The sequence below is a fragment of the Candidatus Thiothrix sulfatifontis genome (assembly GCA_022828425.1).
In the GTDB taxonomy this organism is placed as follows: domain Bacteria; phylum Pseudomonadota; class Gammaproteobacteria; order Thiotrichales; family Thiotrichaceae; genus Thiothrix; species Thiothrix sulfatifontis.
In genome coordinates this window covers 168523-225528 of the sequence record CP094685.1, presented here as the reverse complement: position 1 = coordinate 225528, position 57006 = coordinate 168523, and the positions used below count along the sequence as shown (strand labels likewise).

Sequence of the window (57006 nt, the reverse complement as noted above, 5' to 3'; positions counted from 1 at the left end):
TAGAGAATTTGCTGAATTCAGTATTAAAACAGGTAGAGGTCACCCGGTCTTACAATCCTGCGTATGTGAATATCCGCTATCCCGGCGGTGATGTTGTCGAAACGACAGGTGTGTGTGCGGATGTGGTGGTGCGGGCGTTTCGTGCTCAAGGCGTTGATTTGCAACGTGAATTACACGAGGATATGCGCAAAGCCTTCTACGAATACCCGCGTAAGTGGGGGCTGAAGCGCCCCGACACTAATATCGATCATCGTCGCGTTTACAACCTGATGCGTTTTTTTGAGCGCAAGGGCGCATCTTTGCCGATTACCCAAAATTCAGCCGATTACCAGCCTGGTGATGTGGTGGCGTGGAATTTGGGTAAGGGGCAGGCACATATCGGTATCGTCACGCATTTCAAAACACTGGATGGTCGCCCACTGGTTGGGCATAACGTTGCGTATGGCACGAATATCGAAGATGCCCTGTTTTTTTGGCCGATCATCGGGCATTACCGCTATTTCAACCAATCCAAGCCTTAATGCACCGGCAAGCGTGCCCGCAATTCGTCACGGTCATACCACCATTGGCCTTCCACAATCGCATCAACGACTTGCCCCAAACGTGGCAGGAACACTTTGGGGTCGAGCAAATCCAAGCGGTTAAGCCACAGATTCATGGCCTCTTGTGAATTGACGTTGCTGTGGCGTTCAGCAACTTTGCCGAGCATGGCGCTGGTTAGGAACATCATGCTGTCGCGTTTTTCACCTTCTAGGCGTAAATCGGCAATGTAGTGCGCCACGGTCGCGGCGACGGCTGCGCCATCCGCTTTGGGTGGGGTGGCATCAATCAGGTGATTGAGCATAATAATCGTGACTTCCGGGCTGATCGGGTAAGTGACCGCCAGCCACAAACCGTTACCCAACGCAGGGACGGACGCGGGTAAATCACAGCGGAATAACACATCGCAACACCGCACCGCATCTTCCCAGTATTCGCGGTCACGGTAAATCTCGAAGGACTCGCGGGTCATGCCCCATGCGGCTTCGCGCATTCCCGGTTCTTCCAGTTCCAGCATGATTTCCGCGATTTCGTATTGCACATTGGCGCGTTCCAGCGGGTCATTGGCGGGGGTCAGTTGCATCAAGTGCGCCTGACGTTGCGCGAGTTCTTGTTTCAGCAATTGGCGGGAATCATCGCTGGCGGTGAATTCAACTGGGTCAACCGGGGTACTATCGCTCATGGGTAATGCCTATTTATTAAAAATGGTGTAAGCATAATAGCCTAATGGCAGTCATACAATAATTCATTGAAACATTAAGGTAAGGTTAAACGACACTTGGTTAGGCTAGTATTTATCCAATAATTGTTAAGCATTTACTTGGCAGGGATTAGCTAAAGGTATTAATACAATGATTTATGAATTTAATAAAATAGTACACGCAGTCGTCACTAATATAATTAATGCATCAGCCGTTATGTTGTTGATTTTGTTTTATGCGTTAAGCGTCTTGCAGTTGCCGGTACCAGAAGTGGCTAGTATGCTCGGTGTATTAGTGGTATTTGCTTTTGGCATTAATACCATCTTGTCTTCTAATAAGTGCGCCCTGTTGACGCATTGATTAATTTAGATTCTCAGGGCTGAACCATTAACAATATTTGCCCATTGTCAGTTTGATTGTTGTGTAACTTAAACTCGAATTTATACGGTTCCTGAACAGGCACGTCTGTTACTATTCGGGTGAACAATTCTTCACGCCCAACGCCTTGGGTCAATATTCCCCCAGATACCCCTTGCCGCGCATTGCCCAACGCATCGTATAACCACAGTTGGTAAAAATGCCCCGCTTTGGGTTTGGGCAAATCACGGATGCGTAATACCCCTTGCTGTTGTGCGCTATTCCAGACTAAATCCCCTTGCACGTCTTTCACAATAGGGTTCAGCGTGCGCAGCCAATTACCGCTAATGCTGGTGGGATCTGCTAACAATTGTTCACGCAATTCCGCCATGCCATCAGCAGAAGTATTGGCGTGCACATCGCGAAAGTGCGGCAACGCCAAAACTATCCCTGCGAATAATCCGAGCAATAACAGGGAAATAATGAGCCAGTTTTTACGAGAAGTGCCACTCCGTGACATATCCACTTCCTTTACGCCTATTTTTATACCGGGACTACAACACGTTGCCATAACAATACCCTTCGATTATAACGAATAACACGACACCTGTTGGTGCAGTGCGCTAAAATGGTTCACCCAATGTTCGACAATGACCACCAACCGAGTTCCCCTCATGCCAGCACAAACCTTTATTCCGGGCAAAGATGCCGCACTGGAAGCTTCTATTGCCGTGATGCAGGACAAGCTACAGCGCCTTGGTTTCCACATCGAGGAAGCCTCTTGGCTGAACCCGATTGCCAATGTGTGGTCGGTTCACATCCGCGATCGTGATTGCCCGCTGCTGTTCACCAATGGCAAAGGCGCATCGGAGAAAGCGGCGCTGGCCAGTGCTTTGGGCGAATATTTCGAGCGCCTTAGCACCAATTATTTCTGGGCGGATTTCTATCTGGGCAAGACCATTGCCGACAGCAATTTTGTGCATCACCCTGCGGAAAAATGGTTCGCCTTGGACGATTCCGGCAATTTACCCGCCGGTTTGTTGGATGAAGATACCTTGAGTTTTTACGACCCCGAAACCAGTTTGGATGCGATCAAATTAGTCGATATTAATTCCGGCAACGAAGAGCGTGGCGTTTGTGCCTTGCCCTACGTGCGCCAGCGTGACGGGGAAACGGTATGGTTTCCGGTCAATGTCATCGGTAATTTGTACGTCAGCAATGGCATGTCGGCAGGCAATACCGCCACGGAAGCGCGTACTCAAGCCTTATCAGAAATTTTCGAGCGCCACATCAAGTTCCGCATTATTGCGGAAGGAATCTGTCTGCCGGATGTACCGGAGGCGGTTATTGCGCGTTATCCGCATATTCAGGCCGGTATTGCGGAATTACGTGCCGCCGGTTTTGGGATTTTGGTGAAAGATGCATCATTAGGCGGGCAATACCCGGTGATGTGCGTGACCTTGCTGAACCCGGACGATCAGGGCGTGTATGCCAGTTTTGGGGCGCATCCGCGTTTTGAAGTGGCGTTGGAACGCTCTCTCACTGAACTCTTGCAGGGCAGGGCGTTGGATCGCTTGGCGGGTTTTTCTGAGCCGAGTTTTGAGCTGGACGATGTGGCTTCCCCGCAAAATCTGGAAACGCATTTCATTGATTCCAGCGGCCCGCTGCATTGGGATTTTTTGTGGAATGAACCCGATTACGAGTTCGTCGATTGGAATTTCAGTGGCACGACCGAGGAAGAGTGCCAGCATTTGATGGAGCGCATCCACGCGGATGATTATGATGTTTACATCATGGATTTTGAGCATTTGGGCGTGTATGCCTGCCGCATCATTGTGCCGGAAATGTCGGAAATTTATCAGGTCGAAGATCTGGAGTGGGACAATAACAGCACCGGCAATGCGGTGCGCGAGGCGATTCTGCATTTACCGGATTTGGAAGATGAGGAATGCACCGAGCTATTCGATACCATCGAAGAATTGGGTTTGGATGATCACCAGCCGGTGGCTGCCTTGATTGGGTTAGCGCCGGATGCGGGTTCGCTGTGGGCGGATTTACGGGTCGGCGAGTTGAAAACCTTGCTGGCATTGGCGATGGATGACGAAGACGCGATTCGGGAAGGTTGCCAGTGGATTCGCCATTTCGAGCAAATCAATGACGAGCGTCGCCGCGTGTACCGTTGCATCGAATCCTTGTTGGATATGGATGATGTGGCAGGTTATATGCCGAATGTGGGTTTATTGTACGGTGAAACCGCGCTGCAACAGGCGCAAGCCTTGCTGGATGGCAGTGTACGCTTCTGGGGCATTACCGCTCCCACGCTGGAATTGCACGGTTGTGACACGCACCAGCGTTTACTGACGGCATACCGCAAGGTTTATCCAACATTGGCAGCGCTGTAAGACCAGCAGAGTGCTGGGTTTTACCCCTGAATGTAGTGCTCTAATTGCGCAATAATGAACTGTTGTTCCGAGATGATTTCCTTGACCAAATCGCCAATGGAAACCAGCCCGACCAATTCGCCATGGTGCATCATCGGCAAATGGCGAATGCGGCGCTCGGTCATGATTGCCATCACTTCCTGAATCGGCTGGTCGGGTCGCGTGACCACGACTTGCCGGGTCATAATGTCTTGCACCAGCAGTTGTTCGGCATTGATGCAGGTCAGGATCACTTTGCGGGTGTAATCCTGCTCTGACACAATGCCTCTGAGTTTGCCTGCTTCCAATACCAGCAATGCGCCGACTTTTTGATGTGCCATCGCTTTCACGGCATCAATCACGGTGACGGCTGGGCTGATACTGAGTATTTCAGTGCCTTTTTTGGCGAGAATATCGCTGACGGTTTTCATCGTTCTCCTCCTCGGTTGGGTTGCTTATCGTTGTTAGTATTTGCCCATTACTCTGCAACCTTTTGATAGAACAGTAAAGAAGGCACGATTAGTATGCTAGAAATCCTCTACAGCGATGAATATTTGGTGGCAATCAACAAACCCTCCGGCTTGTTGGTACACCGCAGCCTGATCGACCGCCACGAAACCCGTTTTGCGATTCAGCTTACCCGCGACCAAATTGGGCAGAAAGTTTATCCCGTGCATCGACTCGATAAACCAACCTCAGGCGTCTTGCTGTTTGCCCTCGACAGCGACACGGCGCGATGCCTGAATGCGCAATTCACCGCCGGTCAGGTGCAAAAAACTTACCTTGCAGTGGTGCGCGGGCGTACCCCCGAACAAGGCGTGATTGATCACCCGCTCACCGAAGAACTCGACAAGCTGGCGGATGCACAAGCCGATCAAAATAAGCCAGCGCAGCCAGCCGTCAGCCATTACCGGCGTTTAATGAGTTTTGAAGTGCCGTATGCGGTGGATCGTTACCCCACCAGCCGCTATTCCTTGGTAGCGCTATGCCCCAAAACAGGGCGAAAACACCAATTGCGCCGTCACTTGAAACACATTTCCCATCACCTGATCGGTGACACTACACACGGAAACGGCAAACATAACCGTTTTTTTCGCGAACAATTTGCCTGCCAGCGTCTCCTGTTACACGCGGCAAGCTTAGAATGTGTACACCCCCATTCTCATGCAGCCCTGAAATTAGCGGCGTCGCCACCGGAAGATTTCAGTCAGGTGGTACGCTTATTGCTACCTTTCCAAGAACCACCAATAACCAGTGTATGACTACCCCAGAGGCTTCTATGGAAAAGCATTCTCCTCTCACCTTGGCGCAGATTTTGAGCCAACTGGCCAGTGTGCTTGGCTGTAAGCAGACCGGCACCTTTTACATTGCCACCGATAATAATACTTCCTGCCGTTTTGCGATCAATGCGGGCAAACTGACCCATTGCACGCACCGCCGTGATCAGGGGCCGACGGCGCTAATGAGTTTGCTGGAAACTACCGGCGGCTCCTGCTCTTTTTCAGAAAATCAGTCACTTCCGTTCCGCGACAGCGCCGCACTTGATCATCAAGCCAGCTTAACCTTGCTTGGCATTCAGCCCATTTGCCCGCCCCGGCAAGAGGCAATGCCCCAAGTGAGTGCATCTCTGGAACAACGGGTAGCGAAAGAGCCGCCGCCACCCAAACCCGCTGTCAATAACCGTTTCTACCGAGGCGGTGGTGGTTAGCGCCTAGCCAAGCTGCACCACGAACGCCACTCGAATCCCCAAAATGAGGCGCAACCAGCCGGGTGCTCACGTGATCAGAAAACACATAATTGCCCCAGCGTTGCGGCACGTTGGTGTAAAGCCGTTGGATATTCGACATCCCCCCGCCCAACACAATCACATCGGGGTCGAGGATATTGATGACGTGTGCCAAGCTTTTCGCCATGCGCTCTTCGTAAGCTTGCAGACATTGTTCTGCAAACCTATCGCCCGTTGTTGCTAACCGCACAATTTCGGCGGCGGCGAGTGCCTTGCCCGTGGTTAATTGGTATTCGGTCTGAAACCCGGTGCCGGAAAGCCAAGTTTCGATACAGCCGTGTTTGCCGCAATAACAGGCTTTGCCCGGCAATTCTGCGGCTTCAGGCCAAGGCAGCGGGTTATGCCCCCATTCGCCTGCAATCGCATTTGCGCCGGTTAACACCTTGCCGTGCACCGCAATGCCCGCACCTGTTCCCGTGCCCACGATCACCGCGAACACCACGGCTGCGCCCGCCGCAGCACCGTCGGTTGCTTCAGACAGTGCCAAGCAATTGGCGTCATTTTCCAGCCGCACCTGGCGTTGCAACAGGCTTTCCAGTGCGCTGTGCAGCGGTTTGCCATTCAAAACCACCGAATTGGAATTTTTCATCAAGCCGGTGGCGGGGGACATTGCACCGGGTGTGCCAATGCCGACGCTGCACGTTTGCCCCGCGCGTTGTTCCGCGTCATCCACCAGTTGTTTGATGGTCTGCAAAATCGCCGCGTATTGACCTTGCGGGGTTGGCAGGCGTTTGCGAAAGGTTTCATGCCCTTGCGTATCCAAGAGCAGCACTTCGGTTTTGGTGCCGCCTAAATCAATGCCAATGTGCACACATTCCTCCGTTTATCCCATAAAGCTGCGCTAAGTCATGACAAACACGGGTAAAACAATGCTAAATTACGCCGATCGTGTTGAACATAGACCAAAATGGCAGGCGTTACCATGCAGTTTGATGACATTCTCACCCGTTCCCCCGTGATGGAAGCCGTATTGCGTTCCGCGCATTTGATCGCGCAAACCGATGCAAGCGTGTTGATTACCGGCGAATCCGGCACGGGCAAAGAACGGGTTGCACACGCGATGCACGCCATGAGCCCGCGTCGCCAACAAGCATTTATCACGGTTAATTGTGCTGCATTGCCGGAAACTTTGGCAGAATCGCTATTATTTGGGCACCGCAAAGGCGCATTCACCGGGGCAGATCACCACCACGTCGGTTTAATCAGTGCGGCTGACGGTGGCACGCTGTTTTTGGATGAAATTGGTGAATTGCCCTTGAATCTGCAAGCTAAACTGCTGCGTTTCCTCGAATCCGGCGAAATCCAACCCTTGGGCGAAGCGCACGCCAAGCGGGTGAATGTGCGGGTATTAGCCGCCACGCACCGCGATTTGTATGCGATGGCGCAAACCGGGGCTTTCCGTCACGATTTGTTTTACCGCCTCAATATTGTGCCGGTGGAATTGCCTGCGTTGCGGGAGCGCAAGGAAGACATTGCGCTGCTCAGCCAGCATTTCCTGCAACAATTTGCGGCGCAACACAATTTGCCCGTCGCCAGCTTCAGCAAAGAAGCGCGGGCGCAATTGCAGCGTCACGCATGGCAGGGCAATGTGCGTGAATTGCGCAATCTGTGTGAGCGTTTGAGTATTTTGCTGGCAGGGCGTGAGATTGCGTTGAGTAATTTGCCGTCGGAAATTCGTGCACCCGCCCTGGTTGTCAGCCAGCAGCCTTTCAGCCTGCCCGAAACCGGCATTAATCTGGAAACGTTAGAGCGCGATTTGCTGCATCAAGCCTTGGAGCGCACGCAAAACAATAAGACCCATGCCGCCCGCTTGCTGGGAATTAGCCGTGATGCACTCAACTATCGCCTGAAAAAACAAATGCTTGCTTGATAATGGTGTGATTGCTGGCAGGCTGGCGCTTATTTGCAGCCTTTCATCCCTTCAGCCCGGCACAATCGCCCCGTCTCTGCCAAAACTTATGGTAAGTGTTAGTGGCGACGAGGTTGGGTATGTTGAATCATCAAGTATTGGCATTGAAGTATTCGGTGCTGGGTTCCGCCATGTTGACAATGGTGGGGTGTAGCGCGAATCCGCGCGTGGCTGATCTTACTCCGTTGCAAAGCATTCAGCCTGACAAATCCCCTAAACCCATTGTGAATCAAGTGGCTCCGACTGCACACACAACACCGCTTGCGCCGCAACCGCGTGCTGCTGTAAAAGCAGTTACGCCACTGGATAAAGTGGCTTTGTGTGCGCTCAAGCAGTGCGGCAAAGGTTATTGCTGGGGTGGCAATAGCCCGTTGAAAGGTTTCGATTGCAGTGGCTTAACCCAATATTCTTTTGGGCAAGGTGCCAGTGTCAAAATTCCACGCACCGCTGCTGCACAGTATAAAGTGGCGCTGAAAATTCCGCATGAGAAAGCCGAGCGCGGCGATTTGGTATTTTTCAGAACACGCGGTCATAACGTCAGCCATGTAGGAATTTATCTGGGGAGCAATAAATTCGTACACGCGCCGCGCACGGGGAAGCCAATTACCTTAACTAAGCTAGAAGGTTATTGGAAACGCAAGCTGGTTGGGTTTGGGCGGATTCCGGGAGCAGCGCAGCCGCTACTCCCGAAAAGTGTGGTGTAATTTCGCGCAATTGCCGTATTACATGCCTTGCATATGACCGGCACCCGCCGCAGGCATAACTTCCTGAATCGGTGCATTGACCGTGGTGGTGCTACCGTCTTCAAACGTCAGGGTAATCGCAGCGGTTTCGCCTACTTTCAGCTCTTGCTGTAAACCAATCAGCATGACATGCAAGCCACCCGGCTTTAATTCGGTACGGCCTTTGGCGGGAACATCAATTTGTGGGACTTGACGCATTTCCATCACACCGTTGTTGTTGGTGTGGGTATGCAATTCTACGGTGGCGGCAACCGGGCTGGCGGCTGATTTAATGCTGTGGTCGCTGTCGGACGTGTTCACCAAGGTCATGAAGGACGCGCTATTTGGCTGACCCGGCGGAATCGCCCGCACAAACGGGTTTTCCACGGTTACGCTATCGGCTGCTTTACCAGTGGCGGGGGCGGCTGTTTTATCCGCATCCGCTTGGCAAGCGACGGTCATTGCGACCAGTAGGCCAAGGATGGTGGTGTGTAATAAACGTTTCATCGTGTGTTTCCTGTACAAGATCAAAATTCAGTTTCGAGTTTCAGCCATGCGCTGCGCCCGGCTTCATTTACCCGTTCAAGCGTGCTACCTAGGTCTAAATTGCGGCGGCTAACGTGTTCGGCATAAGTTTTATCGAGGACATTATCTACCCCAAAGCGTACTTTCGTCGATTTATTGAGGTTGTAACGCCCGTAAGTGTCGAGGGTGGTATAGCCTGCGCTTTCCCCGACTTCGGTAGCGCCGATCATGGCGGTGTCGATGCGATCTTGCCCGGCGGCAAAGCGTACCCGTGTGCCACCGCTCCATTTGCCTGCATTGTAGTCCAATTGCACTTTACCGTTGACGGGCGGGGTTTGCGCAATCGGGCGGTCATCGGTGGTGTCGGTGCGTTTGACATAGGCCACATCAGCGGCAAGGCGGAGTTTGTCGGTTAATTTGGTTTCTGCGCCGAGTTCTGCACCTAGGATTTCAGCATCGACATTGCGGTAGATTTGTGCGCCGGTTTGTGCACCCGTGGTTACTTTGTCGCGCAGAATGTAATCGTCTACTTGGTCGGCAAATACTGTGCCTGTCCAACGTACTTTGCCGCGTTGCTGGCTGATGCCGAGGTCGAGTTGGTTGTGTTTTTCGGGGTTAATGTTGGGGTTGCCGACCCAACGATCCGGTGCGGTCATGCCCCATTTGCTGATGTAACGTTCGGTTTCGTCGGCGGTACGCACCGTGCGGCTGACGCCCGCAAACGCGGTGGTGGTGTCATTGAGGGCTTTGTCGTAGCGCAGCAAGCCGCTGACATTGGTTTCTGTTTTGTCGGTTGCACCGTAGCCATAAACGGCGGTGTAGTTTTGGTTGGCGGTGCGCCCGCCTGCGACTACGCCTGCTTTGGCGGCGGCAGCGTCCACTTGGTCAACGCGCACCCCGTACTTCAATTTATCGCCGGTAGCGAATTTGCGGGTGGCTTCGGCGAAAATGCCGGTTTGGTCGGTGCTGGCTGCTGGCCACATTAAACCCGTGACGGTGCCACCGGCGCTGATGTTTTTATTTTCAGCATTGCGTTCACGGTTTTGCACGTTCAGCCCGTAAGTGACGTCGGTATCGCCAATGCTGGAGGTGAGTGCCAGTTTGCCGCCCACGGTATCCGAGGTGGTAGGAACTGCCATTTTCGTGCCGGTCTGGGGGCGCAGGCTGTAGTTGTCCATCAAATGGTCAATATTGCTGCTATAAACGTCGGCTTCAATGGTATTGATTTTGCCGTCCAGCTTGTCTTGGTATTTGAGGCGTTGGATCGAGCCGGATTCTTCGGGGCTGTCCATGCTCGCACCGGGGTAAAGTGCATCAGAAAAATCGTTGTTTTCGTAACTGTATTCAAGCAAACGGTCTGCGGTTGGGGTAAGACCCAGCACGACACCGGCTTGTTTGTGTTTATATGAGGCGCGTACTTCCTTGCCATCGCCGTCTTCGTAATTGTCGGCTTCTCTGTCCTGTGTGAAAACACGCGCATAGCCTTGTTGGAAGGCTTTGGTGACATCGGCGGAAACGTCGTGTTTCACGCCATTGCTCATGGTGGTGGCGGAGGCTTTGCCACTCCAGCCGTCTTCGGGGTCGAGAATGCTGCGGGTATCGCGCTCGAATAGCACCGTGCCGCCGCTGCCGCCGGAGCCGTGTTGCAGGGTTTGCACGCCTTTTTCCACTTTGACGCTTTCATAGGTTTCTAGGGCTGCCCAACTCGCGGGCGGATCCATGCGATTGGGGCAACCGCCATGCACGTAAGCGCCGTCCAGCAACACATTGAGCTGGGTTTGCGATTGCCCGCGAATGATCGGTTCGATACCGCGCCCGCCAAAGCGACTGCCGGATACGCCATTCAATTGCTTGAGGAAATCGCCACCATCAGCGGGCAACACGGCACTGCGTTCGGCGCTTAGGGGCTTGGCTTCGTTGGGTGACGCCACTTTTTTGGTGGCTTTAATGTCGATAACTAAAGTGTCTTCGGCACATACCGCAGCGCTAAAAATTAGCATGGAACTGAGCAAGGTCAAACGGGTGAGGGCGTGTTGCATAGGGAAACCTTCTGAAATTTTTGTTGGAAGTCACAGAGCAATCACCGTGCCAATCATTAACCGTTTGATTTTCAAATTAATTATCCTTGATGCGCCAGTCGATTTGCGTGAAATGGCGCATGGATCGCGTGATTTCACACAGTACAGGTTGGCAAGGGTGGAGTATCATGTCGGCTGCACTTTTACTACCTAACCGATGATTTTATGATGCCTAGCCGTACCGAACGCCCTGATAATAATCGCCGTGATTGGCACAATCTCAAGTCCGTGTTGCCGTTTTTGTGGGAATACCGGGGGCGAGCCTTGTTTGCGTTGGCGTGCCTGATTGCCTCGAAAGTGGCAAATGTGGGGGTGCCGCTGTTTCTCAAGGATATTGTGGATGCCTTACAGGGCAAGCCGGAACAGGTGTTGGTATTGCCGGTGATATTGCTGCTGGGGTATGGGGCGTTGCGGCTGGCGAGTGCGCTGTTCAATGAATTGCGCGATACGGTGTTTGCGCGAGTGCGTTACCACGCGATGCGCAAAATGTCGGGGCGGGTGTTGGAACATTTGCATAATTTGTCGTTGCGGTTTCACCTCGAACGCAAAACCGGCGCAATCAGCCGCGATTTGGAACGTGGCACGTCATCGGTAAGCACGCTGATGAATTTCATGGTGTTCAGCATTATTCCGATTGCGGTGGAATTTACCTTGGTGGCATTTATTTTATTGGGGAATTATGCGCCGGTATTTGCGTTGGTGACGTTTGCGACGGTGGCAGTGTACGTGATTTTTACGGTCAAAATCACCGAGTGGCGCATGGATCATCGCCATGAAATGAACCGTTTGGATTCGCAATCCAGCAATCAAGCGATAGACAGTTTGATCAATTACGAGACCGTTAAATATTTTAATAATGAAAAATTGGAGCTGAGCCGCTACGACCACACGCTTGCGCAGTGGGAGGACGTGGCGGTAAAAAGCCAAACCTCGATGTCATTGCTGAATTTCGGGCAGTCGTCGATTATTGCGATTGGCGTTACCATTATTATGTTTTTGGCGGCGAATAGCGTGGTCAACGGCACCATGAGCATTGGCGATTTGGTGATGGTGAATGCGTTTATGCTGCAATTGTTTTTGCCATTGGGGGCTTTGGGGATTGTGTATCGGCAAGTGAAATACACGCTGGCGGATATGGATATGGTATTTCGCTTGCTGGAAACCCCGCAGGAAGTCCGCGATGCACCAAACGCGCCCGAATTGCAGGTAACGCAGGGTGAAATCCGTTTTGAGCACGTTGATTTCGGTTATCAGGCGGAACGCCAAATCTTGCGCGGGGTGAGTTTTAGCGTGCCTGCCGGAACAAAACTCGCGGTAGTGGGGCACAGCGGCGCGGGGAAGTCGACGTTATCGCGTTTGATTTACCGTTTTTACGACGTGACGGGCGGGCGCGTGCTGATTGACGGGCAGGATATTGCGCACGTGTCGCAAGCCAGTTTGCGCAAAGCGATTGGGATTGTGCCGCAAGATACCGTGCTGTTTAACGATACGATTCGTTACAACCTGCAATACGGCAATGCGCAAGCGACCCAAGCGGAGATTGAACGCGCCGCTGACATGGCGCAAATCCGCACGTTCATCGAGAGTTTGCCGGATGGCTGGGAAACCGTGGTCGGTGAACGTGGTTTGAAATTATCCGGCGGTGAAAAGCAGCGCGTGGCGATTGCGCGGGCGATTCTGAAACAACCCCCGATTTTGATTTTCGATGAAGCAACGTCTTCGCTGGACAGTGCGACGGAGCAGGCGATTCAGCAAACTTTGCATGAAGTGGCGGGGCGGCATACCACGTTGATGATTGCGCACCGTTTATCGACGATCGTGGATGCGGATCGGATTTTGGTGCTGGATAAAGGGCAGGTGGTGGAGCAGGGGACTCATGCGGAGTTGCTGGCACTGCACGGGCAGTACCAGCGGATGTGGGAATTACAATTGCATGAAAAAGAGTGAAGCGGCTTTAGCGGTACGCCCGCAGCGCCAGTAAATTGTGTGGCGTTGGCTCGTCTTCTACGATTTTAATGGGTTTCAGATTGCCGATTTCTGCGAGGTTGCTGACTTCGTTATCGTCAAGCGAGGTTGCTTCATCCGTCACATCAATGTTCATGTCATCGGTATTTGAGGCGTCTGAGGGTGTTGTGACCAATTTGAGCGGGGTGGGTTCGTCGCTGTGTTCTGGTGCAGGGGCGGGTGCAACACGGGGGCTGGACGGTTTGCTGTCTAAACTGGCAGTGACGTGTTGCACGGCTACTTCGAGTGAGAACAGCAGGTCGCGGGCATTTTCCATGCCTTTGTGCAAATCGGTGGACATTTGTTCGGTCAAGTCCAAGGTTTTGGCGATGCGCTCGACGCGGATGTGGTCGATTTGCTCGAATTGTTGGTGAATGCGGCGGCTGAGGTCGTTGCTTTGTTCTTCGCGGCGGCGCATGGTTTCGACGTGTTTGCGGCTTTCTTCCAGACCAGAGCTGAGTTCGTGGCGTGCTAAATCGGTGGTTTGGAACAGGGTGCTGAAACGTTCGCTGGCTTGGGTTTCCAGCCCTTCCATTTCGGTATTGAATTTCAGGAATACATTGTCAGCATCGTGTTGGTAGCGTTGCATTTGTTCGAGTAAGTGGCTGGATTCTTTGAGCATGGTTTCCAAACGGTTGTGAACTTCAGCGGAAAGCCGTGCATTTTCTTGCTGGTTATTGGCCTGTTCGTGGTGATGTTCGATCAAACGGCGGGTAAAGCCTTGCGCCATTTTTTCTTGTTCGCGCAACCGCACCAAGCTGTCATCGACCTGGGTGAGACCTTCGTGCAATTTGCTGCGAATGCGTTTGACGCTTTCCACCGAATCGCCCAGTTGTTCGTCCCAGTAACTTTGCAGGTGTTGCAAACGGTCGCCGAGCTGACTGGAAATGTCGCGAATTTCTTGTTCAGCCGTGGTGACACGTTCAATAATGCGTTCGGCTTGTTCAGCACGGGCTTGGCTGGCTTCGTAGGTGCGCGTGGTTTGTTCGACTTGCGATTTGAGTTTGCTCAGTAGCTGCTCGGCATCTTGTACGCCATTTTGGGTCACGTCGAGCACATCGGCGACTTTTTTGCGGTCAGCTTCGGCTTGCAGGCGGATAACCCGCAGCTCTTGGGTTTCTTTGCTGTTTGTTTGCGGCAGTAGCAACAATACAGCCCCGATAGCGGCGAGTAGCGCAACCAGAATAATAATCCAGTCAATATAACCCAACATAAATGAAAACCCTGTGTCTAAATCCATAATTTATTCTGCTTAGTATAGCCTTGGATGTCAAAATTGCCGATTCAGTTCATTCAACCGCGCAATAAAGATTACTCATGGTGCACGATTTTTCGGTTATTGTCACGCAAAGCTAAATTAGCCAAAAGTACAGAATGCCACAGCATTTTAGCGGTGCTCAGCCGGATTTGCGCACGACCAAAAAGGCGCGGTGCATTCCCGATAAGGCATACGCGGCAGATTCTGCGGTATGCCCAACGCCGGTGTAGAGGTCAAAACGCCCTTTGCCTTGAATCGCGCGGCCATGATCTTGCGCAAACAGAAGCCGCCATTCCGTGCCGTTTACCTTTTGCCCCTGACTGTTCACGCGCGGTAATTCGGCGAGTAATACGGAACCGTGCGGGATGTAGCGGCTATCCACCGCGACAGTATGACCGGGGATCACGGGCATTCCTGAGGCGGTTTTTGGCAAGCCTTGGGTCTCATGGAAAAAGATATAACGCGGATTGTTTAACAGGGCTTCACGCATAATCTGTGGGTGCTCACGTAACCAACGCCCGATATTTTCGTGGGTCAGCTTGCCAATATTGTAGCCTTTGGCTTGCAGATACGTGGAGACGGGGCGGAAGTCTTTGCCATTGTCACCGGCATAATCCAAAGTGCTGGTACTGCCATCCGTGAAGTGAATTTCCGCAGAACCTTGTACCTGCGCCATATAAAGCAGGTAAGGGTCGGCTACCCAAGCCACTTCTAAGCCTTGGTTGGCTAAAGCGCCGCCTGCAATTTCGGCATGACTTAAGCGGCTGAGCTTGCCGTTGGGTATGCCGAATACCGGCACTCTGAATTGCGCGGTACGCGTGCGGCTTCCGGTTAAAATGGGGGTGTAGTAACCCGTGAATTGCCCGGCTTGTGTTTGCTGAGCCGTGAGCGGGATCAGCTCAAATTGCTGCCGGAGTGTCGCCGGAAACAAATCACCGCGCCAATAAAGCAATTGCTGGATGGTTTCCAGCAAGGTTTTAGTGGCGATATTGCTGCCTAAAGGGGCTTGACGTTCCCACAGGCCTTTGCCTTCGAGTGAGCGGGCGAGGTCGCGTAATCCCGCTTCAACCGGGCTAATTGCAGCACTTGGCTGGGAATAGGTCGCCAGTTGCAGCCGTGGTTGCCAAATGCCTGCACGACTGGGTGCAAACTCACCGCGTGGGGGTGGGGGCTGTGACCACGACTCCCAAATGGGCGGGTTGGCGTGAGTTGGTATAGCCGCACTGGTGAGCACGCCCACGAGAATGGTAGTCGCTAGACGACATGAAATCATGTAAACACCCTTGGTTTTATTGTCATTATGGGTTTGTGGAGTAACTGGCATTATGAGGCTAGTAGTGGGGGGCGTGAAGGCGTGAACGGTACAATCGGATAAGTGGAGAAACTTATAGAATTGGTTTTGTTTATTGGCTATGATTGAATTTGTAAGCTACGTATCAAAATAACAAGCTTAACCAACAATAAAGACAAGAGCGCTGGGGCTATGAACACTATGAGACACAATCGACTCACGTCATTGGGTATTGCGTTAATGCTTGCCTATGGCACATTGGTGCACGCCGCACCCACCTACAACGCTAACGCCAGTACCGCTGACATCACCAGTTTTCTGGATGGACCCGGCTTATCCGTCACTAACCTTTCGATTGCACGCGGTGTCGCCCAACAGTACGGCGTTTTCAGCAACGGCGGCGACGTTTGGGGGGTGAAAAGTGGTGTGTTTTTGAATACGGGGAATCTCGCTAGTATTCAAGCCCCAAACAACGGTGCAGCTTACTCGCACAACACTAAAGTGCAGTACCTTGACCCCGATCTTGGCAAAATCAGCGCTAAGGCCAAATACGACCCCGCGATTATTGAATTTGACATCACCCCGCTGGGCGATCGGCTTAACTTCGTGTTTGCGTTTGGTTCGGACGAGTATCCTGAATACGTGTGCAGCAGTTTCAACGATGCCTTCGGTTTGTTTGTTTCCGGCCCTGGCTTATCGGGAACACAGAATGCCGCCTTTTTGCCAGATACTGGCGATGCCATCGCGGTGAATAACGTTAATGCCGGTGCGCCCGGTGCGAGTGCGGATGGCGCGGCTTGCAATTTGAACAATGTCGCTTACTTTGTGGATAACGGCAATGGCGGCGGCAGCCCCTCAACGCAATTGGACGGTTACACGCGTCCCCTTACCGCGTCATTAGGCGGTCTGACGCCGGGGCAAGCTTACCGTGTTAAACTGGCGTTGGCGGATGCGGGCGACCCGGCGTATGACTCTGGGGCATTTTTTAAGTGGCTAACGAGCACCCAATCCACACCCGTGGATTTGTCTTTGCAGGCGGCGGTGAATACCGCGAATCCGGCGTGGAACAGCGAAATAGAACTGAGTTATACCCTGAAAAATGCCACGGCAACGGCGACGAATTTGGTGCAGGTGGGTTTGGAATGGCCGGTTGGGTTGACGTGGGTCAGCGATGATTCGGGCGGGCGTTACAATGCTGGCAGCGGCGTATGGGACGCGGATGCGGTTCCGGCGAACGGTTCTAAAACCTTGAAAATTCGTGCCCGGGTGGGGACGGCGAGCAGTTATCGCGTTGACGGGGAAATTACCTTTGCGTTCAATGAAGATCCCGATTCGACGCCTTTTAACCGCGCCAGTCGACCGAGTGAAGATGACACCGCTGATGTCACTTTGTATCCGGTGGATAAGCCTGCGAATCAGCCGCCTGTCATCAGCAGTAATGGCGGGGGTGCAAGTGCCGCCCTGTCTGTTTCCGAGGGGCAAACAGTCGTCACTACGGTGAAAGCCACCGACTCAGAAGGCAGTTCCATCAGCTATAGCATGAGTGGTGCGGATGCCGCCCGCTTTGCGCTAAATCCGACGACGGGGGCGCTGTCTTTTATCACGCCGCCCGATTATGAATACCCCATTGATGCGGATAAAAACAACAAGTACGAAGCGGTAGTGACGGCGAGTGATGGCAGTTTAACCGATACCCAAGCATTAACGGTGCAAGTGCTGGATGCGGGTGAAAATGCTGCGCCACACATTACCAGCAATGGCGGCGGTACCAGCGCGACGCTTAGCTTGGATGAAAATGTAACAGCGGTAACTAAAGTCACCGCAACTGACCCTGATGGCGATTATGTAACCTTTGATATCGTTGGTGGCGTGGATGCCAACTTATTTAAAATTACCGCCAGTACCGGCAGGTTAAGTTTTATCAGCGCCCCGGATTACGAAAAGCCGCAAGATGCCAACCGTGACAACACTTATGAAGTGGAGGTCAGGGGTAGTGACAGCGTGTTAAGCGACACACAAACTATCCGCGTGCAAATCCTCAATGTGCAAGAAGGCAAACCGCCGCTCATTACCAGCAACGGTGGCAAAGCCACTGCGAACATCAGCGTGCCTGAAAATCAGCAAGCGGTGACGACTGTGACCGCCACGGATGCCGATGGTGACACCGTTACCTACCGTTTATCGACGGGCGCGGATGACGGGCTGTTTCAAATTAATACCAATAGCGGCAAATTAGCCTTCATCAAAGCGCCGGATTATGAAACGCCTAAAGATGCCAATCAGGATAATATCTATATTTTAACGGTGATTGCGACGGATGGCGTGTTTGAAACCACACAATTGTTATTCGTCACCGTAACGGATAGCGTGGAAAACGCTGCACCCAAAATTATTAGTGATGGTGGTGGCGTGAGCGCTACCTTGAGTGTGGAAGAAAATCAAAAGATAGCAACGATTGTGACGGCTACCGATGCAGACGATGATGCGATTACCTACAGCATTAGCGGTGGCGCGGATGCGGCGTTATTCCAGATCAGCAGTGGCGGCACGCTCAGTTTTGCGGTAGCGCCCGATTATGAGAAACCGCAAGATAGCAATAAAGATAATATCTACGTGGTCACAGTGACCGCCAGTGATGGCACACAGCAGGTGACACAAACCCTTAATTTAGTGGTGACGGATGTTTTGGAAAATTTGCCGCCGGTGATGACCAGTCATGCAGGGGCAGCCAGTGTCTGCTTAGACGTCGAGGAAAATAAAACCTTGGTCATGGTGGCGACAGCAAACGACCCCAATGGCGAAGCCTTGACGTATAGCATTAGTGGCGGTGCGGATGCGGCGTTATTCAAAATTAATGCGGCGACTGGACTACTGGAATTTATTGCGACCCCCGATTATGAACTTCCCAAGGATGCAGACAAAAACAATACGTATGCGGTAGTGGTCAGTGCGACAGATGCAGGTGGTTTGAGTGCGACGCAAAGCATAACCGCCAAAGTGACCAATATTGATGATGTACCTTTCGTCAATGTGAGTCTGCGGGCGTGGTTGCAAGGGGCTTACAAATCCACTGATAAAATGATGCGCGGGGATTTGCACCGTTTGGGGTTAATGCCGCACTTACAACCTTATGGGGAGTTGAAGACAGCATTCGGTTATGCAACCTCTTCCGATATGGTGTCACCTTTCGATTACAAGGGAACGGAAACCGCATCGGCGGCGGTGTTAGCGGCAACGGGAGGCGATGCGCCGGTGGATTGGGTATTGGTGGAATTGCGCAATGTCTTCGACCCTGGTAAGCGGGTAGCGGTAGCGGCGGGCTTGCTGCAACGTGATGGCGATATTGTGGATGCCGCCACTGGCTCCAAAGTGTTGCCAATTACCAATGCAGACGACGGCCTGTATTACATCGCCATACGTCACCGTAATCATTTGGCGGTAATGACCAAAGAGCCTGTCAGTGTTAGCCGTGGGATACCGGCGGCGGTAGATTTTACGGCACTTACTACCAAAGTGTATGACAGTGTTGGGGCACGTTTGGAAAGTTCGGGCGTTGCATTGATGTGGGCGGGAGATGCCAATAATAGCAATACGATTATCGCGAGTGGGCCGGGTAGCGATAACAGTGTGTTATTGGGAGCCGTTTTGGTCGCGCCGGAAAACACTAATGTGAATGCGGCGTTTCGATTGCCGGGTTATTATTCCACCGATTTCAATCTGGATGGCACTACACTTTATACCGGCCCGAATAATGACATCAATTTGATGTTGGGCAATATTTTGATGCATCCCGGTAATGCCAGCTTTAGCGGCAATTATATTATTCGCGGGGATGCACCGCTCTAACTGTTGTTGCGCAGGTTGCCAGCGGCAAGCGGCTTACACTATAGTAAGCCGCTTATAGATTACCCCTCACCCCTGCCCCTCTCCCTCAAGGGGCGAGGGGAATAAGGCATAAACGGAGAAACCATGTCGCAGGCTGATTCCATCCATACCCTGTCCTTGAAGGGCATTCACGACGGGGTGCATACGGGCAAATTTTCTGTCATGGAAGCGACCGATGCGTATCTTGACCGCATTGAACGCTTCAACCCTGAATTAAATGCCTACATTACTGTCACCCGCGAGTCTGCTCAAGCGCAAGCCGTGGCCATCGACAACCGCATCCGCAAGGGCGAACTCACGGGTGCAATGGCGGGTGTGCCGTATTCCCTCAAAGATTTGTTCTGTTCGGAAGGCGTGCGGACTACGTGCGCTTCTAATATGCTGTCAAATTTCATCTCACCGTATGACGCGCACGTCGCGGCAAAGCTCAAAGCGGCAGGCGGGGTCTTGCTCGGCAAGAACAATATGGATGAGTTCGCGATGGGGTCTTCCAACGAAACCTCGGCGTTTGGGAATGTGCGTAATCCTTGGGATACCACCAAAGTACCGGGCGGTAGTTCGGGCGGCGGTGCGGCAACGATTGCGGCACGGCTGGCTCCGATGACGTTGGGGACGGATACGGGTGGTTCGATTCGCCAGCCCGCTTCATTCTGCAATATCACTGGGATCAAACCGACCTACGGGCGTATTTCGCGCTACGGCATGATTGCGTTTGCGTCTAGCCTTGATCAGTGCGGCCCGATGGCACCATCGGCGGAAGATTGCGCGATTACGCTGAATATTATTGCGGGCTTGGATAGCCGCGATTCCACCAGCGTCGATTTGCCGGTGCCGGATTACACTGCCAATCTCAATGGTTCGTTGGAAGGCTTGCGGATTGGTTTGCCGAAAGAGTTTTTCGCGGAAGGGCTGGATGCGCAGGTCGGAGCAGTCATTGACCGTGCGATCAAGCAGTTCCAAGCCAAGGGCGCGATTATCAAGGAAGTAACCTTACCAAACAGCCACCTTGCCGTACCCGTGTATTACGTGGTTGCACCTGCTGAATGTTCTTCCAACCTGTCGCGTTTTGATGGGGTACGTTTCGGACACCGTTGTGACAATCCGAAAGATTTGATGGATTTGTATGAGCGCAGCCGCTGGGAAGGCTTCGGCGATGAGGTCAAACGCCGCATTATGATCGGCACTTACGCACTTTCCGCAGGGTATTATGATGCCTATTATCTGAAAGCGCAGCAGGTTCGTCGGCTGATCAAACAGGATTTTGAAGCTGCATTCAAGGATGTGGATGTGATCATGGGGCCGTCTTGCCCGACCACCGCCTTCGGTATCGGTGCGAAAAAAGATGACCCGATTGCGATGTACCTCGAAGATTTGTACACCATTCCGGTCAGTTTGGCAGGGTTGCCGGGGATGACTTTCCCCATCGGCTTTGCGGCAGACGGTTTGCCGGTTGGGATGCAATTGGTCGGCAATTATTTCGAGGAAGCGCGGATGTTGAACATTGCGCATCAGTACCAACAATGGACGGACTGGCACACCCAAGTGCCAGCCCAGTTCGCGTAAGGAGGCTCGCATGACTTGGGAAACCGTTATTGGTCTGGAAATTCACGCCCAGCTTGCCACCCATTCAAAGATATTTTCGGGTTCATCGACCGCATACGGCGCAGAGCCGAATACGCAAGCCAATCTGGTCGATTTGGGGATGCCGGGTGTTTTGCCCGTCCTCAACAAAAAAGCGGTGGAATTGGCGATCCGCTTAGGCTTGGCGATTGATGCCGAGATTGCACCGCGTTCGATTTTTGCGCGTAAAAACTACTTCTACCCTGACTCGCCCAAAGGTTATCAGATTAGCCAGTATGAGCTGCCCATCGTTGGCTTAGGTCACATGGACATCCAACTGGAAAACGGCGACACCAAGCGGATTGGCATTACCCGCGCCCATCTGGAAGAAGATGCGGGCAAATCGCTGCACGAAGATTTCCAAGGGCAAACCGGGATCGACTTGAACCGTGCCGGTACGCCGTTGCTGGAAATCGTTTCCGAGCCGGATATGCGCAACGCCAAAGAAGCCGTGGCTTACATGAAAAAGCTGCACGCACTGGTACGTTACCTCGGTGTAGGCGATGGCAATATGCAAGAAGGCTCGTTCCGTTGCGATGCCAACGTGTCGGTGCGTCGCCCCGGTGCAGAATTTGGTACACGTGCCGAAATCAAGAACTTGAACTCGTTTAAGTTCATCGAACGCGCCATTAACCACGAAGTAGAACGTCAGATCGACATTATCGAATCCGGCGGCAAGGTGGTGCAGGAAACGCGCTTGTACGACCCGGACAAGGACGAAACCCGTTCGATGCGCAGCAAGGAAGACGCTAACGACTACCGTTACTTCCCTGACCCCGATTTGCTGCCCGTGGAAATCACGCCTGCGGATATTGAAGCGGTACGCGCCACGCTGCCGGAATTGCCGGATGCCAAGAAACAGCGGTTCATGGCGGAATACGCGTTGACTGACTACGATGCCAGCTTGCTGACGCTTAGCCGTGAAGTGGCGGATTATTTCGAGGCAGTCGCGCAAGGTTGCGGTGATGCGAAACTTGCGGCGAACTGGGTGAATGGCGAGGTCAGCAAAACCTTGGCAGACAACGAGATGGAGATTGCGGCTGTTCCAGTGAGCAGTGCGGCGTTGATCGAATTGCTCAAGCGCATTCAGGACAATACCGTTTCCAACAAGATTGCCCGCGATGTATTTGCAGCCATGTGGAACGGCGAAGGTTCAGCCGATGCGATCATCGACAAGAAAGGCTTGAAGCAGATTACCGATACCAGCGCGATTGAAGCGGTGATTGATGAGATCATTGCGAATAATCCGGGGCAGGTGGCGGAATACCGCAGCGGTAAGGATAAACTGTTCGGCTTCTTTGTGGGGCAAGCGATGCGTGCTTCCAAAGGCAAAGCGAACCCGAATACCTTGAACGATATTCTGAAGCAGAAGCTGGAGGGCTGAGCATGGCAATTAGTGAAGCTGAAGTGAAAAAAGTAGCGCGTTTGGCGCGTCTGGCAGTGCCGGATGATCGGTTGGAGGCGTACACGCAAAACTTGTCCAACATCCTGAGTTTGGTGGATCAGTTGAGTGCGGTGGATACCACGGGTGTTGAGCCGATGGCGCATCCGCTGGAGATGATGCAACGTTTGCGTGATGACGTGGTGACGGAAACCGATCATCGGGAAAAGTATCAGGCGATTGCGCCGGAAGTCGAAGACGGCTTGTATCTGGTACCAAAGGTTATCGAATGAGCGATTACAACCCTTATGAGCCACCTAAGGCGGATTTAAGGCTCTCTCCTGAGCCGGTTAGTCAGTTAGTACTATTGCCTGAGCCGCGCTCTTTGCCGCTAAGTGCAGGTATTGCGTTTTGGTCAGCAAGCTGGCGTATGGTCAAAAGTAACTTGGGGATGTGGATACTCATCACGGTGTTGTTATTCGCGTTGCAAGTGGTTTTAGGATTTGCTATTTCACAAACCCTGTTATGGAGTGGTTATCTGTTAGTTTTGATGGTTGCTTCGGTTATTTCAACCGTATTAACGGGTGGTATTCTGATCGGTGCGCGAGCAGTGGCTGACGGGCAATCCTTGCAAATTGAGCATTTGTTTGCAGGTTTTGGGCCTAGCCTGAAGCCATTGGCTCTCTTGGGTGTGGTGAGTTTCGGGCTTTCTCAGTTGGTTGAATACCTAGTGAAGGCGGTGATCGGCATTGATATGGATGGCCTTGCGAATGGCACGGTCTTGCCGACGGAAATACTCAGTGGGATAGCGCCAGAACAGATTGCCTTGGTGGTGATTTTATACTTACTGGTGATGATGCTATCGTGGTTCACCGCACCGTTAGTGGTTCTGAATGATGTGCCGGTACTACAGGCGTTTGTGTTGAGCTTTAAAGGTTGCTTACGTAACCCGTTAGCCTTGATTGTGTATGCATTGGTGCTGATGCTACTGATTGTGCTTGGGGCAATTCCCTTGATGTTAGGGCTATTGGTCGTGATTCCTTTGCCACTGATTGTGCTTGGGGCAATGTGGCTATTGGTCGTGATTCCTTGGTGGTTCATGAGTATTTATGTGTCTTACCGGCAGATTTTCCTGACGTAATTACGCTAGGTTAGTGTGCTTATTGTGATAAAAAAACCCGCGTTTAGCGGGTTTTTTGTTCTTTCGTGAATCAATTAATTTTATTAAGGATGGGTAAAGTTGTTCTGGTCTATTAATAGCGTTAATTATTCAAATGAAGATGCTGTTTACACGAGGGGCTTAGAACATGCGCATTCGAGCGTGGGGAACACTTTTCGCACTGGCAGTGGCACTCGGCACGTCAGGATGCAGCCAAACCATTCATACCGCCAAAGACGATGACAGCGATGATTTACTGTTTGGTTACAATAAACCGACCGTTACCAAAAATAAAACAGCGACTAAACAAGCCCAGCATCCATCAAGTGGCGGCAGACAAGTGGCGATACAAGGCCAAGCTTATCGACCCGCCGTTGGTACTGGGGTATCGGGGATGCCCGCCTTATCCACCCAAGAATTGTTGCTCATTGCCGATCACATCTTCAAAAATGAAAGCGGTAGTGACCCTGACAAGTTAGTGCATTGGAACGATGGCGAAAATTTTGCGTCCATGGGCTTGGGGCATTTCACTTGGTACCCGGCTGGGCGGGCGGCACGTTTCGGCAATACCTTCCCGGATTTATTGGGGCATTTGCAATCCAACGGCGTGCAATTGCCGGTATGGGTGCAGCAAGCGCGTTACCAAGGTGCGCCTTGGCGGACGAAGGCGGAGTTAATGCGGGCCAAACACACCGGGCAAGTCCGTGAGTTGCAAGATTTGTTGTACCAAACCCGTTTATTACAAGCCGCGTACATCGTCGAGCGCGCGCGGCGTGCGATGCCGAAATTGGTGAATGCTGCCCCCGCGCATTCACGCAGCCGCGTGGCACAAAATCTGAATGCGATTGCGAATACTCCCGGCGGTTGGTATGTGTTGGTGGATTACGTCAACTTTAAAGGCGAAGGTTTGAATACCTCCGGCGGTTATAACGGTCAGAACTGGGGCTTATTGCAGGTGCTGGAAGACATGCAACCGAGTCAGCCGGGGCAACAATCACTGCATTTGTTTGCGGATGCCGCCACCCGTGTTTTAGAGCGGCGAGTACGCAATTCACCACCCGCCCGCAATGAAACCCGTTGGTTAGCAGGTTGGTCAAAACGCATCAATACCTACCGTTATTCTAACGTTTAAATACGCACAGTAGCGCTCGTCGGGTAATACAACGCAGCGAGCGAATTTGCATTATAGTCCCACCAAAATACATAAAAATAAGAGGGATTGATTGATGAAAGCAAAAGCCGTTATGGTCTTGGCTGCGATTGCCAGTGCGGGCTTGGCTGCCTGTAGCCCTAGTTCTCAAGCCGTGCGCAGCGCTGATGCTGGTGTGATGCCGCCTACAATGAATAATCCTGCTGCTCAAAGTGCTTCACACTATTCATCGCAAAATATTTCACGCCAAGCGCCAGTGGCAAGGAATGGGATGCCGGAATTATCCCCGGTAGAATTGCAAGTCATCGGCGATCAGATTTTCAAAAATGAAGGCGGTGGCAATGTCAGCAATTTGGTGCATTGGAATGAGGGCGAAAATTTTGCCTCAATGGGCATTGGTCATTTCACTTGGTATCCGGCGGGTCGTCAGGCACGTTTCGGCAGTACCTTTCCAGAATTGCTGAGTTACATGCAAGCACGCGGGGTGCAAGTGCCTGCATGGTTGCCGCGCGAAGGCGCACCGTGGGGCAGCAAAGCCGAGTTGATGCAAGCCAAGCAAACGCCGCAAGTGCAAGAGCTGCAAAATTTCTTATACCAAACCCGTTTATTGCAAGTGCAATTCATTGTGGATCGCACCCGCCGTGCCATGCCCAAGCTGGTGACAAATACGCCCAATCAACTGCGCCCGCACGTGGTGAGCAACTTGAATGCGGTGGCAAATACGCCGGGTGGCTGGTATGCACTGATCGACTACACCAATTTCAAGGGCGAAGGTTTGAGCCGCAGCGGTGGTTACAACGGTCAAAATTGGGGCTTGTTACAAGTGTTGGAAGAAATGCGTCCGGCACGTCCTGGTGAGCAAGCTTTGCACGAATTTGCCGATGCTGCGATGCGCGTCTTGGAGCGCCGGGTACGCAATTCGCCGCCTGCGAATAACGAGCGGCGTTGGTTGGCTGGCTGGTCTAGCCGGGTGAATACGTACCGCCGTTTGTTGGCTTAGTCCAGAAACGCATTCACGGCAGCGCTGAATTCAGCAGGGGTTTGCACGTGCGGTAAATGCCCCGCCGCATCAAGTGTGGTTAATACCGCCTGCGGAAAGGCTTGGCGAATGCCGTCAATATCCACGTCTTGGATGTAATCGGATTGCCCGCCGCGCACAAACAGCGTCGGCTGGTTAAAGGCGCTTTCCGATGCTGGAAAGCCCGATATTTTCAAATACTGTTTGGCAATTTCCGGCAAATTACACTGCCAGAAAAAGGTGCCGTCGGGATGCCGCCCCAAGTTTTTCAGCAAGAAACCGCGCTCCAAGGGGTGATTGACGGTACTGCTTAACCATTCATCGGCTTGTTTGCGGCTGGTGAGCGTGGTGAGTGGCAAGTTTGACATTGCTTGTAGCAACGCTTGGTGGCGCGGCGGGTAGGTTTTGGGCGCAATATCAACCACCAGCAAGCGCCGTACCCGTTCGGGGTGTTGTAGCGCCAGCGTCATGGCAACCTTGCCGCCCATCGAATGCCCCATCAAATCGCAGGGTGGCATGGCTAACGCATCTAACACTTCCAGGACATCGGTACTCATTTGCTGGTAGGACATGCCAGGCACGTGGGGTGAGTCGCCGTGATTGCGTAAATCCAGCGCTAACACGGCGCGTTTTGCTGCCTGCCCGCGTGCAAACGTTTGCCAATTTTCCAGCGATCCTAACAAGCCGTGCAGCACCACCAGCGGCGGGCTGCTGCCTGCTTCGCCAAACAAGCGGTAATTCAGCACGCGAATTCACGCCCCATGGCAGTAATCCCGTCCAAAATCTCGGCACGCGCTGCTGCACTGAGTCCGGGCACATGGTAGTAAATGCGGTGGCGCACATCTTTAATGCCGCAGAAAGCCAAGGTGCCATCCGTGACCGGGCGGTAGATCAAGTGTTCAGCATCCGTTTGGCGGAAAAAGTCTTCGGTGCCGCCTGCGGTGATTAATACCAACGCCCGCTGGTGTTGCAACAAGCCTTTCACGCCTGCTTGTGAATATTCAAACGCGGTGCCATTGGTTAATACGTGATCAAACCAGCCTTTGAGAATAGCAGGCCGGTCAAACCACCACAGCGGGTAAATAAAAACCAAGCCGTCTGCCCACAACAGGTCTTGTTGCTCGCGGCTGATTTTGTCGGGAATCACGCCGGTTTGCAGGACTGCCAAGTCGGTGGCGCGTAATACCGGGTCGAAATCTTCCGCGTACAGGTCTTTGACCCGTACTTCGTGTCCCCCTTCCAACAAACCTGCTTGACAATGTTCCAGCATGGCGTGGTTGAAGCTGCTAGGGTTGGGATGTGCGTAAACGATCAGAACGCGCATGAGTGTTCCTTGCTTAGAGTTAGAATTCGATCAGTGTAGGGTATCATTGGTAGGCATGGCTGCGGTAAACAATAACCCGGTATCAATGGCGTCAAGTGTATAGTTGGCGTTGCAAAATTCGCAAATGATCTCAATTTTTCCTTGCTCTTCGATAATGGCCTCGGCTTCGGTTTGACCGAGCGAACGCAACAGGGTTTCGACCCGCTCCCGGCTACAGGTGCAGTGAAACCGAATCGGTTTGGGGTCAAACAAACGCACATCTTCTTCGTGGAATAAGCGGTAGAGCAGGGTTTCCGGGGCAAGTTGTGCCAGTTCATCACGGGTGAGCGTGTCCAGCAAGGCCGAAGCGCGTTGCCAATCATCCGCATCGGGTTCGGTTTGCGGCAAGCGCTGCAATAAAATACCGGCGGCAGCGCTATCATCCGACATTAGCCACAGGCGTGTCGGCAATTGTTCGGAACGTTCAAAATACGCCTCCAGTGCGACGCCGAGGGAATCACCTTCCACCGGAATCAAGCTTTGGTAACGCTCATTGCTCTGGTGCGATTCTAAGGTGATCGCCAGTTGTGCGTCGCCAAACAGGTCGGGCAAACGTGTGCCGGTGGCTTCGCGGCTCCATTGCGCTAACCCACGCACGGTACCCTCTGCCGTGGCTTGAATCACCAGCAAATGAATCGGGCCATCACCGCGAATTTGCAAGGTGAGGGCGCCATCGTGCTTGATGGTGGCGGCTAATAACACGGCGGCGGTGACGGCTTCGCCTAGGATGGTTTTCACAAAGGCGGGGTAATCGGCACGTGCTAAAATTTCTTGCCAAGTTTGGTCTAGGTGTAACCATTCACCGCGCACATGCGCTTGTTCTAACATAAAACGTCGTAATGTATCGGCTGACATATTTTCTATTGACCTCACGGGTGAGAATTGCTTTCTAAATGCGGCTTAATCTGCTACAAAGCACCCATTTTAGCCGGATGGTGAACTTATCACACAAGTCGGCTTGCCCAAAGTGGCAGTGGTTGTTACATTTAGCGAATTATTTTTGGGTGTTGCCCAGAGTTTGGCCTGTTCGCTGAATAACGACAGACAACACAGGACGTGTTCAAGTCCTCCCTTTATTAGTTTTAAGCCGGATTGATTAGATTATGTTCAAAGCCTTATCAGGTTTATTTTCCAATGATATTTCCATTGACTTGGGCACCGCCAATACCCTGATTTATATGCGTGGCAAAGGTATTGTACTGGATGAACCTTCTGTTGTTGCTATCCGTCAAGACCGGGGGCCGGGTGGTCCGAAGTCGATTGAAGCGGTAGGAACCGAAGCCAAGAAAATGCTGGGGCGCACCCCGGAGAATATCACCGCGATTCGCCCCATGAAAGACGGCGTGATTGCAGACTTTACCTACACTGAAAAAATGTTGCAGCATTTTATCCGCAAAGTGGATGCGGGGCGTATTTTGCGCCCTAGCCCGCGCGTGGTGATTTGTGTGCCGTGTGGTGCGACCCAAGTGGAACGCCGGGCGATTAAAGATTCTGCACTGGGTGCGGGTGCGCGTAAAGTTTACCTGATCGAAGAGCCGATGGCGGCAGCGATTGGCGCGGGCATTCCGGTCGATGAAGCGATTGGTTCGATGGTACTGGACATTGGCGGCGGTACCTCTGAAGTGGCGATTATGTCATTGCGCGGGATTGTGTACTCGGCGTCAGTGCGTATCGGCGGCGACCGTTTGGATGATGCCATTATCAGTTATGTGCGTCGCAATTACGGCATGTTGATCGGTGAAGCCACGGCGGAACGGATTAAATGCGAAATCGGTTCGGCTTACCCCGGCAAGGAATTGCTGGAGATCGAAGTCAAAGGCCGCAACCTGTCAGAAGGCGTGCCCCGCAGTTTCACCCTGACCAGCAATGAAATCCTCGAAGCGTTGCAAGAACCGCTGTTTGGCATTGTGAGCGCGGTGAAAACGGCTTTGGAACAAACCCCACCAGAATTGGCTGCTGACGTTGCCGACCGTGGCATTGTGTTGACTGGCGGTGGCGCATTATTGCGTGATTTGGATCGCTTGTTGATGGAAGAAACCGGCATTCCTGTGGTGATTGCGGATGACCCGTTGACCTGCGTGGCGCGTGGTGGCGGCAAGATTCTGGAAATCATGGAAGAAGAAGGCGTCAACTTTCTCGCTACCGACTGATTAGTCCCCGGAATCACCAGCAGCAGCGGAGGCGACCATTAACGATACCAATTATCATGCCACGCCGGGATTTTCGTTTCGGTTCATGGTATTAATCCTTGTGGCATTGGTGCTGATGGCGGTGGATAACCGCAATCCAGCGTCATTGTCATCTGTGCGTATTTTAGCGACCATGATGGTCTACCCGCTGCTGTACAGCGTTGATTTCCCGCAACGGGCTTATCAGCGCTCCAGTGGGTTTTTCTCAGCGCAACGTCAGTTAGCGGATGAAAACCTGACTTTAAAGCAGCAGGTACAAGTTTTTTCGGCTCAACAGCAAGATTTGAACACAGTACAGGCTGAAAATCAGCGTTTACGCGCCATGTTGAATGCCGCGCCGCGCGAAACTTACACTTTTCTAATGGCTGAAATTTTTAGGGTTGCGCAAGACCCGGTACGTGGGTTAGTGACGCTCAACAAGGGCAGCCGCGATGGTGTGAAAGAAAGCCAAGTGGTGTTGTACGGCAATAAGATTTACGGGCAGGTGGTGAGCGCAACGCCATTTGATGCCAGCGTGATGCAATTGATCGATCGCGAGCATTCCATTCCTGTGCAAAATCAACGCACTGGCGAGCGCGGCTTGGCAAACGGTCACGGACGCGGTATGCCGCTGGAAATCAAAAATTTGCCCGCCAGCAGCACCGTTAAAGAAGGCGATGTGTTTGTGTCGTCCGGCTTGGGCGGATTATTCCCCGCCGGGTATGAAATTGCCAAGGTGTTGCCCAAAGGCGTGGAATTCAAGCAAGGTGATCTGTTTGCAACCGTGTGGGCGATGCCCTTGATCGATTACGAGGCCGTGCGCGAGGTGCTGTTAGTGTGGGGAAAGCCGACAGATGACGTTGTTGATGCTGCCGTGCCATCGCCAGTAAAAGGGGAGTTAGATGCCCGTTAAAGATCCCCGTTTTCCCGGTGCGGTGTTACTCACGTTGATTTTAGCCATGGTGTTGCTGGTGATTCCGCTGGGTGATGCGTTGTCTGCTTGGCGGCCTGAATGGGTGGCGTTGACGTTAGTGCATTGGGCACTGATTATTCGGGATCGCATTAGCTTGATGATGGTGTTTGCGATTGGCTTGATCGTCGATGCTTTGTACGGTTCGCTGTTGGGGCAACACGCATTGGGTTATGTGTTGGTAACGTATTTGGCGGTGCGTTTAAGTTTGCGCATGACGCCCGAAGCTTTTATGCAGCAATTGGCGCTGTTGTTCGCGATTCTCGGTGTTTATATGTTGGCGAATTTGTGGATGCTGCAAGTGACGGGCGGTAGCGGTGCTATCGGTTGGCTGTATTGGGCGTCTTTGTTGAGCAGTATTGTGATCTGGCCGGTCTACCATTCGCTGCTGGGGTATTTTCATGTGCAACGCAAAACCCTTTAATCAACGCCTGCTTTAGGTAAATTATCATTGCGCGGGTCATTTTGCTACTGTGATAACCACAGAGCCAAGTCTCGACCAAGAGGAATTCAGATCATGTCTACAAATGCCTGCCAGGAATTGCCCTGTGCGGTTGCCGTTATGCCGGATGTTGCCAAGCAACCCCTCGCAGGTGCTAAAGGAACGCTCAATTGGGTAGGAATGAGCCAGATTGAGTTGCCGGTCTTTTTACGCAGCCCCAACGGTGAGCGGGTGCAAACGCTGGCACGGGTTCAGGCTTACGTTAATTTGATTGACCCCAACAGCAAGGGCATTCACATGTCGCGCTTGTACGTGGCGCTCGATACTCTCCTCGGTATGAATGATCTGACCCCCGAAGTTTTGCGTGCCACCATTGCCCAATTCGTCGATACCCACGGGGGCTTGAGCGATGCCGCTTATTTGGAATGCCGTTTTGACTATTTCGAGCGCCGCAATTCTTTGCTGAGTGCTAACAGCGGTTGGAAAAACTACCCCGTGAAAGTCGCTGCTACCTTGCGTAATGGGCAGCTTGATACCGAAGTCAGTGTGGAAGTGCCTTATTCTTCCACTTGTCCGTGTTCGGCGGCGTTAGCGCGGCAATTGATTCAAGAAGGTTTCCGCGAAACGTTTGGGCAGGATGCCGCAGTGGTGGATGCGAATAGCGTTTACGAATGGTTGGGAACGGCGAAAGGCATTAGCGCGACGCCGCACAGCCAGCGTAGCATTGCGCAAGTGCGGGTAAAATTGGCAGAAAAAGTACGCACACTGCCCATTACCAGCCTGATCGACCGGGTGGAAGCGGCGCTGAAAACCCCGGTACAAGCCACGGTGAAACGCGAAGATGAGCAAGAATTTGCGCGTTTGAATGCGGCGAATCTGATGTTCTGCGAAGACGCGGCGCGGCGCTTGAAAAATGCCTTGAACGACGATATTTCGGTGCGCGATTTCTGGTTGCGTGTCAATCACATGGAAAGCTTGCACGCGCATGATGCCGTAGCGGTTGTCGTCAAAGGCGTGGAAGGGGGCTACCGTGACGATCCGCGTGAATACGTTCACCCGAACTGATAGCTTGATGGAACACGTTGTGTTGGTCGATCAGCATAATAACGTTCTGGGTACTCTGCCGAAAAGCCAAGTGCATACGCTGGAAACCCCATTACACCGGGGATTTTCGGTGTTTATCTTTAATCAGGTTGGGGAGCTGCTGCTGCAACAGCGCAGTTTTAGCAAACTGACATGGCCCGGTTTCTGGTCGAATTCGTGCTGTGGGCATCCGGCATTGGGCGAATCGGTCGCAGAGGCGATTCAGCGGCGGGTGGTGCTGGAGTTGGGGATGCAGGTGCATGATTTGTGCGAAGCCTTACCCAATTTCCAGTACCGTTGTGAATACGGCGGTGTGGTCGAAAACGAAATCTGCCCGGTGTGGTTAGCGCGTACTGCGGATGAGCCGATACCCAATCCGCTCGAAGTCGCCGCTACGCGCTGGATTGCGTGGGAAGATTTCAAACAGGTATTGGCGGCGGATGTGGCGGGGCATTATTCGCCTTGGTGCAAATTAGAAACCACGTTGCTGGATAAATCTTGGTCTAATTCTGCTAACCGTTCGGGTGTCCCAATATCACGCCAGTCGCCCGCAAAATATTCCCCGCTGACTTGATGTGACTGCATCGCTTGGCGCAGTAACGGCGCGAGTGGGTGTTTGCCGTGTGGTAATTCGGCGAACAGTTCGGGGCGATAATAGCCAATGCCGCTGAAGGTATAACGCGGTTCGCCACTGCTGCTAACACGTCCTTGATTCAAGCCGAAATCGCCTTGTGGGTGGTGTGACGGGTTGGCAACCAGCACCAAATGCGCCAGATCGTGTTCCGCTAGGTGGGAAGGCAGGCACGGGTAATCGCACCACACATCGCCATTCACCACCAAGAACGGTTCGTTGCCTAGTAAATGTAGAGCTTTTCTAATGCCACCCGCCGTTTCCAGTGCGCCTTCCTGCTGCTCGTCGGAATAGTGCAAGTTGACGTTCCAGCGCGAACCATCGCCGAGGGCTTCGGGGATTTTCCAGCCTAACCACGCTAGATTGATCACAATGTCGCGAAATCCCGCATTAGCGAGTTTTTCGATGTGCCACACGATTAACGGTTTGCCACCAGCGGGTAGCAAGGGTTTGGGGGTGTGGTCGGTTAATGGGCGCATCCGTGTGCCGTGCCCGGCGGCGAGAATCATGGCTTTCATGCTGGTATGGCTATCATTAGTCGGGAATGTGAACAGTGCCGATGCGTTCGGGAATGCCTGCCCGCCGCATCCATTCGATCAATTCGCTGGTCTCAGAATAACGTGAGCCGATTTCGAGCACGTAACTCAGTACCCGTGGCAGGTCATCGAGATAGCCCGGTTTGCCGTCACGGTGATGCAGGCGGGCAAAAATCCCCAGCACTTTGAGGTGGCGTTGCAGCCCCATGAGGTCGAACCATTGCTGATAAGTTTGCTGGTCTACTGGGGGTAAAACGCCCAGCGCAATCGCCTCTTTGCGGTAACAATCGACCCACCATTCGACCTGCGATTGTGGCCAAACGATGTAGCAGTCACGCAGCAAGGACACCAGATCGTAGGTTGCAGGCCCTAACACCGCGTCCTGATAGTCAATAATGCCGGGGTTATTGGCGGTTGTGACCATCAGATTGCGGCTGTGGTAATCGCGGTGGACAAACGCGACGGGTTGCCCGATAGCCGATTCGATCAGGTCTTCAAAGGTTTGTTGAATCAGTTCGTGCGGTATTTGTTCATCGCTGAAGCCTAAGTGGGTTTTTAGAAACCATTCCGGCATTAATTCCATTTCACGGCGCAAGATGCGTTCGTTGTAAACCGGCAAGTGGTCACAATCGGCTTGCTGAAGTTGCAACAGCGCGTGCAGGGCATCGGCATACAAGTCTTTAACGGTCGCGGGGGTAAGCAGGCTCAAGTAGCTGGTATTGCCTAAATCTTCCAGCAGCAGAAAGCCATCCAGCAAATTTTGCGCCAACAATTGTGGGACATGGACGCCGGTCGCACTCAGCAAATGCGTCACTTCTACAAACGGGCGGATGTCTTCTTTATCGGGTGGCGCATCCATGCAAATGGCAGTGTTGTCGGTGCCACGGGCGCGAAAATAACGCCGAAAGCTGGCATCTGCCGAAGCAGGTTCTAAGATAGCGTGCTCCCAGTTAGGCAGGCTGTTGACCCACTGAGTTAATTGCTCAAGACGTGTATCCTGTGTCATAAATCTCGGCGTTTCCTAGCGTATTGATAGGTTATAAATAGTGTATCCTAACATGCTAGGCTTTCTGTAAATTGAACATTAAATCGGCAAAATATGCGTGATGATGAAGCGTTATGGCCTTCAACGGCCTATCACCAACAAGTGGAACAATTGCGGGGTTTGATTGGGCAACCGCTCTATGTGGTGGAAATCCATTCGACCGAAATCAACGCGGGCGTGCATTTTCCGGGTAAGCCTTTGGTGTTGCTGGCGATTGTGGATTTCCCCCGCCCTGACCCGTATCGGCAGCTTTGTCCGCATCTGTTGATTTTGGATGATGGGCGTGGGGTGAATTTGGGGCGGGTGGCGCGTATTAGTCGTGGGAGCGCTTACGCGCCAGCAGCGGATGACATTGTGTTTAGCAATCAAGAGTTTGTGGAAAACGTATTGTTTGCGCCGCGAAAATTAAGCCGTGCATTGGTGGCAGCCACGTCGCGGCTGGCATTGGGAGAGATGCTGGGGAAGACAGACGCTCCCCCAGCCCTAGAAAACTAGCCTTACTTGTTTTCGCGGCAGTCGATCAGGTTATCGACCACGCTTGGGTCAGCCAGTGTGGAAGTATCGCCCAGACCGTCGATTTCATTCGCAGCAATCTTGCGCAGAATCCGCCGCATGATTTTACCGGAACGGGTCTTCGGTAAGCCCGGTGCCCACTGAATGATATTAACCTTGGCAATCGGGCCGATTTCCTTACGCACCAGATTGTTCAGCTCGACTTTCAGCTCATCCGTGCCTTCTTCGCCTGCCATCAACGTGACGTAAGCGTAGATGCCTTGCCCCGTCAACTCGTGCGGGTAGCCAACAACCGCTGCTTCGGCGACTTTCGGGTGCAGTACCAACGCGGATTCGATTTCCGCCGTGCCCAGACGATGCCCGGAAACGTTCAATACGTCATCCACGCGCCCGGTGATCCAATAGTAACCGTCTTCGTCACGACGTGCGCCGTCGCCGGTGAAATAGTAACCCGGATACATCGCGAAATAGGTTTCATAAAAACGTTTATGATCGCCGTAAATGGTGCGCATCATGGAAGGCCACGGGGCTTTGATACACAGCAAACCTTCCACGCCATTGCCTTCGATTTCCACGCCTTTGTCATCCAACAGGCAAGGCTGCACACCAAAGAACGGGGTAGTCGCCGAACCCGGTTTCAATGCGGTTGCGCCCGGTAATGGGGTCAGCATGTGTGCGCCGGTTTCAGTCTGCCACCAGGTATCCACGATCGGGCAACGACCACGACCGACAACACGGTGATACCAATGCCATGCTTCGGGGTTGATCGGCTCACCGACCGTACCCAGCAGGCGTAGTTTGTCGAGTTTGGCGCGGTTAACCAGCTCTTCGCCTTGACCCATCAGCATACGGATAGCGGTTGGCGCGGTGTAGAAAATGGAAACGTCGTGCTTGTCGCACACATCCCAGAAACGCCCTGCATCCGGGTAAGTGGGGATGCCTTCAAACATCAGCGTGGTCGCGCCATTGGTCAGCGGGCCGTACACAATGTAAGAGTGACCTGTTACCCAGCCTACGTCAGCCGTACACCAGTAAATTTCGCCGTCTTTGTAGTCGAACACGGTTTTGTGCGTCATGGCCGCTTGTAGCAAATAGCCGCCCGTGGTGTGCAACGCGCCTTTAGGCTTGCCGGTAGAACCAGACGTGTAAAGGATGAAGAGTGGATCATCCGCTTCCATCTCTTCCGGTGGGCAGTTAGCATCAGCCGCCGCCACCGCTTCGTGATACCAAACGTCACGAGTGTCGTTCCATTTGATTGGATCGCCGCCGCGCTGTACCACGATGCAGGTGTGAACGGTTGGGCATTGATCCATCGCTTTGTCAGCGTTGCCTTTCAACGGCACTTTCTTGCCGCCGCGCATGGATTGGTCAGAAGTAATGACCACGCCGCATTCCGCATCCTGAATCCGGTCACGCAGTGCATCCGGTGAGAAACCGCCGAATACGATGGAGTGCATTGCGCCGATACGCGCACACGCCAGCATTGCTACGGCTGCTTCAGGAATCATCGGCAGGTAAATGGACACGCGGTCGCCTTTTTTCACGCCACGGCCTTTCAGCACGTTCGCAAATTTAGACACTTCGGTATGCAGTTCGCGGTAAGTGATTTTGCGGTCTTCGTTCGGGCTGTCGCCTTCCCAAATGATCGCTACTTGGTCGCCACGGGTGTCGAGGTGACGGTCTAGGCAGTTGTAGGAAACGTTTAGTTGACCGCCCTTGAACCAGTTGATGTGCAGGTCATCTGCACCAAAGCTCCAGTCGAGAACCGTGTCCCACTTCTTTGACCAGCTTAGGTATTTTTCGGCTTGTTCGCCCCAGAAAGTGGTCGGATCGTCAACCGATTGCTGGTACATCGTGGCGTATTGTTCGGCATTGATGTTTGCTTGGGCAGCAAATTCGGCAGGTACTGGGAAGATTTTCATATCTGTCATTCTGGAAGACTCCTCATCTCTAGTCGGGTAAAGCTTCTAACGTCGGGTGCTGCTTGTGGCTCACGCCTGATTATTGTTAATGGCTATCTTTATACAATCCCTGCCAAGTGTCCAGACGAATGGTGGAAAAAGACGGGAATTGTCAACAATTCAAGTGTTTTCCAAACCATCGCGCAATAGCGGTTGCATAGCGGTCAACAAGCTCTTGAACAGGTTGGTATTTTGTTGTTCTTCGCCTGCGAGTAATTCTTTCATGTGCTGGCGTTGGGTGGGCATGTCGAAACACATGGGGCAGTTTTCGACGATCACCGGCAATGCGGCAGCTTTGGCGAAATCAGCGGTTTGGCGTTCGCGCACCATCACTAGCGGACGGATGACGCGCAAATCTCCCGCATCAATGCGGTAATGCGCTTTCATGGTTTTGAGTTTGCCACCGTGAAAGGCTGACATGAGAAAACTTTCTGCCAAATCATCCAAATGTTGCGCCAGTGCCAGCACGTTGTAACCGTGTTCGCGGGCGGTGCGGTACATCAAACCGCGCTTCATGCGCGAGCAGAAGGCACAGTAGGAATCGTTGTCCATGTGCGTTTCCGCCAACTTCACAATCGGTTCGCGCACGTAGTGGTAGGGAATGCCCAAACTCTCCATGTACGGAATCAGCGGTGACGGGTCGAACGTGTCGGCTTGCGGGTCGATGGTGACGGCTGCAAATTCAAATTTGATCGGCGCGTGTCGCTGAAAATGGTTGAGCAAGTGCAGCAATGCCAGTGAATCCTTACCGCCAGATAACCCCAGCAAGATGCGGTCGCCTTCACGGATAAGCTGGTATTCGCCGATGGCTTTGCCGACTTTGCTCAGCAGGGATTTGGGTGGTTTGACGAATTCCGGTCGGTTAAGGGCGACATTATCCATTGGCGCGGCAACATCCAGCAATAAAGGGTATTTAGCGTATTACCCTGTTAGTGATTGCGCAACATTTACTTACGCGGCGCAGCCAGTGGATTTGAGCTTTTACCGCACCAGTTATGGCAAGGAAATCGACTTCGTGCTGGATAACGGCAAAGGGCTGGTGTTGCTGGAGGTGAAGGCGGCGCATAGCGTGACCCCGGCGGATTTCCGGCATATCAGCTACTTTATTGGGCAGAATCCGGGGCGGGTGGTACAGGGAATGGTGTTGTATGGCGGGGAACGGGTGTTGCCGTTTGGGGAAAGTGACGGGGTGAAGTTGTGGGCAGTGCCGTTGGGGATGATGGCGGGGGGCGGGGATATGGTGGGTTAAGGTGCAGTGCCAAGGCTTGGTGGGGCAACGTGAAATCTGACGGGCGCGGCGACGAAAATGATTGGATAAAATCGCAGAGCTGTCACCGCGTCCGTCGTCGAGAATCTTGTTGGCTAAAAATAATTTCGTTTTCTTATTAATAGGCATCTGTAATTCATAAATTTTCTTTTAAAAATTACAAGTCAGTGCGAATCTGCGGTTTTTAATAAATAATAATATCTGCGAGACCAGTTGAACACGCCTGTTGTGGCACACAGAAAGTTGATCCAGCAGAATCATCTTCAGAAACATCTGCATCCCAAACCTCAACTGTAATTGGTTCTAGAATTGTTTCATCAATTGAAAACTTACAAGTAAATGCATCTTGGCATTTACTTCCACGGTAGCTTGTACCATCAATCTTTATGTAGGGATCAGGTTTTCCTGAGAAGGCATCCCAAGCAGCACCATTTGCTTTAGTTTGTGTTATCGTAAGCTTTACCGTTGAACCCGCATATGCCGATAAAGGAAAAATAAATAATAAAATAATTAATAGTTTGGATTTCATAAATTAAACTCACTTTCTGTTAAATAAGTATTCATTTAATCATGCGAGTATTAATATGTCTAATGAAGTTTAAGTTACATGATGGTCGTTCATTTGAGCTGACACATTGTATAAGTCATCAGCGCAAGATGAGTACCAAGCTTCACAATATATAGAGAACCTCTAAAAATCCACGTTATTATCAAATTTAGCATATAGTAATCAATAAGTTAACATGGTTATCCACGGGATTATAGAGACTCCCTATGCCTATTGTAAATTAAAAATGAATAATAATTCTCTTACAGTTGACACTAAACAAAAAATAAGAAAAGAACCAGATAGAAATCTAATTAATCCAGGAGTTCTATAGCTAAATAGTTTCTGATTCATATATTCTATATGTGTAATAATTATTATCACACAGGATGTGGTAATGTTTATTTTAATATAATCTTTGCTTATTAAATAAAATAAAAACCCAAAGGAAATGCCACTGCATCTCCAGCACAAAATAAAAACCCAACCATTGATTTTTGGTGCACAGTTGTTGCAGTTTTTACATAATGGTCGTTTTCCTATAATGCTTAAAAATTTTTTAATCACTACACACCAGTATCTTTACTGTAAAAGTAGAATCACCAACTTCATTTGAGATTTTTTCAAAGGCATTGCAAACTTGTAATGCCTTTGTTTAAACAACTTTCGACACGGGGAATACATTAAGTCCCTCAGTTCTTTGCAACTTTTCCTATATCTATTTTATTTAATAAGTTATTACTTACTAATACATGCGGAATACAAAAGAGCGAGAATAAATAAAGCAATTAACGACTCCATGACGGAAACCTCCAAAAATAATAAATAGTTAAAAAAATCCTACAATCATTTATATAACCTATTGATTTGTGAATCTATATTTTTTGCGGACGTCCATGCGCGAAGCCCTGTATCTTGCCAACAGTTTGCTATTCGGTGTTCAGGAATATCAGAATATACAGCCTCCGCTCAACCAATAAGCAGAGACTGCCTATATGGTTCGCCTAGTCTGGGATTGTCATTGCTGCCTTCTGGTTCACGCCCGCCGTACATACACCGATGCCATACGGGGAATCGCTGACACGCTACCGCCCTACTGCGCCGAAACCAGCATAGGGTCAGTCGCGTGTTGTTATGATTGGTATGGCGTGTGTTGGGTTGTCGCCAATGCTTGACGAATTGCCTGAAACTCTATCATAAGTTAGTAAAAAATACCCACTAATAACGCCCGCATTCGTGTTTATATGCGTCAACCTCCACCTCTTCGACACCCAAAACACGATGTTTACCTTGCAAATTGAGGAGTATGTTCCATAATTTGCAGATGATTACCCGACAGCTATACCCACGCCTTGTTGAACATTTGGCACAGTTTCCCGCCGTAGCCTTACTGGGGCCGCGTCAGGCCGGTAAGACAACACTGGCGGAAGTGCTGTGCGCACAGCGTGAATCCTGCCTTTACCTTGATCTGGAAAGCCCGACTGACCGCAATAAGTTGCTTGATCCCGAAGCCTATTTGAGTCAGCACGAAGACAAGTTGGTGATTCTGGATGAGGTGCAACGTTTGCCAGAACTGTTCCAGCCGTTACGCAGCATCCATATCGAACACTTCCCACAGTAATCAGGGAGAAACGTTAAATTTCGGCAGGCGTTATTGTGTAAACCGCGAAAATCCGGTACGGCCCCGGTTCGGAATTCTTGAAAAATCCACGTTCTATGGCTTCTTTTGCCTCCGCAAACGTATTGAACAGGCAATGTTGGTTGACCGAAATATCAGTCGCTAATGCGTTGCATGACAGTGGCGAGCATTCCGGCTCGTTGTGTCCCGAAAACGTGGTGACGTCAAAGCCTTCAAGGTGCTTGTGTACTGGGATTTGTACCTCAGTTACCCATGATGGTTCGGGGGTGAACGTTGCCCATGTGTCGGTTTCTTCGACGTATTCGTACTCATAGGCTTCGTAATAAAACAGGGTGGTGTCGCTTAAGTCGATATTTTCAGCCGCAGCGAGGGCTTCGATAATGGCGGGCGAATCGAACAGCCAGTAGCCGTTGTGCTGCCAATAGTTGATGTAGTCGGCAAAGCCGTGCGAAATGCAGTTGCTGAGTGAGTAGACATCAACGACATTGGCGGCTTGTAGCCAATCCGGTTTGATGACAGTTTTTTTGTACATATAGCCGACGGGAATCATGGTGGTGTCCTGATGGTTTGTGGTGTGAGTATAGCGCACTCATTTCTACTGGTTTGCTGCTAACTCCGCGATGAAACGGGTAAATGGCACAATGTTTTGCCCAACGCTAGCCTGTTCCAGCGCATCCATGTACTCGTCGCGCTTTGCCAATGGGACGACTGTCCACGGGTAGCCGCCTGCTGCCATCATGAGATTCATCAGGAAACGCCCGCAGCGCCCGTTGCCATCCATGTAGGGGTGAATGTACACAAAGAAAAAGTGTGACAGCACCACATTCACGGCGGGTTCGGGTTCATTTTCCATGAGTTCAAACAACGCGGGCAGGAGTTCGCGTACCGCTTCGTGGTTGGGTGGGACGTGCTGGGAATGGCGGATGTAAACGGGGTGATTGCGGTAGCCCGCCAGATTGACGGCGCTCAGGATACCGGCGGTAACGCTGGGGGCAAACAGTTCCCGATACCACGTATCGAGATCGTGGCTGGCAACTGTACCTGCGTTTTCGCCTTGCAATACTTTGGCAACGCTGTGTTTGACCGCTTGAAAGGCTTGCCAGTAACCACGCGCCGCCATCGCATCCAGATGTTCGCGGTCGGCGGGGTTGGTTTGCGGATTCCATTGCCCGCTGCGTACTTGTTCAATCAGTTGGGTGTTGACCCGATAGCCTTCGATGGAAAGGGAGTTGTAAGCATCGGTCAGGTACACCTCTTCGACGTGTTGCAGGTAGCTTGCCGCATCCGTGACTGGATTGGGGGTAACGTTGAAATGCTCGATGACAGGCTGGCGGTATTGCTGCCACATCATGCGCAGGCGGTTGACATAGGGGGAATGGCTGCGGCTTTGCAAAGGTAACGCCGGCCTATCCGCAAACGGGTCTTGCTCGCTGACGCTGTAACCCGCGCTGCGTAGGGTGGCAAGCAGATTATCGGCGATGGCATCTCGCCCGATATTGCGAAACGCCCCAGCCAAACGCCCCGCCACGACACTATTGCCGCCTTCCAACAAATGCCGTAACAGGTTGGACGCATCGGGCAACATCGCCAACGCTGCCCGCATTTCAATCGGATTGCTGCTGAACTGGCGCGGTAAGCATTGGATGAGTGCCACTTCCAGCCGCATAACGCGAATACCGTCAAGGGTTTGGATGTATGCAGGGGCGGGAATCTCCAAGCGCAAATCTAGCAATGATGTGCCATGCAAGAGTGCTGTCGGCTTATTGCCTGCCTTGGGGGAACGTACCAGCAATTGCCGGGGAATTGTCCAGTTGCCGACGTGTAGGCTGATGGATTGTTCTGCGCCCAAACACCATTCAGTGCCAAAGCGGGTATTTAGATAATCGTGACAGAAACCCCAGAAGGATGCGTACCAAGAAGTGCTTTCACCTTGGCGTTCATCGGGGCGGGTGGGGATGAACCAGCCCTTCATGACTTCGCGCAGGAAACCTTGTTGCAGCAGGCGTTCGCGGTGGGTGCGGGTTAGCTCGTTGCTTTGGATGCCAACGCGCTGTTGGTCTTGCAAGGCTTTCAAGGCACTCAGGGATTGCGCCAGTTTGTCGGCTGGGGACATGGGGGTACTCGCGGGCTGTGACAGACAATCTTTAGGTTATTATGCTATACCATTATTAGGTTATTGCGTTGTACGATCTTTAGGTTATTGTGCTTTTTTCTGCTGCCCTGACCCGTTAAATATTTCTTCAAACGTACCAACTGGAATTTTTGGTGATCAATCATAAGGGTTGTTATCCTTAATACTCTAACGCAGCAGCGTGACTTAATTCATGCGCCATATACCGCGCCCACAACATCATAGTGTTTTTTCGTTGAGTAGGCGTGAGATCAAGTTTTTGCATGGCGGTAATGTATTCAAAAAAGTCGATAACGGTGAAGCCGCTTTTAATCATTTTGCTGAACTCATGACCTACATTTTTGGCATTTTCGTCATCAGGTGAACAGAAGAGTGCCGTTTTCACAAATTGATAATGACCCTTTTGCAGTAATGCTTCGGCAATGAGTTGATTTCTGTAGAGCTGATTGAATGTGCTACTGGTCAACACCTCATAACTGGCAAGAAAATTATTGCTCGCATTGTGGATATTTTCATAGTCAGACTTGCTGTACTCGTGCGGAGAAAACGGTTCAGTATACTTGCATTCAATCCCAATCAGACCTAGTTGATCGCCGATGGATACCTCTAATGCAACGTCAAAAGCTGAATTGTCATTGGTGTATTCTTCCTTTGGTGATGGCGCATATTCAAATTTTACGCCTGAAAATCCCGTTATTTCGGGAAAAAAAGCTTTAATGGTTTTCAGGCCAAGCTCGCGGTCTAGTGCCAGCAGCCCAAAGAAATTGAAACACAGCGGTTGGCTGGAAAGTAGGTTGGTTTTCAGGCGATTCATTTCCATCATTCCGGCAGACTTTGTGTTGTTATGTTCTTTTGCTGTACGTTCAGCCAGATCACCGATACTTTCCGTTATAAAATTGCTATAGCCAGCCGTTTGATCAGGCAATACATTGCATACCGTCATATCTTTTTTGATAGGATGTTGTCCGGCGGGTTGTTTTAGGACGAAGGCTCGCCACCAACCCTGATGGATACGCGCTCGTTTGGTTCGAGAGCTATCGGATGTGGAGATATTGCCAATCAAATCTTTGATATACATGGGTTTTCCCTGAAAATGTAAAAAGTTGGAAAATTGATGAATGTCTCGATTTTGCACATTAAATCGTTAAAATACCAGTATGAACCTCAACCTCTTCAACACCCCGCCCGAACCGTGGACTGAACCCCTAAGCCCCGGTGCGCTGGTATTGCACCAATACGCCACCGCTCACACCGACAACTTGCTGGCAGGCATCCACGCGATTGCTGCCCAAGCCCCGTTCCGGCACATGCAAACGCCCGGCGGCTACACGATGTCGGTGGCGATGACCAATGGCGGCACAGCGGGCTGGATCACCGACCGCAAAGGCTACCGCTACAGCACCACCGACCCGCTGAGTGGGCAAGCCTGGCCTGCAATGCCAGCGGATTTCCGCAGTTTGGCGCAGGCCGCAGCACTGGCGGCAGGTTTCCCCGATTTCCAGCCGGATGCTTGCCTGATCAACCGCTATCCGGTGGGTGCGAAAATGGCACTGCATCAAGATCGCGACGAACGCGACCTGACCGCGCCGATTGTGTCGGTATCGTTGGGCTTGCCCGCGACGTTCTTGTGGGGCGGATTGCAGCGCAGTGACAAGGCGGCGAAAGTGCCGTTGCTGCACGGCGATGTGGTGGTGTGGGGCGGGGCAGCGCGGTTGGTGTTCCACGGCATTGCGCCACTCAAAGCGGGGCAACATCCGCTGCTGGGTGAGGCGCGTATCAACCTGACGTTTCGGCAGGCGTTGTGACGGGCGACGTTAGAACGTAACCACTTCCACCCGTTCCCCATCCGTCACCAGCAGCCATGCGGCAAGGTTTTTCAGTGCGGCAATTTCCGGCAGTTGCAAATAGCCTTGCACCTGCTCCATGCCTTCCTGCTTTTTGGCTGCCCAACCCGCTGCCTTGTCGCTTTTTTTGCTGTATTTCAGCTCAATCAAATGCTGGTGTGGAACGGCTATCGGGTTGCGTTCCAGCAGCAAAATGTCGGGGTAACGGCGGTTGAGTTCGCGTTCGCTTTGCACGAAATAGATTTGCGTTTGGTACAACAGCGTCAGCAACAGCACCTTGACGTGTTTTTCGTCCATTCCCATCGCATCGCGGTTGGAAAGCAGTTGCAAGGCACGCACCATTTCATCCATTAAGGGCTGAATGTCAGCGTACAGTGCCAGCTTTTCCACTGCCAGCCGCAATGCCTGATTGGGGATGCTGATCTGGTTGCGGCGTTCCAGTTCTACCTTGAAATAATGGAAGTAAAACTCGCGGATGGCGTAATTGGGGATGACGAACGTTTCACCCGCCAAGGTTTTGCGTTCCAGCGTGACAAATCCCATGTAGGCCAGCAGGCTAATGAAATCATCGCGATCAAAACCTTTGTCGAATTCAAATTTACGGCGTTGCAATGCGGTCACTGCCTCGGTATTGATCAGCTCATCCAGCACTGCAAAATTCACGTCGCGGTTGCCAATGCTGAACATGCCCATGATTTTGCCGTAATCGGAGGCGATGTTTTCATCCATCATTGGGTCGGGGTATTCACAGTTGCGTAGATCAAAATTCTTCACGAAATACAGCACCATATTGGCGTTGTAGACAGTTTCTGGGGACTTGATGTTGAAACGGTAGCCGTTGTACCAGCGGGTTACGTCCGCCAGCAACTGTTCCAACGCCACCGGGCAACTGTCCGCCAACGGTTGCAGCAAACCGCTGACTTCCGTTTTGGTAAAGCCAATCGCTTCGTTGAAACCTTCATGCAGCGAGAGATTTTGCCCGATGTTAAAACCGCTGGTCATGCTGTCGAGCATGATGGGGGTAACGCCGGTGACGAACAGCCGATCCAGCGTGCCGCGTTGTGTGGCTGTTTTGAGGGTTTCGTAGAAACTGCGCACAAAGCCGCCTTTGCCCATGACCCGCAAGAACAGTTTCATATCAGCGGCGAGAATGCTGTTGGCAAAATGGTCGTATTCGTCGATCAGCAGCAGCAATTTTTGCCCGGACATCAAGTCCCAAAAATGCTGCATTTTGGCAGCGGGTGAGGTTTTCGCCAGCACTTCGCGTTGAAACGTTTCAGGATAAGCATAACGCCGCAAAAAATGTTGCAAGTGGCTATCCAGTTTTTCATTGATACGCTGGAGAATCGTGTCATGCCCCTCGTCGGTATCAATGCCGCTGAAATCCATAAACAGCACCTGATAGCTGTTGCGCAACGGGGTGGGGCTTTGCCCAATAGCCAAGCGACCAAACAGGGTAGCGAATTCCTCCCGATACGCCACGTCGTAATAATATTCGAGCATCGACAAAAACAGGCTTTTACCAAAACGGCGCGGGCGTAGCAGAAACAAGTGGCTGCCTACGGTTTCCAAGGTTGTGATGTAGTGGGTTTTGTCGATGTAGACAAAACCGTCCGTCATGACTTTTTTGAAATTGCTTTCGCCGTAGGGGATTTTCATGCCGTTATTATCCTGTCGGATTGATAGAGGGAGTTTAGCATAAGCCGTGCCGCCAATGGTTAAGCGAACGTCACCACTTCCACCCGTTCCCCATCCGTCACTAGCAGCCAAGCGACGAGGTTTTGCAGCGCTGTAATTTCCGGCAGTTGCAAATAGCCTTGCACCTGCTCCATGCCTTCCTGCTTTTTGGCTGCCCACCCCGCTGCCTTGTCGCTTTTTTTGCTGTATTTCAGCTCGATCAAATGCTGGTGTGGAACGGCGATGGGGTTGCGTTCCAGCAGCAAAATATCGGGGTAACGGCGGTTGAGTTCGCGCTCGCTTTGCACGAAATAGATTTGCGTCTGGTACAACAGCGTCAGCAGGAGCACTTTGACGTGCTTTTCATCCATCCCCATCGCATCGCGGTTGGAAAGCAGTTGCAAGGCACGCACCATCTCATCCATCAAGGGCTGAATGTCGGCGTACAGTGCCAGCTTTTCTACCGCCAACCGTAATGCCTGATTGGGGATGCTGATCTGGTTGCGGCGTTCCAGTTCGACCTTGAAATAATGGAAGTAAAACTCGCGGATGGCGTAATTGGGAATGACGAACGTTTCACCCGCCAAGGTTTCATTTTGTAGGGTCACAAAGCCCATATAGGCGAGTAAGCTGATGAAATCATCGCGATCAAACCCTTTGTCGAATTCAAATTTGCGGCGTTGTGAAGCCTGCACTGCGCCCTGATTAATCAGCTCATCCAGCACTGCGAAATTTTCATCACGATTACCAATGCTGAACATGCCCATGATTTTGCCGTAATCGGAGGCAATATTTTCATCCATCATCGGCTTGGGGTAGGTACAACGGCGTAAATCAAAATTCTTCACGAAATACAACACCATATTGGCGTTGTAGACCGTTTCCGGGGACTTGATGTTGAAACGGTAGCCGTTGTACCAGCGGGTGACGTCTGCCAGCAACTGTTCCAACGCCACAGGGCAACTATCCGCCAACGGTTGCAGCAAACCGCTGACTTCCGTTTTGGTAAAGCCAATCGCTTCATTGAAACCTTCATGCAGCGAGAGATTTTGCCCGATGTTGAAACCGCTGGTCATGCTGTCGAGCATGATGGGGGTAACGCCGGTGACGAACAGCCGATCCAGCGTGCCGCGTTGTGTAGCGGTTTTGAGCGTTTCGTAGAAGCTGCGCACAAAGCCGCCTTTGCCCATGACCCGCAAGAACAGTTTCATATCAGCGGCGAGAATGCTGTTGGCAAAATGGTCGTATTCGTCGATCAGCAGCAGCAATTTTTGCCCGGACATCGCATCCATGAAATATTCCATCTTGGCTGCGGGAGAGTTTTTTTCAGTGACCTTGGTTTGTATTTCGGTCGCGTGGCCATACCGCAGCAAAAAACTCAAGAGGTAAGTGTCCAGTTTGTCATTGATACGTTGCAAAATGGCATCATGCCCTGCATCGGTATCAATGCCGCTGAAATCCATAAACAGCACCTGATAGCTATTGCGCAACGGGGTGGGATTCTGTCCAATAGCCAAGCGACCAAACAGGGTAGCGAATTCATCCCGATACGCCACGTCGTAGTAATATTCGAGCATCGACAAAAACAGGCTTTTACCAAAACGGCGCGGGCGCAGCAGAAACAAGTATTTGCCTGCTTCTTCCAACTGGGTAATGGTCGCGGTCTTGTCGATATAAACGTAACCACCGCCGATGACGGTTTTGAAATTGCTTTCGCCGTAGGGGATTTTCATGCGGTTGTTATCCTTCGGATTGATGGAAGGAGTTTAGCATAAGCCGTGCCGCTGATGGTTAAGCGGCACTAGAACCTTCCAAGGTGAGTGGTACACGGTGGAATCAGGGTCGCCAACTCCTTGCCATCCACCTTTTGGCGCAAATCGTAATCGACCAACAAGGGCAGATAGCCCGACTCCCTATCCAATTGCAGGAACGTGGTGGCGGGGATTTTGCCTGCGGGCAACTCCGTCTTGCGGCACGCATCCACCCCGACACCCATTGAGGTTTCCGCCTTCTTACCACCATCCGCTTTTTTCGCCTTCAGCGTGTCGCGGAAGTGTTGCAAGCGCGGAATATCCGCAGGCGCAAGCCGATACGCATACAGTTGATAGCCCGGTTTGGCGGCATCGGCAAGCGTTTTGCCTTCCAGCGCCAACGGGATGGCTTCGAGGTTGAAGCGTTCGTTAATGGGTGTTTCACCGTCACGCTTCATGCCGAGTTCCAGCTTGACACCATCAGGGCGTGGCGCAACCCAATCCGGCATTTGTGCAGCAACCCGCAAGAGGGTCGGGTCGACCGTCATTAAGTCAGCGGTGGCGAGTTTATACAGCGTTTTGACGGGGATCGCGGTGCAGGCGACCAGCAGCAATGCTGTGGCAATGGGGAGCAGTTGTTTCATCTTGGCTTACCTTTTTCTTGAATTAATTATCGTAATACAATAATATTTGGCTTCGCAACATGAAATCGAGGTTAATATGAAATTTGATACATCCCACCTGAAACATTGGCTGGCACCGGCGGCAAAAGTGATTGCGGCATTGCTGCTCTTATCCAACGCGCTGCTGTGGTGGCTGCCGGATGGACAAGCATTCGTCGTTAAACACCTTGCCACGCTGACCACGGAAACTTTGCAGTTGACCCCGTTTGCACTGTGCATGGGGTGGGGTGTTTCCACGCTGCACCTGTTGATCATGGTCTTTGGGATTTGGGCGATGGCGGGCGTGTTTCGCTTATTGGCGCAACGCGATTATTTCCACCCCGACATTGCGGCGGAATTGCAGTGTTTCGCGTGGATGTTGGTGGTGTTTGGCGTGACCAGCCCCTTGGCGCGGCTCTTGACGGTGTTAGTGCTAACGCTTGAAAATCCCGAAGGGCATCAGGCGATAGCGGTTAGTTTTGAGATGAATGATGTGCTGCTGGTGTTAATTGGGGCGTTAATGGTAATGCTTGCCCATGCTTTGCAAGCCGCTGCTGTGATTGCCGACGATAACCGCCAGATTGTGTGACCCCTATGCCGATTATTGTGAACCTTGATGTGATGCTCGCCAAACGCAAGATGCGCTCGAAAGAGCTGGCAGAACGCATTGGCATTACCGAACAGAATGTGTCCCTGCTCAAATCCGGCAAGGTGAAAGGCATCCGCTTTGACACCTTGCAGAAGATTTGTGAGGTGTTGGATTGCCAGCCGGGAGATATTCTGGCATTTGAATCAGAAGCGAGGAATTAACCGCTTACCGACTCGTATTACTGAAAAACCGCCAAATAAAATCGGTCGCGTCAATCGCACGCGATGGCTGTTTGCCCCGGACGCGCTTGCCACCCGGCCAGGAATGCCCGCCCGTTTCTGTCGCGACTAACCACACTTGCGCCGGATGGTTGTTCGCGGCGTAACGTTCGAGATCCGCGCCCGGAATGCTGCGTTCCTGTTGTGGTGCAGGGTTCAAACCGTTGCGTTTGACCCAGCGGCTGATGGTTTCATTTACCGACGTAAAGTCCGTCACCTTGGAGACATCGCGGAAAGCATCTTCCCCCGCCCCACCGTCAAACAACACATGGGTGTCATCTTTGGCGTGGATGTGCAGCACCGCAATCGGTCGCGAAGGCTGGCAGGTTTGGGTATTGTCGGTGCCAGCAACGGCGGCAATCGCCCTGAAGGTATCCGCCATTTCACACGCCAGCCGATGCGACATCATCCCGCCGTTCGACATGCCGGTAGCAAAAATCCGCTGGCTGTCGATAGTGACCTGACGTTTAATGTCGGCCAGCACTTGTTTGACAAAACCGACATCATCCACCTGCTCGTCACGGGCAAAACCGCAGCAATTGCCCGCATTCCACGTTGCCAACAGGTGTTGCTTGCGCAAGCCACTGGTGCCATTGGGGAACGCAACGATGAAACCTTCCTGTTCTGCCTTTTCGCGCCAACCGTAGGCATTCGCCGCCTGTTGCATGTGTCCGCCACCGCCGTGGAAAAACAGCACCAGTGGGGTTGGCTTGGTCGCTTGATAGCTGCTGGGGATGTACAATAAATATTGGCGTTGGTCGTCAAGTGTGCGGGTTATTTCTTCGGCTGCCGTGCTGGTATGGCTGTAAACAGCCAGCAATGCGGCGAGCAGGCAACCCACCAGAGTGTTAAGTCGGGAGTGCTTGTGTTTCATACAGCCTCGTTATAAGTATTAGTAATGATTTTGCCTTATTGTACTATTCATAATTAAACGGGTACACCACCATGAACAGTGTTTCGCCTGACACCTCCCTGTGCCGCTGCGCATGGGTCGATTTAAGCAAACTCGATTACGTCGCCTACCACGATGAAGAATGGGGTGTGCCCGTCCACGATGACCGCAAACTGTTCGAGTTCATTGTGCTGGAAGCGGCGCAAGCAGGCTTGAGTTGGCACACTTTCCGACGCACTGAACAACACGAAGGTTTGAAGCAGCAGTGCGCGATTACCCCACCGGCTAATAAGGAGTGAACCATGCGGGATTCAACATTACGCATCATGATTGTCGATGATCACCCGGTCGTGCGCGAAGGCTTTGCAGCGGTGCTGCGCGAAGCCGGTATTCAGGTGGTGGGCATGGCTGGTAATGGGCAGGAAGCGTTGACGCTGGCGGCGGAATTGCTGCCGGAGATGGTGTTGATGGATATTCGTATGCCGGTGATGGATGGTTTAGCCGCCACCCAAGCACTCAAACAGCAATTTCCCACGCTAAAAATCTTAATGTTGACGATGGAAGATTCACCGGAATACGCTCGCCAAGCGATGCACGCGGGAGCGGCGGGGTATTTGGTCAAACACAGTAATGCCGATCAGTTGTTGCGTACTATTGAGGCGGTACGTTGCGGTTTGTTTGTGTTTCCGCCCATGCTTGCAGCACCCCAACCGAAAACGGTGCCACTGACGCAGCGCGAAATTGAAGTGCTCCAGTGGGTGGCAAAAGGCAAACAAAGCGGGGAAATTGCCCGTATTCTCGCCATTGAAACCCGCACGGTTGAAACCCACCGTCAAAATATCCGCGATAAATTGGGGTTACGTTCGGTCGCGGAACTCACCCGTTATGCATGGGAGCACGATTTATTGTAATACCCATAAGTCTGCATAAGATTTACTGCTTATGCGCTACACTCGTGTGCAAATTAACGTGTTAGCCTGCGAGTGGGAAGTGGTGTGTGCATGAAGTGGATCAAGCGAGTCAGTCTGGGGATGCTGCTCAGCAGCGCAATGTGGAGCAGTGTCAGTGCAACCGAAGCAACGGCTAAAACACCGTTGATTTTTGGTTTTAGCACCGATGCCGCCCCGATCAGTTACTTGTCGAGTGAAGGCCGAGGTAACGAGGTTAAGGGTTTTTGCAGTCATTTTCTGGCATTTTTGCGGGCTGAACAGTATGACATCCCGCCTGAAAATTTGCGCCCTTTGGCAGAGCCGAGCAAGCGCTTTGAAAACTTTGCCGGAGCTTTAACCCAGAAGCAAATCGGTATTCAATGCGGCCCCTCTTCACGCACGACCACGCGCATAGAGGAACAGCGTGCGTTTAATGGGGAGTTTTCAGAGCCTTTTTTTATTGCGCGAACCCGCTTGTTGATCAGGCGTGATAAAATTAACGCTTTGCATGAAAACCCTGCTCAACTCACTATTGGCGTGCTTAAAGGTTCTGATAATTCGCCGGTTACGAATGAATCTGCTATTCGGAGTTTTTTCCCCTCCGCGACGATTAATAATACGTTTTCTGAACGGGGTAAGGCGATTACAAGTTTGTTATCCACTGAGCCAAATTCAATAGATGCTTATGCCGGTGATGATGTTGTGTTATTCGATATACTTAATAAAGAAGTGCGGGAGGGGGGCAAGTTTGAGCAGTACAGTATTGAATCGCCGCCACAGGGTTATTCCCGCGAAGAGTATTCTATTGTCATTTATAACGCACCTAGGCATACCAAAGATGCTCCCTCGTTATTGAAAGAAAAAATTGACTTCTGGATTCAAAGCGATAAAGCCAAACAAGCTGTTATTCAAGCTTTAACAGAGAAAAATATTCCGGTGGAACGTGTGCTATTCGACGCCGATCATTTTAAAGCAGCGGAGCAATTGGCAGAGCTTAGCTTGGTAAAACAGGATGTGTTAAGTGATGCGTTGAAGGTTTTGTTACTGGCTGAGCCGGTTTCTGCGCCAAGACTGTTGATTTATGGTCTGTTGCTTATGGCGATTTTAGGGGGGCTAATACCTGTGTATTTGTTGATGAGAAAGCCAGCTAAGGCAGTGTCAGCAACGTCGGGGGATACGCCGCTTCAGCGTTTACAGGCAGAAAAACAAATTGTTGCGGAGCAGTTAAAGCAGTTGTCGATGGATTTGCATGATAATGTTAAACAAGATTTGGTCGGAGCCAAAACCTATACAGAATTGGCTATCAATAATGTCATCAAAAATCCAGAAGCCTGTTCCGATTATTTGCAAAAGCTCTTGGCAGTGGTTAAAACCAGTATCGACGATGTGCGTGAAATCTCGCACGTTATTGATAAATGCGCTAATGGCGAAACCACCCATCAAGACAAACTACACCGTATTTTAGAGGATTTTCAGGCAAAAGCTGAATTAAACGCGATTACCGTAATCCGAGACGTGCAAATAAATTTATGCACCTTGCCAGAATCCGTTGCCGATACCGTGTTCATTATTGCCAGAGAAGCGCTGCATAATATCGAAAAATACGCGGTGGGTGTTACCCGTGTGTTAGTTCAGCTTGATAAAGAACCGAATGCCATACAGTTGATTGTTAAAGATGACGGCAAGGGTTTAGAGGCCGAGCAGTTAAAAAATGCTCAAGGCAAAGGCATTAAAAATATGCGCGAGCGTACTGAGCGCTTGGGCGGACAATTTTTTATTGATGGCAAAATGGGGGTAACTATTCGTGTGCTTATTCCCGTTACGTTGTGACTTCTGCGTAGTTCTACGTAGATCTTCCGGTATTTCTACGCGGGTTGGTTGCGTATAAAAACCGGGTAATTCCGGTATTTATCGCAATATTTTCAATTGCTTACTTTTGAGACTCTAGGTGTGTTCCAGCAAGTGCTGGGGCAATCACACAGAGCAAGGAGTAAGCATGATGACGATTACCCGCACCCTATTGTTCGCACTGTTGTGCAGCAGCCTGTTGAGCGCTGGCGCCAGCGCGGATGTGACTACCCGCAGTATCGGCGCTCCCCATCCCACTAACCCGCGACCAGAGAATTGCAGCCAAAATGGGGCGAATCCTGCGGCCTGCGGTGCTGCGGCTGTCTTGGTGAGTGAGCCTGCGTTGGTATTGGCGGTGGTCGCCAGCACCGAGACCGAAATGGTCAGTACTTTGGTGCCAACCCGCTAATATTGCCTGCATTTTTTATTTTTATAATGGGCAAAAAATTCTTGTGAAACAACGCTTAAAAATGTAAGTAACATCCATCGGGCGATTATGGCTAACCCCTTTTTACCTTTTAGGACGTATACCCCATGCATAACGACATTACTTCGATGGCATACGACCAACAGTTATTCGAGCGTTTTTGCAAAAAAGACCCGCGAGCCGGAATCGAAATGCTCAACGCCTATGGTAAGCGTTTATTGCACTATATCCGCCGCAGTTGCATCTACAATGATGTTGAGAGTGCTGAAGATTGTGTGCAAAACACTTGGCTAAAATTGCTGAAGTCCTGCGGTAAAGCGTTGCCTGATGCGGGTTTATGGGCAATGTTATGCACAATGGCAAAAAGTCAGGCGCTGGATGATCACCGCAAACAGGAGCGTAAAAAACGCGCACCTGAACAAGCCGTGTTGAGTCTGACGCAGGCTGACGACAGCGAATTGGTGCTAAGGGATCACAACCCGAACCCGGAGGAGTGGTTAATGTTATTGGAAGAGGCGCTGGTTAATAAGACGAAGCTGGCGATTTTCAAACAAGCGTTCGCGGCTTTGCCCGACAAGCAACAGCAAGCCTTGAATTTACAACTCACGGAAGGCTTGTCGATTAAGGCCATCGCCGCGCGGATGCAAGAGAAACACGAAACCGTGCGCTCCCATTTGCGTTATGCCAAAGAAAAATTGAAACGTGCGTTATAAGTCTTGAATACAACCGGGGAACGACACGATGGAGACACTAAGCAATGCAACATGATACGCCCGCTGAACAACCTGATGATGATGCTACGCGTATTGATCCGCGTCTGAAAGCGCTGTACCAAGCCGCGTTGCTGGATGAGGATTTCCAGCAACAGGTCAGCGCGAACTTGAAACAATTGCCCGATACCGACAGTGCGGTGACTTCCACGTCAGCTTTTGTGCAGGATGAAACGCTTTCACCCGCGATGCGCGAGCGCTTGCAGGCATTGATGGATGCATGGTCGGAGGGCAGCGTTACGCCATGTGCCCCCAAAATGTCTTGGTGGCGGCGGTGGTGGCGTCCTGAAGGTTGGACGTTATTGGCACTACCTGCACCCGGTTTTAGTTTGCCCGTCACGCTGATGGCGGGCCTGGCATTCGGCATGTTGCTGATGCCGCTGTTACGCCAAAGCGCGCCACCGGAATTGCATTTACGCCAGTCACCGGCAGCCGCTGATCCGTTAGCGGTGTGTGTTACCAATGCAGCAGTACGCAGTGACCCGGAGCAATATTGGCAAGCTATCCAGGCGTGTGAAGCGCAATTGAATCGCGTCAAGCAAGCGTTTCGCCGTGACTTTCCTAATTATCAACCGCCGTCACCGTAAAGGCTGAATGCGCCCCAGTAAAAAGGATGGTTGTACGCCTCACTCTCCAATAGCGTTTGCATGGCGTGTTGTAAGGCTTGGGCGCGTTGCTGCGGTTGCTGTTGGAGTTGGTCAAATACTGCGCCTAGCCACTGTTCGGTGGTGGCGGAATCAATATCCCAATGCGAAGCAAGGACGCTACGCGCCCCGGCGGTGAAAAAGGCTTTGACCAAGGCCGACATGCCGTCGTTGAGATCGGTGGGTTTACCCGTGCTGCACGCTGACAATAATACCCAGTCGGCTTTGAGCTGCAAGTTGGCGATCTCACTGGCGGTTAATTGTCCGTCGGCTTGCGCGGTGGGGGCGAGTTCTAGCCGTGCTTCGGCATTTTCCAAGCGTGACGGCGTGTACGCGTGAGTCGCCAAACTAATGACTCTGAACTGTTGTAATTCGCCGCTGTTGCTGAGTTGTTGCAGGGCTTGTTCCGTCGCGGCTTTTCCGGTCAGGACAAATTGGGATTCCCCGCCTAAACGTTGGCGTTGGTGTTCTAATTCTTCCGCAGCACCGGGTAAGGGCTGCTGTTGATGCTGGGGTTGAGCATATTGTGGCGCTCCAATCCCCAAAAAAGCGTGACGCGCATCCGTTTGCGGGGCGGCGGGCAATGTGCGCAAGTTGGCCAGTGCCTGTACCGAGGGTAAGTACGCAAACGTATACGCCTGCATTAGCCAATGGGCATCACGGTAAGCCTCTGCTGGCGCGGACTTGATGACCAGTAAAGGCAGCGGTAAGCGTTGTAATTCATCATCCGTGACCGCAATGATGTGTTTGACGCCGTGCAAATCGGGTATCGCTGGGGCGAATAGCGTTTGATAAAGCTGTTCGGCTTGCGCCATGGCAAAGGGGCTAGGCGGCTGGGCGGTTTCGCTGACGTCATACATGGGGCGCAATACTTGTGCCAGGCTTTCACTGAAATGGGCTGGCAATGCTAAACGGTGCAAGCGCGGGGCTGTTTTGGAGCGAACCACCAATAAATAAGCGACTTGCTGGTGATTGATGGCATCGTGGTCGATCACCCAAGTCATCAGCGCTTCATGGTCACGCAGATGCGTTTGTGCGTCGCTCAAACTTAAAGCGTTCGGATTCAGCAGTTGACGGTATGCCGGAAATTCACGGCGTAACTGACTGTCTTGGGCGAGCAGTGTTTGTTGTTGGGTGTTAATGGCAGCCGCAAGTTGTTCGGCAGCCGGTGTGCCCAATTGCGCGGCGTGTTGTGCTTCCAAGTGCGTTAGGGTTTGCTGGGTTTGCCATAAATCTTGGATGGCTTGGGCTTGTGCAGGGTTGCTGGCACTCCAGCGCAATACAGTTTGGTGCAAGTTCTGCATTCGTTGCAAACCGTGCAAATGTTGCAACGCCCAGAAAGCGTCTGCCAACTCCGGGGCTTGTGCCGGTGACACGGGGCTTTGCGTGGCGACGTGCAATTGCAGACGCGCGAAACGTTGCACATCCTGTTGCATGGTGGCACTCAAAAAGGCGGTGCCGTTGGGCAAGTAAGCGCTTTTGGGGGAGCGATAGGTCGGGGCAGCTATATCCAATAAGCGTTTGGTTTCGGCAATGTCACCGGCTTGCAAAGCCAGCTCTGCCAAGCGGGTGCTGACTTGCGCAATATCTTGTTCACGGTTGGGGCTGGGCGGTTGCTGTTGGTAAAGGCTCAGGCTGGCGTTGTAATACTGTTTGGCTTTGGCATCATCACCGTGCGCATGGGCATTTTGCCCAAGATTGTAACGGTTGATGGCATAGTCGGTACTGGTGTTAGGGAGTAGGGCGGCACTTTCTTCTAGGTAATGCGCGGCGGTTGGATACTGACGTTGTTCGCGGTAAACCTTACTGAGGTTATTGAAAACAATGGCTTTTTGCGCGGGCGGAATTTGCGGATAATCAAGGTGTTGCAGGGCTTGCAAGTAATACGTTTGTGCTTGCGACCAATTGCTTTGTTGTGCATGAAAATCCCCCAAGTGTGTCAGGGCTTCAAAATGCCGTGCCGTGCCTTGCAACAGGGTGGCTGCTTGTTTGAATTTGTCTTCGACTTGCTCAAGGTGTTGATTCCATTCCATATACAGTCTGGCTAGATTGCTGAGGGCGATTCCCGTATCGACGGGAGCCGCAGGGGATGCTTTGCTGGCAATCGTATAACTGTCGGTGAAATCCTGCTTAGCGCGGGCGTAATCCAGACGGCATTGGTGGTAAAATTTGCCGCGTTTGCTTAGAAATTTGGCGTAATCCAGTGTCTCTGGTTGCACCGCCGCTGATAGCAACGGTTCGGCTTGGCAATCGAAGGTATTAGCGTGCGCATTGCTTACATTGATTAGGTTAAATAAAAAGCACCACAGTGTGGCAGTCAGCAAAGACGACATTCGCAACATGAATCAGTCTTGGGCAGTGGAGATGGTGGAAAATTAACACGATTAACCCGCCACCTTCTAGTTCTATATTCCAAATTCTACGCTGACATCAGTATCGGCTTCTAATGCAGTGGCGATCTCATCACCCAGTGCGGATTGATTGTTGTGTTCTGCTCCAATAAACGCGTCGATATTCCCACGTATACTAAGAGCGGTAGTTTGTGCGGCATAACGTGCTAGACGTATTTTAATCGCGGGATAAGCTAAACCTAGG

General features: G+C 51.8%; 54 protein-coding genes and 2 pseudogenes (2 of these 56 cut by a window edge). 31 read left to right on the top strand and 25 right to left on the bottom strand.

The window, feature by feature from the left end; all coding sequences use genetic code 11:
* Positions 1 to 521 carry the 3' portion of a DUF1287 domain-containing protein gene (locus L3K52_01165; GenBank protein UOG92358.1) on the top strand. It extends 172 nt beyond the left edge of the window, so the window shows 521 of its 693 coding nt (coding positions 173-693); its start codon lies beyond the left edge, outside the window; its stop codon occupies positions 519 to 521.
* Here L3K52_01165 and L3K52_01160 read toward each other — a convergent pair.
* Both L3K52_01160 and L3K52_01155 read right to left on the bottom strand, forming a co-directional pair.
* Positions 518 to 1222 (bottom strand): hypothetical protein, encoded by a 705-nt coding sequence (locus L3K52_01160; protein ID UOG92357.1) that lies wholly within the window; start codon positions 1220 to 1222, stop codon positions 518 to 520. The genes L3K52_01165 and L3K52_01160 overlap by 4 nt on opposite strands.
* Before the next feature lie 392 nt (positions 1223 to 1614).
* Entirely contained in the window at positions 1615 to 2118 is a 504-nt protein-coding gene (locus L3K52_01155) for an anti-sigma factor (protein UOG92356.1), read from the bottom strand.
* A 154-nt stretch (positions 2119 to 2272) separates the two neighbouring features.
* Between L3K52_01155 and L3K52_01150 the strand changes: the two genes are divergently transcribed.
* Positions 2273 to 4000 (top strand): YcaO-like family protein, encoded by a 1728-nt coding sequence (locus L3K52_01150; protein ID UOG92355.1) that lies wholly within the window; start codon positions 2273 to 2275, stop codon positions 3998 to 4000.
* Between the two features lie 20 nt (positions 4001 to 4020).
* Here the strand turns inward: L3K52_01150 and L3K52_01145 are convergent, their stop codons facing one another.
* A complete protein-coding gene (locus L3K52_01145; GenBank protein ID UOG92354.1) occupies positions 4021 to 4449 on the bottom strand; it encodes a CBS domain-containing protein in 429 nt (142 codons plus the stop codon).
* Positions 4450 to 4542: 93 nt separating this feature from the next.
* Here L3K52_01145 and truC point away from each other — a divergent pair, with 93 nt between their 5' ends.
* Together truC and L3K52_01135 are read left to right on the top strand one after the other, a co-directional pair.
* Positions 4543 to 5280, top strand: a complete 738-nt coding sequence (gene truC, locus L3K52_01140; protein ID UOG92353.1) for a tRNA pseudouridine(65) synthase TruC — start codon at positions 4543 to 4545, stop codon at positions 5278 to 5280.
* A gap of 17 nt (positions 5281 to 5297) precedes the next feature.
* Positions 5298 to 5726 (top strand): hypothetical protein, encoded by a 429-nt coding sequence (locus tag L3K52_01135; protein ID UOG92352.1) that lies wholly within the window; start codon positions 5298 to 5300, stop codon positions 5724 to 5726.
* On the opposite strand, the gene L3K52_01130 is transcribed toward L3K52_01135, so the two are convergent.
* The gene (locus L3K52_01130; GenBank protein UOG92351.1) at positions 5692 to 6615 is read right to left on the bottom strand and encodes an ROK family protein; all 924 of its coding nucleotides are present in this window, start codon (positions 6613 to 6615) and stop codon (positions 5692 to 5694) included. The genes L3K52_01135 and L3K52_01130 overlap by 35 nt on opposite strands.
* Before the next feature lie 111 nt (positions 6616 to 6726).
* On the opposite strand from L3K52_01130, the gene L3K52_01125 reads away from it, so the two are divergent.
* Entirely contained in the window at positions 6727 to 7674 is a 948-nt protein-coding gene (locus tag L3K52_01125; GenBank protein ID UOG92350.1) for a sigma-54 dependent transcriptional regulator, read from the top strand.
* A 119-nt stretch (positions 7675 to 7793) separates the two neighbouring features.
* The gene (locus tag L3K52_01120) at positions 7794 to 8417 is read left to right on the top strand and encodes a C40 family peptidase (GenBank protein UOG92349.1); all 624 of its coding nucleotides are present in this window, start codon (positions 7794 to 7796) and stop codon (positions 8415 to 8417) included.
* 18 nt (positions 8418 to 8435) lie between these two features.
* Here L3K52_01120 and L3K52_01115 read toward each other — a convergent pair whose 3' ends face one another.
* Both L3K52_01115 and L3K52_01110 read right to left on the bottom strand, forming a co-directional pair.
* Entirely contained in the window at positions 8436 to 8942 is a 507-nt protein-coding gene (locus tag L3K52_01115) for a copper chaperone PCu(A)C (protein ID UOG92348.1), read from the bottom strand.
* 20 nt (positions 8943 to 8962) lie between these two features.
* Positions 8963 to 10999 (bottom strand): TonB-dependent copper receptor, encoded by a 2037-nt coding sequence (locus L3K52_01110; GenBank protein ID UOG92347.1) that lies wholly within the window; start codon positions 10997 to 10999, stop codon positions 8963 to 8965.
* Between the two features lie 207 nt (positions 11000 to 11206).
* Between L3K52_01110 and L3K52_01105 the strand changes: the two genes are divergently transcribed.
* Entirely contained in the window at positions 11207 to 12985 is a 1779-nt protein-coding gene (locus L3K52_01105; GenBank protein ID UOG93950.1) for an ABC transporter ATP-binding protein/permease, read from the top strand.
* 7 nt (positions 12986 to 12992) lie between these two features.
* Here L3K52_01105 and L3K52_01100 read toward each other — a convergent pair whose 3' ends face one another.
* The gene (locus tag L3K52_01100) at positions 12993 to 14282 is read right to left on the bottom strand and encodes a hypothetical protein (GenBank protein ID UOG92346.1); all 1290 of its coding nucleotides are present in this window, start codon (positions 14280 to 14282) and stop codon (positions 12993 to 12995) included.
* 157 nt (positions 14283 to 14439) lie between these two features.
* Complete coding sequence (locus L3K52_01095) at positions 14440 to 15573, bottom strand: MltA domain-containing protein (GenBank protein ID UOG92345.1); 1134 nt, start codon at positions 15571 to 15573, stop codon at positions 14440 to 14442.
* Between the two features lie 210 nt (positions 15574 to 15783).
* On the opposite strand from L3K52_01095, the gene L3K52_01090 reads away from it, so the two are divergent.
* From L3K52_01090 to L3K52_01060, 7 genes are all read left to right on the top strand, one after another.
* Positions 15784 to 19437 (top strand): choice-of-anchor L domain-containing protein, encoded by a 3654-nt coding sequence (locus L3K52_01090; GenBank protein ID UOG92344.1) that lies wholly within the window; start codon positions 15784 to 15786, stop codon positions 19435 to 19437.
* Between the two features lie 123 nt (positions 19438 to 19560).
* The gene (gene gatA, locus L3K52_01085) at positions 19561 to 21039 is read left to right on the top strand and encodes an Asp-tRNA(Asn)/Glu-tRNA(Gln) amidotransferase subunit GatA (protein UOG92343.1); all 1479 of its coding nucleotides are present in this window, start codon (positions 19561 to 19563) and stop codon (positions 21037 to 21039) included.
* Positions 21040 to 21049: 10 nt separating this feature from the next.
* Positions 21050 to 22480: an Asp-tRNA(Asn)/Glu-tRNA(Gln) amidotransferase subunit GatB gene (gatB, locus tag L3K52_01080; protein ID UOG92342.1), complete on the top strand. Its 1431-nt coding sequence runs from the start codon at positions 21050 to 21052 to the stop codon at positions 22478 to 22480.
* 2 nt (positions 22481 to 22482) lie between these two features.
* Positions 22483 to 22770, top strand: coding sequence for an Asp-tRNA(Asn)/Glu-tRNA(Gln) amidotransferase subunit GatC (gatC, locus tag L3K52_01075; GenBank protein UOG92341.1), 288 nt, complete (start codon positions 22483 to 22485; stop codon positions 22768 to 22770).
* Positions 22767 to 23618 (top strand): hypothetical protein, encoded by an 852-nt coding sequence (locus tag L3K52_01070; protein ID UOG92340.1) that lies wholly within the window; start codon positions 22767 to 22769, stop codon positions 23616 to 23618. Before gatC ends, L3K52_01070 begins: the two co-directional genes overlap by 4 nt.
* 166 nt (positions 23619 to 23784) lie before the next feature.
* Positions 23785 to 24768, top strand: coding sequence for a hypothetical protein (locus L3K52_01065; protein ID UOG92339.1), 984 nt, complete (start codon positions 23785 to 23787; stop codon positions 24766 to 24768).
* Between the two features lie 94 nt (positions 24769 to 24862).
* Positions 24863 to 25786 (top strand): hypothetical protein, encoded by a 924-nt coding sequence (locus L3K52_01060; protein ID UOG92338.1) that lies wholly within the window; start codon positions 24863 to 24865, stop codon positions 25784 to 25786.
* Here L3K52_01060 and L3K52_01055 read toward each other — a convergent pair.
* Genes L3K52_01055 through hslO form a run of 3 tightly spaced genes read right to left on the bottom strand, consistent with a single transcriptional unit; the run spans position 25783 to position 28022 of the window.
* On the bottom strand, positions 25783 to 26550 hold the full coding sequence (locus L3K52_01055) for an alpha/beta fold hydrolase (protein ID UOG92337.1): 768 nt from the start codon (positions 26548 to 26550) through the stop codon (positions 25783 to 25785). The two genes, L3K52_01060 and L3K52_01055, sit on opposite strands and share 4 nt — an antisense overlap.
* Positions 26544 to 27128, bottom strand: coding sequence for an NAD(P)H-dependent oxidoreductase (locus L3K52_01050; protein ID UOG92336.1), 585 nt, complete (start codon positions 27126 to 27128; stop codon positions 26544 to 26546). The genes L3K52_01055 and L3K52_01050 overlap by 7 nt, the downstream gene beginning before the upstream one ends.
* Before the next feature lie 30 nt (positions 27129 to 27158).
* Positions 27159 to 28022: an Hsp33 family molecular chaperone HslO gene (hslO, locus tag L3K52_01045; protein ID UOG92335.1), complete on the bottom strand. Its 864-nt coding sequence runs from the start codon at positions 28020 to 28022 to the stop codon at positions 27159 to 27161.
* A gap of 248 nt (positions 28023 to 28270) precedes the next feature.
* Here hslO and L3K52_01040 point away from each other — a divergent pair, with 248 nt between their 5' ends.
* From L3K52_01040 to idi, 5 genes and pseudogenes are all read left to right on the top strand, one after another.
* Positions 28271 to 29317, top strand: coding sequence for a rod shape-determining protein (locus tag L3K52_01040; protein UOG92334.1), 1047 nt, complete (start codon positions 28271 to 28273; stop codon positions 29315 to 29317).
* An 85-nt stretch (positions 29318 to 29402) separates the two neighbouring features.
* Entirely contained in the window at positions 29403 to 30248 is an 846-nt protein-coding gene (gene mreC, locus L3K52_01035) for a rod shape-determining protein MreC (GenBank protein ID UOG92333.1), read from the top strand.
* Positions 30238 to 30729 carry a rod shape-determining protein MreD gene (mreD, locus tag L3K52_01030; protein ID UOG92332.1) on the top strand — a complete coding sequence of 164 codons (492 nt, stop codon included), beginning with the start codon at positions 30238 to 30240 and terminating at the stop codon, positions 30727 to 30729. The genes mreC and mreD overlap by 11 nt, the downstream gene beginning before the upstream one ends.
* Positions 30730 to 30822: 93 nt before the next feature.
* A complete protein-coding gene (folE2, locus tag L3K52_01025; GenBank protein ID UOG92331.1) occupies positions 30823 to 31812 on the top strand; it encodes a GTP cyclohydrolase FolE2 in 990 nt (329 codons plus the stop codon).
* A 7-nt stretch (positions 31813 to 31819) separates the two neighbouring features.
* Positions 31820 to 32263 (top strand): annotated as a pseudogene (gene idi / locus L3K52_01020) (isopentenyl-diphosphate Delta-isomerase).
* A gap of 20 nt (positions 32264 to 32283) precedes the next feature.
* Here the strand turns inward: idi and L3K52_01015 are convergent.
* Together L3K52_01015 and L3K52_01010 are read right to left on the bottom strand one after the other, a co-directional pair.
* Complete coding sequence (locus L3K52_01015; protein UOG92330.1) at positions 32284 to 32979, bottom strand: nucleotidyltransferase family protein; 696 nt, start codon at positions 32977 to 32979, stop codon at positions 32284 to 32286.
* Between the two features lie 16 nt (positions 32980 to 32995).
* Positions 32996 to 34003 (bottom strand): phosphotransferase, encoded by a 1008-nt coding sequence (locus tag L3K52_01010; GenBank protein ID UOG92329.1) that lies wholly within the window; start codon positions 34001 to 34003, stop codon positions 32996 to 32998.
* A gap of 93 nt (positions 34004 to 34096) precedes the next feature.
* On the opposite strand from L3K52_01010, the gene L3K52_01005 reads away from it, so the two are divergent.
* Complete coding sequence (locus tag L3K52_01005; protein UOG92328.1) at positions 34097 to 34537, top strand: hypothetical protein; 441 nt, start codon at positions 34097 to 34099, stop codon at positions 34535 to 34537.
* Between the two features lie 2 nt (positions 34538 to 34539).
* Here L3K52_01005 and acs read toward each other — a convergent pair whose 3' ends face one another.
* Together acs and L3K52_00995 are read right to left on the bottom strand one after the other, a co-directional pair.
* Positions 34540 to 36486: an acetate--CoA ligase gene (gene acs, locus L3K52_01000; GenBank protein ID UOG92327.1), complete on the bottom strand. Its 1947-nt coding sequence runs from the start codon at positions 36484 to 36486 to the stop codon at positions 34540 to 34542.
* Positions 36487 to 36636: 150 nt separating this feature from the next.
* The gene (locus tag L3K52_00995; protein UOG92326.1) at positions 36637 to 37398 is read right to left on the bottom strand and encodes a tRNA 2-thiocytidine biosynthesis protein TtcA; all 762 of its coding nucleotides are present in this window, start codon (positions 37396 to 37398) and stop codon (positions 36637 to 36639) included.
* Here L3K52_00995 and L3K52_00990 point away from each other — a divergent pair.
* Entirely contained in the window at positions 37361 to 37765 is a 405-nt protein-coding gene (locus tag L3K52_00990; protein UOG92325.1) for a DUF4143 domain-containing protein, read from the top strand. The genes L3K52_00995 and L3K52_00990 overlap by 38 nt on opposite strands.
* Before the next feature lie 202 nt (positions 37766 to 37967).
* Here L3K52_00990 and L3K52_00985 read toward each other — a convergent pair whose 3' ends face one another.
* On the bottom strand, positions 37968 to 38312 hold the full coding sequence (locus L3K52_00985) for a C2 domain-containing protein (protein UOG92324.1): 345 nt from the start codon (positions 38310 to 38312) through the stop codon (positions 37968 to 37970).
* A 1324-nt stretch (positions 38313 to 39636) separates the two neighbouring features.
* Between L3K52_00985 and L3K52_00980 the strand changes: the two genes are divergently transcribed.
* Positions 39637 to 39951 (top strand): AAA family ATPase, encoded by a 315-nt coding sequence (locus L3K52_00980; GenBank protein UOG92323.1) that lies wholly within the window; start codon positions 39637 to 39639, stop codon positions 39949 to 39951.
* Between the two features lie 13 nt (positions 39952 to 39964).
* Here the strand turns inward: L3K52_00980 and L3K52_00975 are convergent, their stop codons facing one another.
* The 3 genes from L3K52_00975 to L3K52_00965 form a co-directional block, all read right to left on the bottom strand.
* Positions 39965 to 40519: a hypothetical protein gene (locus tag L3K52_00975; GenBank protein UOG92322.1), complete on the bottom strand. Its 555-nt coding sequence runs from the start codon at positions 40517 to 40519 to the stop codon at positions 39965 to 39967.
* Between the two features lie 45 nt (positions 40520 to 40564).
* Positions 40565 to 42082, bottom strand: coding sequence for a Fic family protein (locus L3K52_00970; GenBank protein ID UOG92321.1), 1518 nt, complete (start codon positions 42080 to 42082; stop codon positions 40565 to 40567).
* Between the two features lie 178 nt (positions 42083 to 42260).
* A complete protein-coding gene (locus tag L3K52_00965; protein UOG92320.1) occupies positions 42261 to 43178 on the bottom strand; it encodes a hypothetical protein in 918 nt (305 codons plus the stop codon).
* 79 nt (positions 43179 to 43257) lie between these two features.
* On the opposite strand from L3K52_00965, the gene alkB reads away from it, so the two are divergent.
* Complete coding sequence (gene alkB, locus L3K52_00960; protein UOG92319.1) at positions 43258 to 43905, top strand: DNA oxidative demethylase AlkB; 648 nt, start codon at positions 43258 to 43260, stop codon at positions 43903 to 43905.
* A 9-nt stretch (positions 43906 to 43914) separates the two neighbouring features.
* Here the strand turns inward: alkB and L3K52_00955 are convergent, their stop codons facing one another.
* The 3 genes from L3K52_00955 to L3K52_00945 all read right to left on the bottom strand — a co-directional run bounded on the left by L3K52_00955 (position 43915) and on the right by L3K52_00945 (position 48016).
* Positions 43915 to 45603 carry an ATP-binding protein gene (locus tag L3K52_00955; GenBank protein ID UOG92318.1) on the bottom strand — a complete coding sequence of 563 codons (1689 nt, stop codon included), beginning with the start codon at positions 45601 to 45603 and terminating at the stop codon, positions 43915 to 43917.
* Between the two features lie 59 nt (positions 45604 to 45662).
* Complete coding sequence (locus L3K52_00950) at positions 45663 to 47354, bottom strand: ATP-binding protein (GenBank protein ID UOG92317.1); 1692 nt, start codon at positions 47352 to 47354, stop codon at positions 45663 to 45665.
* Positions 47355 to 47422: 68 nt separating this feature from the next.
* On the bottom strand, positions 47423 to 48016 hold the full coding sequence (locus tag L3K52_00945) for a hypothetical protein (GenBank protein UOG92316.1): 594 nt from the start codon (positions 48014 to 48016) through the stop codon (positions 47423 to 47425).
* Positions 48017 to 48092: 76 nt separating this feature from the next.
* Here L3K52_00945 and L3K52_00940 point away from each other — a divergent pair, with 76 nt between their 5' ends.
* Positions 48093 to 48623, top strand: a complete 531-nt coding sequence (locus L3K52_00940; protein UOG92315.1) for a hypothetical protein — start codon at positions 48093 to 48095, stop codon at positions 48621 to 48623.
* A 5-nt stretch (positions 48624 to 48628) separates the two neighbouring features.
* On the top strand, positions 48629 to 48844 hold the full coding sequence (locus tag L3K52_00935; protein ID UOG92314.1) for a helix-turn-helix transcriptional regulator: 216 nt from the start codon (positions 48629 to 48631) through the stop codon (positions 48842 to 48844).
* 4 nt (positions 48845 to 48848) lie between these two features.
* Here the strand turns inward: L3K52_00935 and L3K52_00930 are convergent, their stop codons facing one another.
* On the bottom strand, positions 48849 to 49775 hold the full coding sequence (locus tag L3K52_00930) for a prolyl oligopeptidase family serine peptidase (protein ID UOG92313.1): 927 nt from the start codon (positions 49773 to 49775) through the stop codon (positions 48849 to 48851).
* Positions 49776 to 49846: 71 nt separating this feature from the next.
* On the opposite strand from L3K52_00930, the pseudogene L3K52_00925 reads away from it, so the two are divergent.
* From L3K52_00925 to L3K52_00900, 6 genes and pseudogenes are all read left to right on the top strand, one after another.
* Positions 49847 to 50020 (top strand): annotated as a pseudogene (locus tag L3K52_00925) (DNA-3-methyladenine glycosylase I).
* 75 nt (positions 50021 to 50095) lie between these two features.
* Entirely contained in the window at positions 50096 to 50704 is a 609-nt protein-coding gene (locus L3K52_00920; protein ID UOG92312.1) for a response regulator transcription factor, read from the top strand.
* Between the two features lie 90 nt (positions 50705 to 50794).
* Positions 50795 to 52552 carry a histidine kinase gene (locus L3K52_00915; protein ID UOG92311.1) on the top strand — a complete coding sequence of 586 codons (1758 nt, stop codon included), beginning with the start codon at positions 50795 to 50797 and terminating at the stop codon, positions 52550 to 52552.
* A gap of 166 nt (positions 52553 to 52718) precedes the next feature.
* Positions 52719 to 52979, top strand: a complete 261-nt coding sequence (locus L3K52_00910; GenBank protein ID UOG92310.1) for a hypothetical protein — start codon at positions 52719 to 52721, stop codon at positions 52977 to 52979.
* Positions 52980 to 53104: 125 nt separating this feature from the next.
* Positions 53105 to 53710 (top strand): sigma-70 family RNA polymerase sigma factor, encoded by a 606-nt coding sequence (locus tag L3K52_00905; GenBank protein UOG92309.1) that lies wholly within the window; start codon positions 53105 to 53107, stop codon positions 53708 to 53710.
* Between the two features lie 44 nt (positions 53711 to 53754).
* Positions 53755 to 54354, top strand: coding sequence for a hypothetical protein (locus L3K52_00900; protein UOG92308.1), 600 nt, complete (start codon positions 53755 to 53757; stop codon positions 54352 to 54354).
* Here the strand turns inward: L3K52_00900 and L3K52_00895 are convergent.
* Both L3K52_00895 and L3K52_00890 read right to left on the bottom strand, forming a co-directional pair.
* The gene (locus tag L3K52_00895; GenBank protein UOG92307.1) at positions 54336 to 56753 is read right to left on the bottom strand and encodes a CHAT domain-containing protein; all 2418 of its coding nucleotides are present in this window, start codon (positions 56751 to 56753) and stop codon (positions 54336 to 54338) included. The genes L3K52_00900 and L3K52_00895 overlap by 19 nt on opposite strands.
* Positions 56754 to 56816: 63 nt before the next feature.
* Positions 56817 to 57006: the end of a DUF898 domain-containing protein gene (locus tag L3K52_00890; protein UOG92306.1), read on the bottom strand. The gene runs 1076 nt beyond the window's last position; the window shows 190 of its 1266 coding nt (coding positions 1077-1266); its start codon lies beyond the right edge, outside the window; the stop codon is at positions 56817 to 56819.

Excerpts from the sequence above, each read along its gene's own strand:
- L3K52_00935 (UOG92314.1), top strand. The coding sequence starts at position 48,629 with ATGCCGATTATTGTGAACCTTGATGTGATGCTCGCCAAACGCAAGATG.
- L3K52_00940 (UOG92315.1), top strand. The coding sequence starts at position 48,093 with ATGAAATTTGATACATCCCACCTGAAACATTGGCTGGCACCGGCGGCA.
- alkB (UOG92319.1), top strand. The coding sequence starts at position 43,258 with ATGAACCTCAACCTCTTCAACACCCCGCCCGAACCGTGGACTGAACCC.
- L3K52_00965 (UOG92320.1), bottom strand. The coding sequence starts at position 43,178 with ATGTATATCAAAGATTTGATTGGCAATATCTCCACATCCGATAGCTCT.
- L3K52_00915 (UOG92311.1), top strand. The coding sequence starts at position 50,795 with ATGAAGTGGATCAAGCGAGTCAGTCTGGGGATGCTGCTCAGCAGCGCA.
- L3K52_00970 (UOG92321.1), bottom strand. The coding sequence starts at position 42,082 with ATGTCCCCAGCCGACAAACTGGCGCAATCCCTGAGTGCCTTGAAAGCC.
- L3K52_00930 (UOG92313.1), bottom strand. The coding sequence starts at position 49,775 with ATGAAACACAAGCACTCCCGACTTAACACTCTGGTGGGTTGCCTGCTC.
- L3K52_00900 (UOG92308.1), top strand. The coding sequence starts at position 53,755 with ATGCAACATGATACGCCCGCTGAACAACCTGATGATGATGCTACGCGT.
- L3K52_00975 (UOG92322.1), bottom strand. The coding sequence starts at position 40,519 with ATGATTCCCGTCGGCTATATGTACAAAAAAACTGTCATCAAACCGGAT.
- L3K52_01150 (UOG92355.1), top strand. The coding sequence starts at position 2,273 with ATGCCAGCACAAACCTTTATTCCGGGCAAAGATGCCGCACTGGAAGCT.
- L3K52_01100 (UOG92346.1), bottom strand. The coding sequence starts at position 14,282 with ATGGATTTAGACACAGGGTTTTCATTTATGTTGGGTTATATTGACTGG.
- L3K52_01095 (UOG92345.1), bottom strand. The coding sequence starts at position 15,573 with ATGATTTCATGTCGTCTAGCGACTACCATTCTCGTGGGCGTGCTCACC.
- L3K52_01115 (UOG92348.1), bottom strand. The coding sequence starts at position 8,942 with ATGAAACGTTTATTACACACCACCATCCTTGGCCTACTGGTCGCAATG.
- L3K52_00945 (UOG92316.1), bottom strand. The coding sequence starts at position 48,016 with ATGAAACAACTGCTCCCCATTGCCACAGCATTGCTGCTGGTCGCCTGC.
- L3K52_00950 (UOG92317.1), bottom strand. The coding sequence starts at position 47,354 with ATGAAAATCCCCTACGGCGAAAGCAATTTCAAAACCGTCATCGGCGGT.
- L3K52_01160 (UOG92357.1), bottom strand. The coding sequence starts at position 1,222 with ATGAGCGATAGTACCCCGGTTGACCCAGTTGAATTCACCGCCAGCGAT.
- L3K52_00995 (UOG92326.1), bottom strand. The coding sequence starts at position 37,398 with ATGGATAATGTCGCCCTTAACCGACCGGAATTCGTCAAACCACCCAAA.
- L3K52_01010 (UOG92329.1), bottom strand. The coding sequence starts at position 34,003 with ATGACACAGGATACACGTCTTGAGCAATTAACTCAGTGGGTCAACAGC.
- hslO (UOG92335.1), bottom strand. The coding sequence starts at position 28,022 with ATGTCAGCCGATACATTACGACGTTTTATGTTAGAACAAGCGCATGTG.
- gatA (UOG92343.1), top strand. The coding sequence starts at position 19,561 with ATGTCGCAGGCTGATTCCATCCATACCCTGTCCTTGAAGGGCATTCAC.
- L3K52_00955 (UOG92318.1), bottom strand. The coding sequence starts at position 45,603 with ATGAAAATCCCCTACGGCGAAAGCAATTTCAAAAAAGTCATGACGGAC.
- mreD (UOG92332.1), top strand. The coding sequence starts at position 30,238 with ATGCCCGTTAAAGATCCCCGTTTTCCCGGTGCGGTGTTACTCACGTTG.
- gatC (UOG92341.1), top strand. The coding sequence starts at position 22,483 with ATGGCAATTAGTGAAGCTGAAGTGAAAAAAGTAGCGCGTTTGGCGCGT.
- L3K52_00895 (UOG92307.1), bottom strand. The coding sequence starts at position 56,753 with ATGTTGCGAATGTCGTCTTTGCTGACTGCCACACTGTGGTGCTTTTTA.
- L3K52_01090 (UOG92344.1), top strand. The coding sequence starts at position 15,784 with ATGAACACTATGAGACACAATCGACTCACGTCATTGGGTATTGCGTTA.
- L3K52_01120 (UOG92349.1), top strand. The coding sequence starts at position 7,794 with ATGTTGAATCATCAAGTATTGGCATTGAAGTATTCGGTGCTGGGTTCC.
- L3K52_00980 (UOG92323.1), top strand. The coding sequence starts at position 39,637 with ATGTTCCATAATTTGCAGATGATTACCCGACAGCTATACCCACGCCTT.
- truC (UOG92353.1), top strand. The coding sequence starts at position 4,543 with ATGCTAGAAATCCTCTACAGCGATGAATATTTGGTGGCAATCAACAAA.
- folE2 (UOG92331.1), top strand. The coding sequence starts at position 30,823 with ATGTCTACAAATGCCTGCCAGGAATTGCCCTGTGCGGTTGCCGTTATG.
- L3K52_01040 (UOG92334.1), top strand. The coding sequence starts at position 28,271 with ATGTTCAAAGCCTTATCAGGTTTATTTTCCAATGATATTTCCATTGAC.
- L3K52_01015 (UOG92330.1), bottom strand. The coding sequence starts at position 32,979 with ATGAAAGCCATGATTCTCGCCGCCGGGCACGGCACACGGATGCGCCCA.
- L3K52_01145 (UOG92354.1), bottom strand. The coding sequence starts at position 4,449 with ATGAAAACCGTCAGCGATATTCTCGCCAAAAAAGGCACTGAAATACTC.
- L3K52_01050 (UOG92336.1), bottom strand. The coding sequence starts at position 27,128 with ATGCGCGTTCTGATCGTTTACGCACATCCCAACCCTAGCAGCTTCAAC.
- L3K52_01070 (UOG92340.1), top strand. The coding sequence starts at position 22,767 with ATGAGCGATTACAACCCTTATGAGCCACCTAAGGCGGATTTAAGGCTC.
- L3K52_01135 (UOG92352.1), top strand. The coding sequence starts at position 5,298 with ATGGAAAAGCATTCTCCTCTCACCTTGGCGCAGATTTTGAGCCAACTG.
- L3K52_01125 (UOG92350.1), top strand. The coding sequence starts at position 6,727 with ATGCAGTTTGATGACATTCTCACCCGTTCCCCCGTGATGGAAGCCGTA.
- acs (UOG92327.1), bottom strand. The coding sequence starts at position 36,486 with ATGACAGATATGAAAATCTTCCCAGTACCTGCCGAATTTGCTGCCCAA.
- gatB (UOG92342.1), top strand. The coding sequence starts at position 21,050 with ATGACTTGGGAAACCGTTATTGGTCTGGAAATTCACGCCCAGCTTGCC.
- L3K52_01060 (UOG92338.1), top strand. The coding sequence starts at position 24,863 with ATGAAAGCAAAAGCCGTTATGGTCTTGGCTGCGATTGCCAGTGCGGGC.
- L3K52_01005 (UOG92328.1), top strand. The coding sequence starts at position 34,097 with ATGCGTGATGATGAAGCGTTATGGCCTTCAACGGCCTATCACCAACAA.
- mreC (UOG92333.1), top strand. The coding sequence starts at position 29,403 with ATGGTATTAATCCTTGTGGCATTGGTGCTGATGGCGGTGGATAACCGC.
- L3K52_00905 (UOG92309.1), top strand. The coding sequence starts at position 53,105 with ATGCATAACGACATTACTTCGATGGCATACGACCAACAGTTATTCGAG.
- L3K52_00920 (UOG92312.1), top strand. The coding sequence starts at position 50,096 with ATGCGGGATTCAACATTACGCATCATGATTGTCGATGATCACCCGGTC.
- L3K52_00910 (UOG92310.1), top strand. The coding sequence starts at position 52,719 with ATGATGACGATTACCCGCACCCTATTGTTCGCACTGTTGTGCAGCAGC.
- L3K52_01110 (UOG92347.1), bottom strand. The coding sequence starts at position 10,999 with ATGCAACACGCCCTCACCCGTTTGACCTTGCTCAGTTCCATGCTAATT.
- L3K52_01105 (UOG93950.1), top strand. The coding sequence starts at position 11,207 with ATGCCTAGCCGTACCGAACGCCCTGATAATAATCGCCGTGATTGGCAC.
- L3K52_01065 (UOG92339.1), top strand. The coding sequence starts at position 23,785 with ATGCGCATTCGAGCGTGGGGAACACTTTTCGCACTGGCAGTGGCACTC.
- L3K52_01155 (UOG92356.1), bottom strand. The coding sequence starts at position 2,118 with ATGTCACGGAGTGGCACTTCTCGTAAAAACTGGCTCATTATTTCCCTG.
- L3K52_00985 (UOG92324.1), bottom strand. The coding sequence starts at position 38,312 with ATGAAATCCAAACTATTAATTATTTTATTATTTATTTTTCCTTTATCG.